A 57,671-nucleotide genomic window follows, 5' to 3' on the forward strand; every position below is an offset into this window, starting at 1 on the left:
CCGTAGCGCCGATGGTAGTGTGGGGCCTCCCCATGCGAGAGTAGGGAACTGCCAGGCATCAATTTAAGACCAGTACGCTGGTCGTGACCACTCCGGTGACGCGGAGCGGGCGAAATACCTGAGGTCAGCGCAAGCGGACCTCAGTACAGAATCGGTGGAGCGGTAGTTCAGTTGGTTAGAATACCTGCCTGTCACGCAGGGGGTCGCGGGTTCGAGCCCCGTCCGTTCCGCCACCCTATTTAGGGGCGTAGTTCAATTGGTAGAGCACCGGTCTCCAAAACCGGGTGTTGGGGGTTCGAGTCCCTCCGCCCCTGCCAGAAAACGATCCTTTGCTTCGGCAAAGGATTTTTTTTTGCTTATAAAAAAGCAAAAAAGAAAAACCAGCTAAATATAACTGGTCTCTGATCTCTTCTTTCTGCACGCCTGCCTGCTATTTCAGCTGTTTTGCCTGACCAGAATCGGGTATTTAAGCAGCTGACGGATATGCGCCTGCTGATCGCTGTTCTGCAACCAGACCGCATAAAGCGGACGAACGGCGACCGGTGCGTCCGGCATCACCATCAGTTCACTGTATACGCTTTGCCAGAAGTCTGGCAGAAACGCGCATGCACCCGTCGTGCAGAGCAGTTCACGGGTGACATGTGCCGATGTCGTGGTCAGCACCGGTACATCATCAGCGCCAGAAAGGTAACTCTGATGCTGATGGAAATCGGCTCCCCACTCCAGCTTGATGTAGTCATACTTTTCGCGCTTTTCACTCTGGCGGGCACAGAACAGTGCCAGCGAAATATGGCCAATCTGCTGGCTGGTTAATTCATCCATCTTAGGCGCTTCAGTGGTAATCAACAGATCCAGCTGACGCTCATGAAGCTGCTTAACCAGCAAATGCCGCTGCGCCACGCGTGCTTCTAAATGCAGGCTCTCACGATTCTCATACAGCGTCTGAAGCCAGGGCGTCAGATAGGCCTCCCAGAGCGATGCGCTGGCACCTATCGAGAGCTCATGGTGCTGCTCAGTATGAGAAACCTCTTTCTTCGCCATTATCCAGGTGCTCATCAGGCTTTCCGCATAAGGAAGCAGTCGCTCCCCGGCGGCAGTCAGACGTATGTTGTTGCGATGCCGGGTAAAAAGGTTAACGCCGAGCTGATTCTCCAGCTGACGGATGCGAAAACTGACAGCAGATTGCGTAAGGTAAAGGGCTTCAGCAGCACGCCCGAAATGACGTGTTCTGCTCACTTCAAGGAAAGTTTTCAGTAATTCCGTATCCACAACGCGCTCCCAAAAATTGTTTGTCGTATAGATTTAAATGTTTTGTTTTACACTCTGTCAAGCCTATCTAATACTCCGCGCCATTAACAGCACGGCATTAGAGAATCAGGAGCGTGTAACATGGCGGAAAGCTTCTTAACAGAGAATCGTTTCTTTGATAACAAACATTACCCGCGTGGTTTCTCACGCCACGGTGACTTTACTATTAAAGAAGCCCAGCTTCTGGAACGCCACGGTTTCGCCTTTAATGAGCTGGATTTATCGAAGCGTGAGCCTGCAACAGAAGAAGAACGTTTGTTTATCGAAGTGTGTCGTGGCGTGCGTGAGCCGCAGACGGAAGCTGAGCGTGTATGGTCAAAGTATATGACCCGCATCAAGCGTCCTAAGCGTTTTCACACGCTGTCTGGCGGTAAGCCGCAGATGGACACCGTTGAAGACTACAGCGACAGCGACGATTAACAGAAAGGGGCGAGAGCCCCTTTTTTATTGCAGGCTGTTATGCAAATGGATCATTAATCGATCAATCGCGCGATAGCTGACCGCCTCCTGCAGATGGAGGCGGGTAATCTCTTTCTCTCCGGCCAGATCGGCCACGGTGCGCGCCACCTTTAAAATTCGCTGCCAGGCTCGCACAGATAACCCCAGTTTTTCCAGCACAGACTCCAGCCATTCGGCATCCTCTTTTTCAGGCTGGCACCAGCGCAGGATTTCCGCATTATTCAGATGCGCGTTAATTTTACCTGCGCGGGCGAGCTGGATCGCTCGCGCCGCAACGACCCGCTGACGAACCTGCTCAGAGCTTTCTGCGGCCGGTCGCTGACCGCTGAGCATGCCACCGGGCAACAGCGGCACCTCCAGCGAAAGATCAAAGCGATCCAGAAACGGGCCTGATAACTTACTGAGATAACGCAGGATCTGCTGAGGCGAGCAGCGATTGTGCTGTCCCTGATAATGCCCGCTTGGCCCGGGATTCATGGCAGCAATCAGCTGAAACCGTGCCGGGAACGTGACCTTTGCCCGGGCTCGCGAAATGGCGATGAGGCCTGACTCCAGTGGCTCACGCAGTGAATCCAGCACCCTGCGGTCAAATTCCGGTAATTCATCCAGAAACAGCACGCCATTATGCGCCAGGGAGATCTCTCCGGGCCGCGGCAGTGACCCTCCGCCAACCAGAGCATAGAGAGACGCGCTGTGATGAGGCGACCTGAAAGGCCGGCTGCGCCACTGTCGGTGCAGGGCAGTGCTGTTTATCAGGCTGGCTATCGCCGCACACTCCAGCGCTTCCTGGTCGCTTAAGGCGGGCATGATGCCAGGCAGACGGGTTGCGAGCATCGTTTTGCCGGTGCCAGGCGGCCCAATCAGCAACAGGTTATGCCCGCCCGCCGCGGTGATCTCCAGTGCTCTGCGCCCCTGCTGCTGACCGATGATATCCGCGAGATCGTCACCAGGCGTGGCATGCTGATGCTCAGGGTAGGGAGCCGGTGATAATGTCAGTGCATCACGGAGAAAAGCGCAGACCTCACTGAGGTGAGCGGCGACCAGTGACGCTCCCTCACGAATCAGCCCGGCGTCACGCTGATTTTCCGCAGAGAGAACCAGCTGTCGTCCAGCCTGAAGGGCCATCATGGCCGCAGGAATTGCCCCCTGAACGGCACATAGCGCGCCATCCAGCGCCAGTTCACCCAGAAACTCAAAGTGCATCAGCTTATCCGCAGGAAGCTGCTCTGAGGCGACCAGAATGGCAATTGCCATGGGCAGGTCATAGCGCCCGCCCTCTTTGGGTAAATCCGCTGGAGCCAGATTGATGGTGACCCGTCTGGCCGGGAAGGTAAAACCGCTGTTGATAATGGCGCTGCGAACCCGCTCACGCGCCTCTTTGACCGTGGTTTCAGGCAGACCCACCAGCGTCAGTGCAGGCAGGCCATTACTGATGTGAGCCTCAATGGTCACCAGCGGCGCTTCCACGCCTAATGCTGCGCGGGTCAGAACTTTAGACAATGACATACTCACTCCTTGTTGCCATCAGTCTGATCAGCACCCAAAAGGAAAGCGAGTACGCCTTCTGACGATTCCGACGCACTGCACAAGAAATTGAGGTCACTTTCACTGACTCTCATCGTGCTGCGAAACTGCACGTAAATTCAGCAGAACATCATTACGTCAGTAAAGTGATGAATATTTATCATCTTGTAATTATTACTTGTATTACAAATTGATAGGACGGGATTTAATCTCCCGCGCTAAAAAAAACCTGCAAAAAAAGTTGTGTTATGGCCCCTGACTATGATAACTCTGTAGGCATTACTTCGAACACGTAAAAGAATTGAACAACACATGAAAGCCCTTCTACAAGTGATTAGCCTGGTCGTGATTAGCGTGGTGGTGGTTATTAACCTACCGTGCGGGGCAACGCTTGGAGAAAGAAAGGCTTAAAAATCAAGCCTCGAATCCGAAAAAACCCCCGCACCGAAAGGTCCGGGGGTTTTTTTTCGACCCGGGGAAATATCAGTAAATCTGCAAGGAACAAACAATGAACAGTAGCATAAAATTCTGTTGTTCCCGTCAGGACACAGGAGAATAGCGATGACAGGTGCTCAGTGGGTAGTTCAGGCTTTACGCGCGCAGGGTGTTGATACCGTATTTGGTTACCCTGGCGGCGCCATCATGCCGGTATACGACGCGCTATACGATGGCGGCGTGGAACACCTACTGTGCCGTCATGAGCAGGGGGCGGTTATGGCCGCGATTGGCTATGCGCGCTCCACCGGCAAAACCGGTGTCTGTATTGCCACCTCCGGCCCCGGCGCTACCAACCTGATCACCGGTCTGGCTGATGCCATGATGGACTCCGTGCCGATCGTTGCGGTAACCGGTCAGGTCTCGTCTGCGTTTATCGGTACTGACGCTTTCCAGGAGATCGACGTGCTGGGACTGTCCCTGGCCTGCACCAAACATAGCTTCCTGGTTGAGTCACTGGATGAGCTGCCCGCTATCATGGCTGAGGCTTTTGCCATGGCGCAGGCAGGGCGTCCGGGGCCGGTACTGGTTGATATTCCCAAAGATATTCAGATTGCGCAGGGGGAACCCGCGCCGCATCTGGTTTCGGTTGAGGAGGAAGAGTCGCTGCCGCATCATGCTATCCGCGAGGCGCGGGCAATAATGACCCAGGCCAGAAAACCGATGCTCTATGTTGGCGGAGGCGTGGGCATGGCGCAGGCGGTTCCGGCACTGCGTGCATTCGCAGCAGAAACCGGCATCCCTGCCGTTGCGACCCTGAAAGGTCTGGGCAGCGTCGATGCGCAGAGCGAGGTTTATCTGGGCATGCTGGGGATGCATGGCACCAAAGCCGCTAACTATGCTGTTCAGGCGTGTGACCTGCTGATTGCGGTCGGTGCCCGTTTTGACGATCGGGTGACCGGCAAGCTGGATACCTTTGCGCCGCACGCCAGCGTGATTCATCTCGACATCGACCCCGCAGAGTTAAATAAGTTACGTCGCGCGCACGTCTCACTGCAGGGCGATCTCAACGCGCTGCTGCCCGCGCTGAGTCAGCCTTTGCACATCGACGCCTGGCGCGACGAGGTGAAGGCACTCAAGGCCAGTCACGCCTGGCGCTACGATCATCCAGGCGAGGCAATCTATGCACCGCTGCTGCTGAAGCAGCTCTCCGAGCGCAAACCGGACAGCGCGGTGGTCACCACCGATGTCGGACAGCACCAGATGTGGACGGCCCAGCATATGGCCTTCAGCGCGCCGGAGAACTTCATCACCTCCAGCGGCTTAGGCACGATGGGCTTTGGTTTGCCTGCCGCCATCGGTGCACAGGTCGCCCGTCCGGAAGATACGGTAATCTGCGTCTCGGGCGACGGCTCAATCATGATGAATATTCAGGAGCTGGGCACCATTAAGCGCGGAAAGCTGCCGGTCAAAATCGTGCTGCTGGATAACCAGCGTCTGGGCATGGTGCGTCAGTGGCAGCAGCTCTTCTTCGACGGTCGCTACAGCGAAACCAATCTCTCTGACAATCCCGACTTCCTCACGCTGGCCAGCGCTTTCAATATTCCCGGCCAGCGCATTACCCGTAAAGATCAGGTCGACGCCGCACTTGATGCTCTGCTGAACAGCGAAGGTCCTTACTTCCTGCATGTTGCAATTGATGAGCATGAAAACGTCTGGCCACTGGTACCGCCGGGTGCCAGCAATGCAAACATGATGGAGAAAACCGTATGAACCAGCATCAATTGTCTATCGAAGCCCGCTTCCGCCCTGAAATATTGGAGCGCATTTTACGCGTCGTGCGCCACCGCGGTTTTCAGGTCTGTTCTATGAACATGGCCTCAGTCGCCAACGCGGAAAACATTAATATTGAAATGACCGTTGCCAGCCAGCGCTCCGTCGATTTACTGTCTTCGCAGTTAAGTAAATTGATTGACGTTGCATGCGTTCAGATTCAACAACAGACAACACAACAAATCCGCGCCTAGCCGCGAGAGGGAATAACAATGAGCACGAAGAAAGCAGACTTTATTTGGTTCAATGGCGAGATGGTTAAGTGGGAAGAGGCGAAGGTCAGCGTCATGTCCCACGCGTTGCACTATGGCACGTCGGTGTTTGAAGGCGTCCGCTGCTACGACTCTCACAAAGGACCGGTTGTGTTCCGCCACCGTGAACACATGCAACGTCTGCACGACTCCGCCAAAATCTACCGTTTCCCGATTAAAAGCAGCGTTGATGAGCTGATGGAAGCGTGCCGCGAAGTCATCCGCGTGAACAAACTGAAAAGTGCTTATATCCGTCCGCTGGCCTTCGTGGGCGATGTGGGCCTGGGCGTGAACCCGCCAGATGGCTTTACCACCGACGTGATCATTGCAGCCTTCCCGTGGGGCGCGTACCTGGGTGCGGAAGCTCTGGAAAACGGCATTGATGCGATGGTCTCCTCCTGGAGCCGTGTGGCGCCGAATACCCTGCCAACTGCCGCAAAAGCGGGCGGTAACTACCTCTCCTCACTGCTGGTGGGCAGCGAAGCCCGTCGTCATGGCTATCAGGAAGGTATCGCGCTGGATACCAATGGCCTGATCTCAGAAGGTGCGGGCGAAAACCTGTTTGAAGTTAAAGATGGCGTGCTCTTTACCCCGCCATTCACCTCTTCCGCTCTGCCGGGCATCACCCGTGATGCCATCATCACCCTGGCGCGTGATATGGGCATTGAAGTGCGCGAGCAGACCCTGTCGCGTGAATCCCTCTATCTGGCTGATGAAGTGTTTATGTCTGGTACCGCTGCAGAAATTACCCCGGTGCGCAGCGTTGACCGTATTCAGGTGGGCGAAGGCAAATGTGGCCCGGTGACCAAACGCATCCAGCAGGCCTTCTTTGGTCTGTTCACCGGCGAAACCGAAGACAAATGGGGCTGGTTAGATCCGGTTAATCCATAATCAGATACAGCGCGGACGTCATCTGACGTCCGCGAGCTTTTTCTTACTGGAGTAAATAGAGCATGCCTAAGTACCGTTCCGCCACCACCACCCACGGCCGTAATATGGCGGGTGCCCGTGCCTTATGGCGCGCGACAGGAATGACCGATGACGATTTCGGTAAGCCGATTATCGCTGTGGTTAACTCATTCACCCAATTTGTCCCGGGCCACGTTCACCTGCGTGACCTTGGTAAACTGGTCGCCGAACAGATCGAAGCATCAGGCGGTGTGGCTAAAGAGTTCAACACGATCGCGGTGGATGACGGTATTGCCATGGGTCATGGCGGCATGCTGTATTCACTGCCTTCGCGCGAACTGATTGCTGACTCGGTCGAGTACATGGTGAACGCACACTGCGCCGACGCCATGGTCTGTATCTCCAACTGCGACAAAATCACGCCGGGGATGCTGATGGCGTCACTGCGCCTCAATATCCCGGTGATCTTCGTTTCAGGCGGACCGATGGAAGCCGGTAAAACCAAGCTTTCTGACCAGATCATCAAGCTGGATCTGGTGGATGCGATGATTCAGGGTGCCAACCCGAACGTCAGCGACGCCGACAGTGAGCAGATCGAACGCTCTGCCTGTCCGACCTGCGGCTCCTGCTCAGGCATGTTTACCGCGAACTCAATGAACTGCCTGACCGAAGCACTCGGCCTGTCGCAGCCAGGCAACGGCTCCCTGCTGGCCACCCACGCCGATCGTAAAGAGCTGTTCATCAACGCCGGTAAGCGCATCGTCAGCCTGACCAAACGTTACTATGAACAGGATGACGTCAACGTGCTGCCGCGGAGCATCGCCAACAAGGCCGCTTTCGAAAACGCCATGACGCTGGATATCGCCATGGGCGGTTCCACTAATACCGTACTGCACCTGCTGGCAGCCGCGCAGGAAGGCGATATCGACTTCAATATCTCTGACATCGATCGCCTGTCACGCAAAGTGCCTCAGCTCTGTAAAGTCGCGCCAAGTACCCCGAAATACCACATGGAAGATGTGCATCGCGCGGGTGGTGTTTACGCGATTCTCGGCGAGCTGGATCGCGCAGGTCTGTTCGACAGCAGCGCCCGAAATATCCTGCAGCAGACGATGCGTGAAACGCTCGATCAGTACGACATCATGCTGACCAGCGATCAGGCGGTAAAAGAGATGTTCCGTGCCGGTCCGGCGGGCATCCGTACCACCCAGGCATTCTCGCAGAGCTGCCGCTGGGACACGCTGGATGATGACCGTGCTGAAGGCTGTATCCGTACCCGCGAAAACGCCTATTCGCAGGATGGTGGTCTGGCCGTACTCTACGGCAACATCGCAGAAGATGGCTGTATCGTTAAAACCGCAGGCGTAGACAAAGAGATCCTGACCTTCACCGGCCCGGCTAAAGTCTACGAAAGTCAGGATGATGCTGTTGAAGCGATCCTGGGCGGCAAAGTGGTGGCGGGCGACGTGGTCGTGATCCGCTACGAAGGGCCAAAAGGCGGGCCGGGTATGCAGGAGATGCTCTATCCGACCACCTATCTGAAATCGATGGGACTGGGCAAAAGCTGCGCCCTGATCACCGACGGTCGTTTCTCTGGTGGCACCTCTGGTCTCTCTATCGGTCACGCCTCACCTGAAGCGGCAAACGGCGGCACCATTGCGCTGGTGAAAGATGGCGACACCATTGAGATCGACATCCCGAACCGCGGCATCAGACTTGCCGTGCCGGATAATGAACTGCACGCCCGCCGTGAAGAGCAGCAGGCACGTGGCGATGCGGCCTATACGCCGATCAATCGTCAGCGTGAAGTCTCGTTCGCGCTGCGTGCTTACGCCTCACTTGCGACCAGTGCTGATAAAGGCGCTGTCCGCGATAAGAGCAAGCTGGGAGGCTGACCATGGCCGAGTCTCAACCGCTACCCGACGCACCCTGCGGCGCCGAGTATTTGCGCGCAGTGTTGCGTTCACCGGTGTACGAAGTCGCACAGGTAACGCCGCTGCAGAAGATGGAAAAAATATCATCGCGTCTTGGCAACACCATTCTGGTGAAGCGGGAAGATCGCCAGCCGGTGCACAGCTTCAAGCTGCGCGGTGCTTACGCGATGATTGCCGGCCTGAACGAAGAGCAGAAAGCGCGCGGCGTGGTAACGGCCTCCGCCGGTAACCATGCACAGGGCGTGGCGCTCTCCGCCAGCAAGCTGGGCATTAAGTCACTGATCGTGATGCCGCTGGCGACAGCCGATATCAAGGTGGATGCGGTGCGCGCGTTTGGCGGTGAGGCTTACCTGTTTGGTGCCAACTTTGATGAGGCGAAAGCCAAAGCGATCGAACTGTCGGAACAGCGCGGCTACACCTTCGTGCCACCGTTTGACCATCCTGCAGTGATTGCCGGACAGGGCACGCTGGCGATGGAGCTGCTGCAGCAGGATGCGCATCTGGATCGGGTCTTTGTTCCGGTTGGCGGGGGCGGTCTGGCAGCCGGTGTGGCGGTGCTGATTAAACAGCTGATGCCGCAAATCAAAGTGATTGCGGTGGAGTCAGAAGATTCAGCCTGTCTGAAGGCGGCGCTGGAGGCAGGTCATCCGGTCGATCTGCCCCGCGTCGGGCTGTTTGCCGAAGGTGTGGCGGTGAAGCGTATCGGCAGCGAGACCTTCCGCCTGTGCAAAGCGTATCTTGACGACATCATCACCGTCGACAGCGATGCCATCTGCGCAGCAATGAAGGATCTGTTCGAAGATGTCCGTGCCGTGGCGGAGCCTTCCGGGGCGCTGGCGCTGGCGGGCATGAAGAAGTATATCCAGCAGCATGAGATCAAAGGCGAACGGCTGGCGCATGTCTTATCCGGGGCCAACGTCAATTTTCACGGCCTGCGATATGTCTCTGAGCGCTGCGAGCTGGGCGAACAGCGTGAGGCGCTGCTGGCTGTGACCATCCCGGAACAGCAGGGGAGCTTTTTACGCTTCTGCCAGACGCTGGGCGGGCGTGCCATCACGGAGTTCAACTACCGCTACGCTGACGCAGATAAAGCCTGCATCTTTGTTGGTGTCAGGCTGACCCGTGGCGTCGAGGAGCGCAGCGAGATTATCAGCGAACTGACCCACGGCGGCTATCAGGTGGTCGATCTCTCTGATGATGAGATGGCAAAGCTGCACGTGCGTTACATGGTGGGCGGACGACCTTCCAAACCGCTGCGTGAACGGCTTTTCAGCTTTGAATTTCCGGAGGCACCCGGCGCGTTGCTGAAGTTTCTGCAGACGCTTGGCACGCACTGGAATATCTCGCTGTTTCACTACCGCAGCCACGGCACTGATTATGGCCGCGTGCTGGCGGCCTTTGAACTGGGCAGCGATGAGCCGCGTTTCGAAGAGCATCTCACCGATCTGGGCTATGACTTTCATGATGAAAGCCAGAACCCGGCGTTCCGCTTCTTCCTGTCAGGCAGCTGATTACAGCTGGCTCCAGAAGGCACTGATCAGCGGCTCACCGAGCCGCTTTTTTTGTACGCAGATGCCGAGTTCAAACGGCGCGACCGATTCAACATTTTCCAGCATCATCACGCGGTTACGCACCGGTTCCGGGCTGTTTTCCAGCACCACATGCGGCAGCAACGCGATGCCGCATCCCAGCGCCACCATTGAGACAATCGCTTCATGCCCCGACACTGTGGCGTAAATCAGCGGGTTAGGAATGCGATGGCGGCGGAACCAGAGATCGATACGCCGCCGTGCCGGGCCCTGGTCCGGCAGAATAAACGGAATCTGTGCCCAGTCTGGCTGTGGCTGTGTAGCCTGAGTGCGAACGGCACAGGGTAAGGCGGGCGCAATCAGGACCAGCGGGATCAGCCCCAGTGGCATAAAATCAATGCTGGCTGGCAGCGTTTCAGGGCGTCCGGCAATCGCCAGATCGGCATCACCGGAGTGAACTTTTTCCAGCGCATCTGCGGCATCGCCGGTATTCAGTTTAATTTCCACCTGCGGATGTTCGGCGCGAAAGCGGTCGAGGATGGGCGGCAGATGGCTGTAGGCCGCCGTTACCGAGCAGAACAGCCGCAGCTCGCCGCTGAGTGACGGACCATTGAGATCCATGACATGACGCAATTGCTGATACTGCAGCAGCGTCTGCTGGGCAAACTGACGCAGGCGCTCACCCGCCTCCGTCAGCGTGACGGTACGGTTATCACGCAGAAACAGCGCATGGCCGACATCCTCTTCAAGCCGCTGGATCTGGCGTGACAGCGTGGAAGGGCTGACGTGCATAGCACGCGCGCTGCGCCCGAAGTGGCAGCTTTCTGCCAGATGAAGAAACAGTTTCAGATCCCGTAAATCCATGTGCGCGTCGCCTCTGGGTGGTGTTGCATTTATTGCAATGTGACGTTGTTAATATATCAATTTAAGCAACAGAATTCCTGTCATATGATGGGGTCATTCGCGGCGCTGCATGACACGCCGTTCCTGAACAAAAAAAGCAAACACAACTTACCGGAGTACCCATGGCTAACTATTTCAACACACTGAATCTGCGCAATCAGCTGGCGCAATTAGGCAAATGTCGTTTCATGGCGCGCGATGAGTTCGCAGATGGTGCGAGTTTCCTGAAGGGCAAAAAAGTCGTTATCGTTGGCTGTGGCGCACAGGGCCTGAACCAGGGTCTGAACATGCGTGATTCCGGTCTGGATGTCGCCTATGCACTGCGTGCTGAAGCGATTGCTGAGAAACGCCCTTCATGGCGCAAAGCGACCGATAACGGTTTCAAAGTGGGAACCTACGAAGAGCTGATCCCGCAGGCGGACCTGGTGGTAAACCTGACGCCAGACAAACAGCACTCCGCGGTGGTTCAGGCTGTTCAGCCGTTGATGAAAGATGGCGCTGCGCTGGGCTACTCACACGGCTTCAACATCGTTGAAGTGGGCGAGAGCATTCGCAAAGATATCACTGTCGTCATGGTGGCACCGAAGTGTCCGGGTACAGAAGTGCGTGAAGAGTATAAGCGTGGCTTCGGTGTTCCGACCCTGATCGCTGTTCACCCGGAAAATGATCCAAAAGGCGAAGGCATGGCGATTGCTAAAGCCTGGGCAGCTGCAACCGGTGGCGATCGTGCTGGCGTGCTGGAATCCTCTTTCGTGGCAGAGGTCAAATCTGACCTGATGGGTGAGCAGACCATTCTGTGTGGCATGCTGCAGGCGGGTTCACTGCTCTGCTTCGACAAGCTGGTGGCGGAAGGTCATGACGCGGCTTACACCGAAAAACTGATTCAGTTCGGCTGGGAAACCATCACCGAATCGCTGAAGTTCGGCGGCATCACCCTGATGATGGATCGCCTCTCAAATCCGGCAAAAATCCGTGCATACGCGCTGTCTGAGCAGCTGAAAACCATCATGGCTCCGCTGTTCCAGAAGCACATGGATGACATCATCTCGGGTGAATTCTCTTCCGGTATGATGGCTGACTGGGCGAACGACGACAAAAACCTGCTCACCTGGCGTGAAGAGACCGGTAAAACTGCGTTTGAAAATGCGCCACAGTTTGAAGGTAAGATCGACGAGCAGGAGTACTACGACAAAGGTGTCGTTATGGTCGCCATGGTCAAAGCGGGCGTGGAGCTGGCGTTTGAAACCATGGTTGATGCGGGCATCATCGAAGAGTCTGCTTACTATGAATCCCTGCACGAGCTGCCGCTGATTGCTAACACCATTGCCCGTAAGCGTCTGTACGAAATGAACGTGGTTATCTCGGATACCGCCGAATATGGTAACTACCTGTTCTCCTTCGCGGCTGTACCGCTGCTGAAAGAGTTCATGACCACGCTGCAGCCAGGCGACCTGGGTAAAGCCATTGAGGGAACGCAGGTAGACAACGCGCAGCTGCGTGACGTCAACGAAGCGGTTCGCCAGCATCCGATTGAAATCGTGGGCCGCAAACTGCGTGGCTACATGACCGACATGAAGCGTATCGCTGTCGCAGGCTGATAAGCGGCACTCCCGTTTTCAGCAAAACAAACCCCGGCTTGCCGGGGTTTTTTGTTTGTGAACACTGTCTGAGAAGTTCGCTGGTGGAACGGTGCCTGCACTGCCTGCTTCGCTATGAGACCGAGCCTGCACAGGTAACACGGTCAGAGCGGAAAGGCGCTTAAGCCAATCCCTGGCCGCTCGGCCCGCGCGATTACGCACCTCATCCCTGAGGTGCGCCCGTAAACGGGCCAACGCGTTGCGTTGTTCAAAAACGCTCCCGGCGTTTTTATCCGGGCGGCGGGACGCCTTCCTCTTCTGACCGTGTTCCCTGTGCCCTTAAGCTTCTACATTGCTGCCAGAATAACCCTGCCCATTAGCACGATGCAGGATCTTCAAACAGACAGCCAATCAACTTAAAGCGATGGGAGCATACGCCTGTAGCAAAGCATAGCGGGCCAGGGATGGCCCGCGCTGAGCCCGCCACGGATGGCGTCTTTTGCGTCTTTGCGCAGGGCGTATGCTCCCTGAGCCGGTAGCCTGACCATAAGGCGATGTTTTTGAACTCCTCAGGGTCAAAGTATGTTCCCTAAGCTGCCTTAGATTGACTAAACCCAACCCATAAAAAAACCCGGCATCTGCCGGGTTTTACTGACCTTCATCCTACAGGACTACACGTCATACAGCGTCTGGTGACGCGTCTCTTTACAGGCGAGCAACGCAATCAGTGTCAGCACCGCCATCGACGCCAGATAGAATCCTACCGCCTGTAAGCCGTAACTGGCATTCAGCCAGGTCGCGATGTAAGGCGCAACCGAGGCACCCAGAATCGAGGAGAGATTGTAGGAGAACGAGGCACCGGTATAACGCACTTCGGTCGGAAACAGCTCCGGCAGCAGTGCGCCCATCGGGCCAAACGTCAGCCCCATAATGCTCAGACCCAGCAGCAGGAACGCCATCACCAGCGCCTGTGAACCCGAACCGAGCATCGACGGGAACAGGAACGAAAATGCGATAATCATCAGCGTGATGGTAATCATAGTCTTGCGACGACCAAAGCGATCCGCCAGCACGCCCGCAATCGGCACCATCACGCCAAAGCCAATGACTGCCAGCATCAGCATCCACAGCATACTGTTACGCGGAATGCCCAGACCCGCTGGCGCTGGCGTGGTGCCGTAACTCATTGAATAGACCGTCATGATATAGAACAGCGTATAGGTCGCCAGCATGATAAAGGTGCCGAGAATGGTGGCAGTCAGGTGCCTGCTCAGCAGCGCCGCAATCGGTACCCGAACCTGCTTCTGCTCTTTCTGCACTTTGGCAAACACCGGACTTTCATGCAGCGAAACGCGCACATAGAGGCCAATCAGCACCAGTACGGCAGAGAGAATGAAGGGAACGCGCCAGCCCCACTGCATAAACTGCTCGTCAGTCAGCAGCCACGAGAGCAGCAGAAAGGTGCCGTTAGCAAAGAAAAAGCCGATCGGCGCGCCCAGCTGCGGGAAGGAGCCATAGAGCGCACGCTTCTTCGCCGGAGCATTTTCCGTTGCCAGCAGCGCTGCGCCACCCCATTCGCCGCCCAGGCCCAGCCCCTGACCAAAACGCGCCAGCGCCAGCAGCAGCGGCGCCATCACACCAATGGTTTCATAGCCCGGCAGCAGGCCAATCACCACGGTGGAGATCCCCATGGTCAGCAGCGAGGCAACCAGGGTGGCCTTACGGCCCACGCGGTCGCCAAAGTGACCAAACAGGGCAGAGCCAATCGGACGTGCAATAAAGGCGATAGCGAAGGTGGCGAGCGACTGTAGTGTGGCGACGGTGGCATCACCCTGCGGGAAGAAAATATGGGGAAAAACAATCACCGCAGCCGTGGCATAAATATAAAAGTCGAAGAATTCGATGGCCGTGCCGACCAGTGAGGCTATCACCACTTTACTGCGTGAGTTAACCGGTGCGGGGTCCTGCTGTTTGTCGAGTGTGTCTGAGAGGGAGGCTTGCATAACTGTTTCTTATTTGTAAATACAGACAAAGAATCTTACGCACCTGACTGACCGCATTCAATGGCGAAAACCCGCGCCGCGCCTGGCTTCAGCGGGCAAAAAGAGGATAATTTCTGTGGTGCGGCGAATGCCGGGTGATACCGGGGTAAACCGGACGATATCTGGCGGGATACTCTGTGAAAGGGCTAAATAAAAGTGACCCCTCAGCTATTCATCCTGTTATCTGGATAAAAAATAGCCGAGGGGAGGTGTTTTCCGCTGTTGTTAACAGATCAGGACGTTTTGCGTCGTGCTGCGCTGCCCGCTTCAGGCATCTGCGGATCGTCTTTATATTTAGCTGTGGCGATCCATGCCGCACAGAACAGCGTCAGACGGGCGAAGAAGTAGAAGAACGCCATCAGGCCGAGCACGGAACCAAAGGCCGCGCCTGAAGGGGAGGTTGCCAGCTTTGGCAGGGTCAGCGTCATGACAAACTTGATCACCTCAAAACCGATGGCCGCCAGCAGCGTCCCGCGGAACAGCGCCTTCTTGCGTGGCTTATGTCGTGGCAGGATCCAGAAAATCCAGAGAAACAGCAGGTAGTTAGCCAGCACAGAAATCGAGGTGGCGATAATGGTCATCGCAGGCCGCAACCAGTCGATGCCATCCAGCCCCAGGGCGCTCACGATGGTCGCCTGGGCAGACCCCGCCACTGAGGTCAGCGAAAGCGTAATGATCAGGGCCAGCATCAGGCCGGTCAGCGACAGGAAATCGCGGATGTAGCGTTTCCAGATCTTCTCCTGGTCATCAGGATTGCGTTCCCAGACGTCGCGCGACTGGGCGCGAATGGCTTCCCGCAGATTCCCCATCCAGTTCAGACCGGAATAGAGCGCCAGCAGTAAACCGGAGATCCCCACCGTGGCGCGCTGCTGAATGGCGGTATTCACCGTATTCTTCAGCGTGGTCGCCAGCGTCGGGTCGCTGATGCTGCTGACGATCTTATTGATGATATCGGTCAGCAGATCCGGATTGGAGGCGAGTACAAAACCCACAGCGGCAAACGACACCATCAGAATCGGGATCAGCGATAAAAATGAGAAATAGGTAATGGCCGCACCAAACTGGCTGCCGAGCCGGTCGTTAAAGCGCTCAAGGGCACGGATAAAATGCGCCACCGCCGGAATGGCCTGAAACCAGGCGGCAAAACGCGACACGCGGACAATCGACTGGTCCACGGTCTGATTGCCGGTTTTAATGTCGATAAGCGGTTTCTCTGGCTGTGTTTCCTGCGAATGTTCCTGCTTGTCTGTCATAGACCTTCACTGTCCTGTTTGTCATTAAAATCAGAGTATAGTCGCTCAGGTGACGTACTCCTGCAGCACCTGACTCAGCCACTCCATAAAAACCCGCACGCGACGCGCCACATTGCGCCGGTGCGGATAGAGCAGGTGGATCGGCATGGGCCTGGCAGGGAAGCGATGCAGCACCTCGACCAGCTCGCCGTTTTCCAGCAGGGGCTGAATGCCGGCCGCCGGCACCTGAATAATGCCTAATCCAGCCAGACAGGCGGCGCGGTAGGTTTCGGTGCTGTTCACGGTTACCGCGCCGCCGGTGTGAACATAGTGGCACTGCCTGCCATCAAAATATTCAAAACCCGGTGCGGCCTGGCCCAGCTGCTGGCTGTAGTGGACCATCGCATGCTGCGACAGCTCCTCCAGCCGGACTGGCATCCCGAAACGCGAAAGGTAGCCAGGGCTGGCGCAGTTGATCAAGGTGTGGGTGCCAATTTTTCGCGCGATCAGTCCCGAATCCTTCAGCTCGCCGACCCGGATAACACAGTCAAAGCCTTCCCGGATCACATCCACCTGACGGTCACTGCTGCTCAGTTCAATCTCTACGCCAGGGTAGTGCTGCAAAAATTCCGGCAGGCGGGGAAGGATAAAACCGGTCGCCATCGCGACGGACATATCGACCCGCAGCTTGCCGCTGAGCGTGGCGGGATCGTGCTGGAACAGACTGTCCATATCGTCAATCATCGACAGCAGGTCCAGACAGCGATCGTAATAGACCAGTCCATCCTGAGTCAGTTGCACCCGGCGCGTGGTGCGATGCAGCAAACGGGTTGCCATTTGATTCTCCAGCGCCTGTATCTGCCGCGATACGCTGCCTTTAGGCACGCCTAAACTCTCTGCCGCGCGGGTAAAACTGCCCATTTCGGCCACCCGCACAAAAACCTGCATTGCGTGAATTTTGTCCATGTTGTTCACCGATTGTTGTTTTTATTGAAACAGTGATGCGCTTTTTACACTGTTTATAGATCAATAATTCGCGAATATCCTTAACACGTGTTCAACTTTTCAACAGGTGTGAGAGATGAATCAGAAAGTTGCGTTAATTACCGGTGCAAATCGCGGTTTAGGCCGTAACGGCGCGTTAAAACTGGCTGCCAGAGGCACCGATATCATTCTGACCTACCGCACTCATGCCGATGAGGCTCAGGCGGTTGTCAAAGAGATTGAGGCGATGGGACGGCGTGCAGTGGCGCTGGCGCTGGATGTCGGCGACACCGGTCAGTTTGATCGCTTTGTCGGGCAGGTGAAAGAGGCCCTGCAGCAGCAGTGGCAGCGGGATCGCTTTGACTATTTAGTGAACAACGCCGGGCACGGTCACTATAAGCCGTTTACCAATACCACGGAGGCGGAATTTGACGCCCTGGTGAATGTCCATTTCAAGGGTCCCTACTTTCTGACCCAGAAGCTGCTGCCGCTGATCAACGACGGAGGCCGCATCCTGAACATCTCCAGCGGTCTGACCCGGCTGGTCTATCCGGGCTCTGCGACCTATGCATCGATGAAAGGGGCGATGGAGGTGCTGACCCGCTATCAGGCGAAGGAGCTGGGGGCGAGACGGATTCGGGTCAATATTCTGGCACCCGGGGCGATAGAAACGGACTTCGGCGGAGGCCGGGTGCGTGACACCCGGGAGATTAACGATCAGATTGCTGCACTGACGGCGCTGGGCCGGGTGGGATTACCGGATGACATCGGCGATGCCATCAGTGCGATTCTCAGTGATGAAACCGGCTGGATCACCGCGCAGCGCATCGAAGCCTCAGGCGGGCAGGGCATTTAACCCCCGGCGGCATCGTGGCCCGCCGATGCCGCCAGCCTTACAGCGCGATTGTGCCGTCGATGACGGTGACGGTATGGCCGCCAATCCAGATCGTGCCACTATCGAAGGTCACGTTTACCCGACCGGCACGCTGCAGCGCCGTGCCCTGACGCACACGATAGCCCGTAGTCTGTCCCGCCATGGCAAAGTAACGCGCCAGACAGGCGTTGGCACTGCCCGTCACCGGATCTTCGGTCAGGCTGCCCTTTTCGACCAGCAGGGCGCGTACTTCATACTGCTCCTCTTCTCCCTGCGGCAGGCGACCAAATACCATTATCCCCGATACGTCCGCCTGTTTAAGCAGACGATCGAGTTCGCTGACGCTGGGCTGCAGCGCCAGCACCGCGTCGGCGCTGGTCATCGGTACCAGCAGCCAGCGGATACCCATATCAACCACCGTCGGGCTTTGCGTCAGATCGAAAGCCTCGCTGTTTAACGCTTTCGCCATCAGCCCATCCTGCCAGGGTGTCAGCGTGGCAGCCGGGGCGGCAAACGCCAGTTCACCCATCTCATTAATCTTCACCGTGACGTTACCGACGCCGCACTCCTGCACAATCTCGCCGGGTGTGCGGGTTGGCCAGCCGGCCTCCAGCAGGGCGTGCGCCGTACCCAGCGTGGGATGACCGGCAAACGGCAGCTCGCCTTCAACGGTAAAAATGCGCACCCGATAGTCAGCTTCCGCATGCTCAGGCGGCAGCACAAAGGTGGTCTCCGACAGGTTAGTCCAGCGGGCAATGGCGGCCAGCTGGCTGTCGCTTAACCCCTGCGCATCCATAATGACCGCCAGCGGATTGCCGTTAAAGGCTGATGAGGTAAACACATCGACTTGCTTAAACGCGACCTGCATGGTGACTCCTTACTGAGGGTGTTCAGGGTGGCCTTTTCTCTGCCAGATGATTGCTTATAACAGCTAACAGCGTTATCAATAAGTTAAAGATTCTACCGGAGACTCTGCATGCTAACGATCCTGGGACGCGCCTCCTCAATCAACGTGCGCAAAGTATTATGGCTGTGTGACGAGCTGGATCTGGATTACCAGCGCGAAGAGTGGGGTGACGGTTTTCGCTCCACGCATCTGCCGGAGTTCATGGCACTCAATCCGAATGCGATGGTGCCGGTGCTGAAAGATGATGACCTGGTCATCTGGGAATCTAACGCCATCCTGCGCTATCTGGCGAATGCCTATGGCGGCGAGTGGCTTTATCCGCCCAATCCGCAGGCGCGTGCACCGGTCGATCAGTGGATGGACTGGCAGGCCACAGAACTGAATACCTCCTGGCGCTACGCTTTCATGTCGCTGGTAAGAAACTCTCCGGCTCATCAGGATCCGCGCCTGCTGGCAGCGGCCTGCAAAGGCTGGGCGCACACCATGAGCATCCTTAATCAGCAGCTGGAAAAAACCGGTCGCTACGTTGCCGGACGCAATTTCACCCTGGCCGACATTCCGATTGGTCTGGCGGTAAACCGCTGGTTTGAGACGCCGCTTGAGCATCCCGATTATCCGGCGGTTCGCACCTATTACGAGCGCCTGACCGAACGGCGTGGTTACACTGTCTGGGGCCGCAACGGGACGCCCTGAGCCTCGCAAGCCGGTAGTCCTGACAGTTCACAGGCAATCTCTCCGGCGCGCTGAATCGCCCGGCTATAGCGCGCATCAAACGGATAACAGCAGGAGAGACGCAGCGCATGGTTGTAACGCTCGCTCAGGGAATAGAGCGCGCCAGGCGTGACGCAGATCTGCTCCTGCAGCAATCGGTCAAACATCTCCGTGGTCTTCACGTTGCCGGGTAATTCGACCCAGAAGACGAATCCTCCGCGCGGCAGCGTGGCGCGGGTGCCCTGCGGGAAGTAGCGGGCGATCAGTCCCCGCGCCTCATCCAGATTGGCTGCGTAGCGACGGCGCAGGGTGCGCAGGTGGTGATCGTAACCGCCGGACGCAAGAAACTCCGCCAGTGTTTCTGACAGCAGGGCCGATTCAGCCATCGACGAAACCGCTTTGAGCCGGGCAATCGCGTCGTGAAAACGACCGGCAGCGGTCCAGCCAATCCGGAAGTCGGGTGCCACGGTTTTGGTGAAGCTGGTGCAGTAGATCACCCAGCCATCGCGATCAAACGCTTTCACAGCGGGCGAGAGGGGCCAGTCGAACTGCAACTCGTCATACAGTCCATCCTCGATCAGCGGAACGTGGTAAGTATTCACTAACTTTGCCAGCCGCTTCTTGTTTGCCAGCGACATGCCGCAGCCCAGCGGGTTCTGCACACCGGGCATGGCAATCAGTGCCTTGATGCGCTGCTCCTGCAGCAGCATCTCCAGCGCATCCAGCGACAGGCCATGCTGCGGATCGGTGGGGATTTCCAGCGCTTTAAGGCCCAGCGACGCCAGCAGTGGAAACAGGAAGAAGTAGGTCGGCGACTCCAGCCCGACACAGTCGCCGGGCTGCGTGACCGCACGTAATGCCAGCTGCAGGGCTTCCATGCAGCCGTGGGTGAGGGTGATCTCATCGGCGGTCAGCCGCTGTCCGGCGTGCAGCGCCCGGCGCGCAATCTCCTCCCGTAAGCGCTCACTACCGGGCGGAAGCGCATAGCGCCCGATCAGATTGGGATGACGGCGCAGCAGTGAAGCCGTGATCCGGGCGATGCGGGTCGCAGGGAAAAGTTCACTGTCCTGCGGGCAGGCCAGCGAGATATTGATGTAGTCGGGATGGTTCTGTGCGGCAAACACCTTATCAATCAGGTCGAGTTTACCGCTGCCGGGGTCGCGTACCCGGGTCTTATGCTCACCGTGACGGGTCACGGCGGGCAGCACGCCGCGCACGTAGTAGCCCGACTGCGGGCGAGCCTCAATCAGACCGCGATCTTCCAGCAGCTGCCAGGCATTCAGCACCGTATTCACACTGACCTGATGGGACTGAGCGACACGCCGGATCGCTGGCAGGCGTTTGCCCGGTTTCAGCGTGCCCTGGTGGATAGCCTCAGCGAAGCTGTCCGCCAGCTGCTGATAAAGACGCTGATCGGAAGAGGGAGCAAGGGACACAGTAGCCTCCGGATTGGATGGGTACAATTGCTGCAAACGTAAACTGTAACCATCACAATAGTGATTTTGTGTCACTGTTACCATCCTTTTTCGCGCCGTAGCATAGAGCTCTGTCCACTTTCAGGAGCGCCACTATGCTTGATCCCTCTTTCTTCAGTTACGTCACCGTCATGTCGATTACGCCAGGCCCAAACAATCTGTTGCTGGCGACCTCCGGGGTCAATTTTGGCATGCGTCGCACCCTGCCGATGATGTTCGGCATTTTACTGGGCTGTGCGGTGCAAACGGTGATTGCCGGAATGGCGCTGGAGGTGCTGCTGCACTGGATGTCGGCGATTCGCCTGCCGCTGACGCTGGCAGGCTGCACCTATCTGTTGTGGCTCTCCTGGAAGATCTTTCGTGCTGCCGCCCCCGAAACGCGAACCCGGCCGCAGCCGATGACGCTGCTGGGTGGCGCCTGTTTCCAGGCGATTAACCCCAAAGCCTGGCTGATGGCCAGCAACGTGGCACTGCTCTACAGCGCCAGCAGCGGCGTTGTAACGGTAATGATCTGCTTCATGCTGCTCAATCTGCCCTGCATCCTGATCTGGGCTGCGCTGGGCGACCGCCTGCGCAGCCATCTGCAGATTGCCTGGAAGCGCCAGCTGTTTAACAGCCTGATGGCGCTGTCGCTGGTGGCGACCACCGTCTGGATGGTGACCGACGCGCTGCAGGCCGCTTAATCAGGCGCGCCTGGTGCAGTGGCGGATGGCCATTTCCAGTTCTGCACCTCCGGCAGATCCTCGCCATGTTCGCGGACATATTGGTGATGCGCGGCCAGACGCTGCTGCAAATCCTCCAGCAGCCCGGGATGAGCATCCGCCAGCCCGGGCACGCGCAGAATCGCCTCCTGCGCCAGATGATAGCGGTCCAGTTCGTTGAGTACCGTCATATCAAATGGCGTGGTGGTGGTGCCCTCTTCATTGAAGCCACGCACGTGGAAGTTGCGATGATTGGTGCGCTGATAGGTCAGGCGATGCACCAGCGTCGGATAGCCGTGGAAGGCAAAAATCACCGGTTTATCCTGCGTAAACAGCGCATCAAATTCCGTATCGGATTTGCCATGCGGGTGCTGATCCTGCGTCTGCAGCGCCATTAAATCGACCACGTTTACCACCCGAATCCGCAGTTCAGGCAGCATCTCGCGCAGCAGATCGACGGCCGCCAGGGTTTCCATGGTGGGCACATCACCGGCACAGGCCATCACCACATCCGGCTGTGCATTATCGGGCGTGGTGCCTGCCCAGCGCCATTCGCCCATGCCCGCTTCGCAGTGGGTTATGGCACTGGCCATGTCGAGCCACTGCGGCGCAGGCTGTTTGCCCGCCACAATGACATTAATGCGGTCCCAGGTGCGCAGGCAGTGGTCGCCTACCCAGAGCAGCGTATTGGCATCGGGCGGCAGATAGATACGTACGATGTCCGCTTTCTTATTGGCAACGTGATCGATAAAGCCGGGGTCCTGATGGCTGTAGCCATTGTGGTCCTGGCGCCAGACGTGCGAAGAGAGCAGATAGTTGAGTGAGGAGATGGGCTTACGCCAGCCCAGCTTACGCGTGACTTTCAGCCACTTGGCATGCTGGTTAAACATGGAATCGATAATGTGGATAAAGGCTTCATAGCAGTTGAACAGCCCGTGACGGCCGGTCAGGAGATAGCCCTCCAGCCAGCCCTGACACTGATGCTCACTGAGAATTTCCATGACGCGGCCATCGCGCGCCAGCTGCTCGTCGTAAGGCTCTGTTCTTTCCAGCCAGGTGCGGCTGGTCACGTCGAAGACCGGCGTCAGGCGGTTTGAGGCGGTTTCATCCGGGCCAAACAGCCGGAAGTTGTCGCGGTTTCGCTGAAACAGCACGCTGAGGTAGCGTCCCAGATGCTCGGTAGCCTGCGCCATCTGTGAACCCGGTTCGCCGACCTCGCAGGCAAACGCGGCGAGCGCCGGCGTCTCCAGCTCACGGCGCAGCAGGCCGCCATTAGCATAAGGCGAAGCCCCCATGCGCTTGTCGCCCTCCGGCGCCAGCGCCTGCAGCTCCGGCTTCAGGCGACCCTGTTCATCGAACAGATCATCCGGCTGGTAGCTTCGCATCCACGTTTCCAGAATCTGACGATGACCTTCATCTTCACGACAGGCGGCGACCGGCACCTGATGCGCCCGCCAGAAATCCTCTACTTTTTTGCCGTCGACCGTTTTGGGGCCGGTCCAGCCTTTGGGGCTGCGCAGGATAATCATCGGCCAGCGCGGCACATCGGTCGTGGCGTTGCCCTGGCGCGCCTCACGCTGGAAGGCGGTGATTTTTGCCAGAGCATTGTCCAGCGCTTCCGCCATCAGCGGATGCATTTTCTCCGGCTCATGCCCGCTGACAAACAGCGGTTCATAGCCGTAACCGCTGAACAGCTGACGCAGATCTTCATCGCTGCTGCGACCCAGCAGCGTCGGGTTAGCAATCTTGTAGCCGTTGAGATGCAGAATAGGTAACACCGCGCCATCACGTTGCGGATTGAGGAATTTGATGCCGTGCCAGCTGGACGCCAGCGGTCCGGTTTCCGCTTCGCCGTCGCCGATGACGCAGGGCACCACCAGGTCAGGATTATCGAAAGCCGCGCCAAATGCATGAGAGAGCGAATAGCCCAGCTCCCCCCCTTCATGAATTGAGCCGGGCGTCTCCGGGGCCGCGTGGCTGGGAATGCCGCCCGGGAAGGAGAACTGTTTAAACAGGCGCTGCATGCCCGCCGCATCCTGGCTGATGTGCGGATAAATTTCGCTGTAGCTGCCCTCCAGCCAGGTGTTTGCCACCATGCCGGGGCCGCCGTGCCCGGGTCCGCAGATGTAGATCATGTTCAGATTTTGCTGCCGGATAATCCGGTTGAGGTGGGCATAGATAAAATTCAGCCCTGGCGTGGTGCCCCAGTGGCCCAGCAGGCGCGGTTTGATATGTTCCGGCCTGAGTGGCTCGCGCAACAGCGGGTTATCCATCAGGTAGATCTGCCCGACGGAGAGGTAGTTCGCCGCCCGCCAGTAGCGGTCAAGCAGCGTGAATTCCGGTGAAGCAGGGGAGTAAGACATGCCTTTTCCTCCTGAGTGTTCAGCTAAAAGATCTCTTAACCCTAATAGAGAAACCCCAGGACGACCAGGCAACCGGCCAATAAAAAAGGCCCCGCTGTGCGGAGCCTTTTTATCAGCGGTGCGGAATTACTTGCCGACAACGAAAGCGGTTTCACGTCCTTCATCGTTTGCCGCCATCGGTGTCACCGGCGAATAGTCGAGCTGCAGAATACGGCTGGTTTCGGCCAACACTTTCTCTGTCAGGGCCACGTCACCGTTCAGCTTACGGCCCCAGGAAGGGATGACGGCGCGGATTTTATTCTGCCATTCCGGCGTGGCCATCTGCTCAGGACAGACCTTATGCAGCAGTTCCAGCATAATCGGTGCCGCTGTCGAGGCGCCCGGTGAGGCGCCCAGCAGTGCTGAAATCGTCCCATCCTGTGAGGCGACCACTTCGGTGCCGAGACGCAATACAGCACCCTCTTTCTCATCCTTCTTGATGATCTGCACACGCTGACCGGCCGTCACTAACCGCCAGTCCTCCTGCTTCGCCTGCGGCACATAGGCGCGCAGGGCGTCCATACGGTCGCGATCGCTTTGCAGCACCTGATCCATCAGGTATTTCACCAGATCGAAACTTTTCAGCCCCACTTTCACCATCGGCAGCATGTTGCTGCTGTTCAGAGAGGTGAACATATCCATCAGCGAACCCTGCTTCAGGAACTTGGTGGAGAAGGTGGCGAACGGGCCAAACAGCAGCACCTGCTTGCCATCCAGTACGCGGGTGTCAACGTGCGGCACGGACATCGGCGGTGCGCCGACGCTGGCTTTGCCGTAGACCTTGGCCATATGCTGCGCCACTACCTGCGGATTTTCCGTCACCAGGAACGAACCCCCTACCGGGAATCCGGCGTAGCCGTTCGCTTCCGGGATACCGGCCTTCTGCAGCAGCGGCAATGCCGCGCCGCCAGCGCCGATAAAGATTTTGCCCGCTGTCAGCGTGCGGCGGTTGCCGCTGTTCAGACACTGCAGCGTCACCTGCCAGCGCCCGTCAGCAAGCTGCTTCAGGTCACGCACTTCCTGACGCAGACGCAGGCGGAAGTTCGCCTTCTTCTCTAAGGAGGCGATCAGCTGACGCGTTACTTCACCGAAGTTCACATCGGTGCCCATCTCCGTCCAGGTCGCGGCCACTTTCTGACGGCGATCGCGGCCATTCATGACCAGCGGGATCCAGCGCGCAATCTGCTGCGGATCTTCGGAGTAGGCCATGCCCCGGAACAGGGTGCTTTTCTGCAACGCCTGATAGCGTTTGCGCAGGAATTCGACGTTGTCGTCTCCCCAGACAAAACTCATGTGTGGCGTGCTGTGAATAAAGCTTTTGGGATTGCGCAGGTTGCCTTTCTGGACCTGATATGACCAGAACTGGCGGGAAATCTGGAACGATTCGTTGATCGTCACCGCTTTAGAGATGTCGATGCTGCCATCCGCCTGCTGCGGCGTATAGTTCAGCTCGGCCAGGGCGGCATGACCGGTGCCGGCGTTATTCCAGCCGTTGGACGACTCCTCGGCCACGCTGTCCAGCCGCTCCACCATTTCGATGGACCAGTCCGGCGCTAAATCCTGCAGCCATGCACCGAGGGTAGCGCTCATCACACCTGCGCCAATCAGCAGCACGTCAACGTCTTTGCGCTCCTGCGCGGTAGTGGTGTCCTTTGCCATGGCACTCATCGCGAGCGCAAGGTTTACAGCTGAATTGCACATGAGGCGACATCTCCTCTTCTGTTGACCTGAAGCCCAACAGTTTTGCAGGCGAAATAGTCACGCTTCTTGCGAGCGCGTTGCGCTATTTCTCAAAGGTTAAGTCTCAGGTATAGGTTAAAGCGGTGATAACGGGTTAACTGCACGTTATGCTTTGTCATCCGAATATAACATTCTCACCCCTGAATTAAACATTTGTTTATTTTTTAAATGCAGAAATGATTCAGCATAAGAATTAATCATCAGCATGGCTGCGCGATTAGGGATTTTTTATTGTTAAGTCAGGGGGTTAACCCGGAAAGGATGTTGCGGAAAAGCGCCATGATGGTGCAACGGCAGAATCGATATGAACGGTGCGGAATTATTTAATTATCTGAATTTTAGCGATTTATTATGCAATGCGGAATAGTTTGAATTGTTGATAAAGCAGCCAGATAGGCTCTTGTGTAAAAATAATGTTACATTTTTGTGAGTCTGAAAATGCGCGCGCAGCGGCGCACGCATCGGTTTCACTTATGACGCATTCGCACTGGCAGGCAGCTTTTTCAGACTTATCGCCATGCGGTTGTAGGTGTTCATCAGGCCAATGGCGATGTTCAGATCGACAATCGCTTTGTCACTGAAGTGCTCCCTCAGCGCGGTATAACTTGTTTCCGGCGCACCATGCTGTGCAATCAGCGTCAGGCACTCCGCCCACTGCAGGGCCGCTTTCTCTTTTTCACTGAACAGGGTGCCGGATTCGTGCCAGACCGACGTCAGTACAATTTTATCCCAGCCGATCCCCGCCTTGTTCAGCGCTTTTGTATGCATATCAATGCAGTAAGCGCAGCCGTTAATCTGCGATATGCGCAGGAACAGCAGTTCCAGTAAAGTGAGCGGCAGATCGGTTTGTGACAGATAACCGTATATGCCGCTCAGTGCTTTCATGCCTGCCGGTGCTGCCTGGTGAAAATCGATACGTTCGCTCATCTTATTGCCTCCTGGGATTGATGAGGCGATTTTCGGCCTTTGAATGGAGCAGATAAAGTGCCAAAAAATGAGAGTCTGACTGGTCCATCGCCCCTTTTCTCGCTGACGCTGCAGCGCGGTACGTCGCGTGGTCTGAGCGAACAGCTGCGCCAGCTGATTGAGCAGGCGATTGGTGAAGGCCGTTTACAGCCGGGGGCGCGTCTGCCTTCCTGTCGCGATCTGGCCGCGCAGCTCGGTGTTGCCCGCGGCACCGTCCGTGCCGGTTATGACATGCTGGCCGATGGTCAGTTTCTGGAGACCCGGGGCGCGGCGGGCACCTTCGTCAGCACCCTGCCGCCATTAAAATCGGTCCGATCCGATGCCGGGTGCCTTCCGCCGCACTCTGAAGGGATCGAGGCGTTTGATGCCCCGCCGCTAACCTTCCAGATGGGGACGCCCGCCAGCGATGCGTTCCCGGCCAAAGTCTGGCTGCGCATCCTGCAGCGGCAGGCGCGAATGCAGGTCAGCCGGCCAGCCAGCTATCCCGATCCGCGTGGCAGTCTGGCACTGCGTCAGGCGCTGGTGGCCTATCTGGGGGTGGCGCGCGGTCTGCGCTGTCAGGCGGAGCAGATCATCATTACCAGTGGCTATGCAGGCGCGATGGGGCTGATTGGCCTGGCGATGGATTTTCAGGGCAAAACCGCCTGGCTGGAAGATCCCGGATTCTGGCTGGCGCGCGGCGCGGTGGAAGCGTTGCGGGTCAGCCCGGTTGCGGTGCCGGTCGACGAGGAGGGGATGCAGGTCGCTGCCGGGGTGACGCGTGCACCGGACGCCGCTTTCGCGCTGGTGACGCCGGGCCAGCAGGCACCGCTTGGCATGACGATGAGTCTGGCGCGCCGCCATGCCCTGCTTGAGTGGGCCAGCCGCGAACAGCGCTGGATTATTGAAGATGACTATCTGGGTGAGCTCCAGCCTGGTCATCGCGCCGCGCCAGCGCTGGCCGCCCTCGACAGCGAGGGACGGGTCCTGCATATCGGCACGTTCAGCAAGACGCTGACGCCACAACTGCGGCTCGGTTTTATGGTGGTACCGCCTGCACTGGCTGCCCGGTTCGGTGAGGTGTGCGCGTTACTGGCACCGGCATCAGCAGGATTGCTGCACAATGCGGTCGCGGAGTTTCTGCGGGAAGGTCACTTCATGCGGCATCTGCGGCGGATGAAGCGTGTGTATCACGAGCGGCTGGAGCAGATGGTTGCCGCGCTGCACCCCCATTTTCCGGACCTGCAACGCGCCGGGCTGGCGGTGATCATTCGCCTGCCCGCCGGTTCCCCGGACCAGCTTATTGCTCAGCAGGCGGCAGAGTGGGGGATAGCACCCTCGCCGCTGTCACTCTGGTATCAGGATGCGAAGCAGCGCCGCGCAGGCCTGTTGCTGGGCGCGGCACATCTGCCGCGCGAAGGCTATGCCCGCAGCGCCGGACAACTAAAAGCGCTGGTGGACGCCCATTGTGCCGTCAGGCCCTGAACCAGCGACGCCAGACAAAGCGGATAACGAAAAACTCCAGCGCGCCCAGCAGTAAAAACCAGATGCAGAACACGACCGTGTAAAGCTGATTGAGATCCTGCAGATGGAACAGCTGCAGCAGATGCTGCGCCACGGTCAGGCTGAAGGCAGGGGCGGGCAGCAGCAGCGCCGAGAGAAAACCCAGCAGCAGAATGCCACCAGGCACGATCAACGTTTCAAAAGGGTTATTCATTACCGGTATCCCATCATTATCAGCCCGGCATTTTCCGGTAATTGGTCGCGCGGTTCAATGGCGGTGTCGGGCGCAAAGGCGAATGGAGCGGGGATTCAGGCACTCAGAGTGGCTAGAAAACGCTTTGCCACCATCGACTTAGGTCCATTCATAGCGGAAGATAAGAGTTATAGCCTTTGCTATACTTAAATCCCTGATTTTGCTGTCTTTTTATCTGCGGGTTTGCATGGTAGACTGCGCGCACTTTTTCATAACTGAACACTTTGTGTGGTGAATTCAGCGTGATTAGCCGCTTTTTCGCCCCAGGTGAATAAATCATGACCTTTATTGCTACGTTAATTCTTGCGCTGGGTATGTCGATGGACGCATTTGCTGCTGCGCTGGGCAAAGGTGCGACGCTGCATCGTCCTGGTTTTAAAGAAGCGCTGCGCACCGGTCTGATTTTCGGCTCTATTGAAGCACTGACCCCGCTGATTGGCTGGGCACTCGGCCTGGCAGCCAGCCGTTACATCATGGCGTGGGACCACTGGGTCGCGTTTACACTGCTGGCGTTCCTGGGTGGCCGTATGATGATGGAAGGCTTCCGTCAGACTGCGGCTGCCGAACCCTGTGAAGCGCCAAAAAGCCACGGCTTTGTGGTACTGGCGACCACTGCGGTAGCCACCAGCCTTGATGCGCTGGCGGTCGGCGTTGGCCTGGCCTTTTTACAGGTGAACATCATCACTACCGCGCTGACGATTGGTGCCGCGACCACGGTAATGGCGACGACCGGTGTCCTGGTCGGGCGCTTTATTGGTCCGGTGCTGGGTAAATGGGCGGAAGTGCTCGGTGGCCTCGTCTTAATTGCCGTTGGTTCCACCATTCTGCTGCAGCATCTCGGCTACACCGCATAGTTTTTTATGAAGCGAGAAGCCGTAGTTTTGTGATCGGGTTCAAATTTATTTGCTGTTAAAACGCACAGAAGTTATACTTTTTCAGTATATCTTCAACTTAATTTGAATCAGGTGCTCCATGAAACGCATTTTCAAATACGTGTTCCGTGCTTACGTTGAGACGTTCAAACACGTACCGCCGGGTGCCATCTCCTGAGCACCCCGCAGGAAACCCTCGATAATCGCGGTCAGGGATCGACCGGTGATTATCACCTCTCTGTTTTGCTTCCGCTGACTGAAACCCGCTTTTTCTGCGCCTGAGTTCTGTTCAGGTTGCCGCCTCCGTTTCTCCGTTCTCTTTCTTAAACCCTGAATCGGTTCCATTCCGAAGCATAATTTTCAAATTCGCGTATCTGATAGGGATCGATAACGTATTTGACGTGACAGGTGATCATTTCTTCTCCGGGTATAAAAGGTTAAAAATTATATTTTTTATACACGATTTCAACCCTTTTTCATCATCATTTTAAAAAGCGGCTTCAGCCTTTCTCGCTTTTCGCCCGTCTGCAGTTCATGACCTGGCCGGTACATGTCAGCATAATTTGTGAGTGATATCTTGTTTACATAATAAACAAGCTCATAACACTGGCATCAGCGCCAGTGTCGTCGATATAGTGATTTCATCATGTACACCTGAGTTTTACTCAGTAAAACAGACTGTGAGGCAGGCTATGTTCGCTGATGAGACACCGCTGATTCACCGCAGAGACGCGCACGTGCGCACGGATTGTGTCAGCCGGGTTAAGGGATTCACTGAAAAGGACACCATTCTATGACTTATCTGACGCAGGCGGATGTCAGGGAGACATCAATTTTTACCCGGCTGCCCGACCACTTTCGTTCCCCTGATAGCAACAATGTCTGGGCTGCCGCCAATCGTGGAGGACAGCTTACCGACTCCTTCCTGGAAGGGCCGGTCTGGCACCCTTCCGGTTGTCTGTACCTGACCGATATCCCGTATGGCCGGATATTCCGGGTCGATATGGCAGGCAACTGGGATCTCGTCGTGCAATATGATGGCGAACCGAACGGCATGAAACTCGTCGATCCGGATACCCTTCTGATTACGGATTATCATCACGGGTTAATGAAGCTCTCGCTTAAAACGCAGGACGTGACGCCGTGGCTGCCTCGCCGCCACAGTGAGAGCTTTCGCGGTGTGAACGATTTAACGCCCGACAGCCGGGGCAACCTCTATTTCACCGATCAGGGTCAGACGGGACTTCACGATCCGACTGGCCGTGTTTATCGTCTCAGCCAGGACGGACGACTGGATATCCTGCTGGATAACTGTCCAAGCCCAAACGGGCTGGTTCTGTCGCCAGATGAAAAAGTGCTTTATGTCGCGATGACGCGCGGCAATGCCATCTGGCGCGTGCCGCTTCAGCGTGATGGGTCGGTCAGCAAAGTGAGTCAATATTTTACCTCGCACGGGCCCAGCGGTCCCGATGGACTGGCCATCAACGCGCAGGGTGAACTACTGATTGCCAATCCGGGGCTGGGTCGCGTCTGGCTGCTCAACGATCTGGCTGAGCCTGCCGAAATCCTCACCAGTCCCGCCGGACGCTCCACCACCAACCTCTGCTTTGGTGGCGAAAATTTACAGCAGCTGTTTATTACCGAATCGGTCAGCGGCAGCATTCTTACCTGTTCAATGAAGACGCCCGGCCATCCACTGTCCTTTATGTCCACTGCATTTCTCTAAGAACAACTCTGCGTTCTCTGAACGCAGCGGAGGCACTCATGAATCTGCATACTGTAAGCACCGGCTCACCTGCGGAGCCGGAAACCGTGTCCGGCGATCGTGAAGAGATGAATCAAAAGGATTTTGAACAAAGTGAACAGGCAGCCGGTAAAGCGTTTCGCCGCATCCTGCCTTTTATTTTCATCTGTTATGTCGTCAGTTATCTGGATCGCACCAACGTCAGCTTCGCGGCGCTGGGCATGAATGCCGATCTGGGCATCACGGCTGAGCAGTTCGGATTCGGCGCCGGGATGTTTTTTATCGGCTATTTTCTGTTTGAAGTGCCCAGCAACCTGATCATGCAAAAAGTGGGCGCCCGTATCTGGATTGCCCGCATCATGATCTCATGGGGACTCATCTCCATGGCTACCGCCTTCGTGTCCGGCCCCCTGAGCTTTGCCTTTGCCCGTTTTTGTCTGGGGGTGGCCGAAGCCGGATTCACGCCCGGTATTTACCTGTTCTTCACATACTGGTTCCCCGGAAGCTGGCGCGCAAAAATTACGGCCGCCTTTTTAGTCGGGATCCCCGTCGCCAATATCATCGGCGCTCCCCTGTCGGGGATGCTGATGCAAATCACCGGGCATGAACATATCCGTAACTGGCAGTGGCTGCTGCTGCTGGAAGGGTTCCCGGCGGTGATCCTCGGCGTGCTGTGCCTCTTCTTCCTTAACGACCGCCCGGAGAAGGCAAACTGGCTGAGCGACACGGAAAAGTCCCTGCTGAGCAGACGACTGAAGAACGAGCAGCAGCAGATTGAAAAAGCACACGGCTCCAGCCTGCGCGATGCGCTGCGGAATCCGCTGCTTTATCTGCTGGCGTTTATTAACTTCTGCGGGATTGTCGGTTCGATCGGGGTGGGCCTGTGGATGCCGCAGATCATCCGCCAGCTTGGCGTCAGCCACACCACCACCGGTTTCCTGACCGCATTACCCTACATTTGTGCCGCGTTCAGCATGCTGTTCTGGGCCCGGCGGGCCAATGCCTCCGGACATCGCATTCGCTGGATCAGTGGTGCACTCGTTATCGCCGCCTTTGCGCTGGCCTGCAGCGCCGTCGTGAATGAGCCCGTTCTGAAGATGCTGGCACTCTGCTTTACCGTCAGCGGCATTCTCGCTTTTCAGGCCTCATTCTGGGCTCTCCCTTCGGGCTTTCTTACCGGCAGCGCAGCCGCAGGCGGATTAGCCATGATCGTCTCTGTCGGGAATCTGGGCGGCTTTGTCGGCCCCTCCCTGATTGGCTATATCCGCCAGAGCAGCGGGGGATTTACCTGGGCACTGCTGGCGGTCTCTGCCGTGCTGCTGATTGGGGCGTTCTCCGTGGCATTAATCAAAGATCCCTATCGCAAAGCACAGTAAAAAGTGGGAAAAGGCGCGCTGGCGCCTTTTCCCTCTCCGCGAATCCGGGGGCTGAAGACACGCTTTCCGGCGTCCCGCCTCCACGCAAGAGACACGCTGAACTTTTCCTCGCCATGACACCGATAAACCGCCTCCCATCCGATCCCGGCCTACACTGAATTATTCTCCCCGAAACAGGAGCAGTGGATGAGCCAGAAGCAGCGACGAAAACAGGCAGCGATGGTGGCAGGCGTGGGATTAGGTGTGGCGGCCACCCTGTGGGGCATGAAACGCTGGCAGCAGCTGAAACAGACACCGCCGGTGTCACCGCGCAGCCACCATGCCGGCATGGCCGGTTACTTTCAGCAGGTGGGCGACTGGCGGATGTTCACCCGGGTCACGCCCAATGAGGATAAGGGACTGCCGGTGGTGCTGATCCACGGACTGGTGATGTCAGGCCGGGCGATGGAGCCGCTGGCGCTGGCGCTGAGCCGCGACTATCACGTGCTGGTGCCCGACCTGCCTGGCTTCGGAGCCAGTACGCTGCCCGCTTCTGCGCCGGTGATGTCAGTCGACCAGCAGGCGGAGGCGCTCTGGTTGTGGCTGCAGCACAACGGCTTTCAGCGCGCAATCTGGGTCGGTAACTCGTTTGGCTGTCAGATTCTGGCCGCGCTGGCGGTGAAGCATCCGCAGGCGGTGGCGGGGCTGGTGCTGCAGGGTCCGACGGTGGACCGCCATGCCCGCAGCCTGCCGCGACAGCTGTGGCGCGACTGGCGCAATGGCCGGCTGGAAACCCGGCGACCGCCGGGGCCGCTGGCCCGCATCGATTACGCTAAAGCGGGTCTGCGCCGCGCCTTTGGCACGATGCGTGAGATGATGCGCGACCACATCGAGCATCGCCTTACCTACATCAATGCGCCCACGCTGCTGCTGCGCGGCTCGCGCGATCCGGTCTGTCCGGCACGCTGGCTGGATGAGCTTGCCGCGCTGATGCCGCACAGCGAACTGATCACACTGCGCGACGGCACGCACACCCTGCATTACGTCTATCCGTGGAGTTTCTGTCACGCCATTCGCCCGTTCCTGGCGCGCATTCAGCAGGAGAATCAGCATGAGTAAACCCCCGAAAGGTATTGCCCGTTTTGACTCCGCCGCAGCGATGCTGCTGGCGCTGGCGAATGCGCTGCACGATCGCCCCTTTGCCAGTCCCAGCCAATCTCCGACGCTGGATCGGCTGCTGCCGTCGCTGAACCGGCTGCCGACCGGACTGCGGGAGTGGGGCTACGCGCTGGGCGGGATGGCAGAGGGCATCAGCCTGCGCCAGGCGGGGGAGCTGGATGTGGAGGGCATCGCCGAATGGATGGTCAGTGAGTATCCCCAGCAGGATTATCCCGCCGCCTTTATCGGCTCGTCGAACGGTGCGCTGATGCATCTGGCGGCGGCGATGGGCGTGCCCTGGCTACCACAAACCTTTCTCTGCCCGGTGCGGGCAACCAGCAGCGATCCCGATGATGCGCAGGCAGGTTTTGAGGAGGGTAAAGAGATTGCCGCTGCGCTGCTCTCGGCCTGGCCGCGGCTGGCGGTTCACCATATGCAGGACCCCAATCAGGATCGACTGATGCTGGACCAGATGCGCTATTTCCGGCTGAAACTGCGCGACCTGCCGCTGGCCTTTAACGAGTTCCTGATGGGCAGCCTGCCTGCCGGATCCACCCTGTTCATTAATCACTGTACCCGCCAGTGGCCGGTCACGCGCACCAGCGATCGCTCCTTCTTTCAGTTTGGCGCGCTCGGCGGGGCAACCGAGCAGGAGTATTTACAGGGTGGTCCGCGGGTTGCGGAGTATCTGGCACGCTATGGCGTTGACCGCGAGCGCTGGACACCGCCCGCCATCACCGATCGGGTGCCGGAAGCGGAGTGGGGGCTGGATGGCTATCTCATCTCGCCGCTGAAAAAGCTGGCGGAAGCCCAGAACTGGAAGCTGATGGAGATTCGCTATGAAGATCCGGAAGCGATGAGTTATGTGGTGGCAGAGATCTATCGTGACTGGTATCTGGCTGCCGGTATTTTACCGACCCGTCTGACGGTGGACAGTTTCCTGCTGATGGACCCGTGGAGCAGCATCCGGCAGCAGGCTATCCCGTTCTGGCTGGTGTTCTGCACCGAGCCGTCAGCGGCGGCCCTGCAACGCTTCCTGGAAAAACAGCCGCCGTTCCGCAATATCGACATGATGCTCTTTTCTCACGGTACCGACAGCATCGGGTTGGCGGAGATTGATCGCTGGCGGGCGCTGCTGGCCCATGCCCGTGATGAGGGGGTCTTCATCGGCGTGGATGAAGAGCGGTTCCCGCGCGATTTTGCTACCTTTGCCCGCTTCGACTCGGCGCTGCGTGAAAGAGCACCGCTGCTGCCACCGCCACCGCCGCTCAGCACGGAGAAGGTGATCGCCGGTATTCAGCGTTACGGGGCGAAACATGGGGTTACGCTGACGACGCTGAGCTGACCGCCGCGCCGTCAGCGGGGGGTTATTCACCGTCGGTGATCGGCTTACGCACCAGCAGCAGATAGGCGAGAGCGCCGATGAGCGTGACACAGGCGCAAATCATCAGTGCCAGGCTGAACGATTGGGTGGTGTCGAGCACCCAGCCGGTAATGACCGGCGCAAACGAGGCAAAGATAAAGCTGGCGAAGTTCTGAATGCTGCCGACCGAGGCGGTCATGCGCGCGGTAACGTTGGCGTGGATCAGCCCCCAGCACGACGTACCGGCAAAGTGGATACAGAACAGCGCCATGCCGATCAGCGTCACGGCGCTGGTGGTGTCGGTCGCGCGGGTGACGACGGCGGTAAATCCGGCTGACAGCAGCATGCCGCTGACGATGCAGACTTTGCGGGTTTTCACCGCGTTAAACCCGCGGCGCACCAGCGTATCGACCACATAGCCATTCAGCAGCATGCCCGCCGCGCCGAACAGGAACGGAATCGCCGCCAGCAGGCCCGTGCTTTTGAGATCGAGGTGATAAGTCGACTGCAGATAGCCCGGCAGCCAGGCGATATAGAGCCAGGCGGTATAGTTGATGCCGCTGAAGCCAATCATCATGCCCCACATGGTGCGCTGCTTAAACAGGCCGCGCCACTCCCTGAAGCTGATCGGCTCTTTGCGTGACGCCACGCTGCCCGCCTGCAGATAGTGGATCTCTTCGGCGCTCAGGGTGCGGTTATCGCGGTCGCGATAGACCATGTACCAGCCAATGGCGAGGAAGATGCCGAGGATGCCGATGGTGACAAACATCCCCCGCCAGCCCATCACCAGCATCATCGCCGCCAGAATCGGCGGTGCAACCGACAGCCCTATCATCGAGGCGGCGTTAAACATCCCCATCGGCATGCCGCGATCTTTGATATTGAACCAGTCGTTGATCACTTTGACGCCGCACGGGTTCATCGGCGCTTCGCCAATGCCGAGGCCGATGCGCACCAGCACAAACTGGGTGAAGTTGTGCACCAGGCCAGAGGCCGCCTGAAACAGTGACCAGATGAACATGCCGATGCCGAGCATGATGCGTGGCCCTTTGCGATCCAGCAGCGCACCGCACGGCAGCTGCGCCAGACCATAAGCCAGCGAAAAAGCGGAGAGCAGAACGCCGATTTCGGTGGCGCTCAGTCCCATCTCCTCACGGATAGTCATATTGGCCACCGACAGCGAGCTGCGATCCAGATAGTTGATGACGGCCGCAAACAGCAACAGCAGCATCGCGGTGACCTGAATCTTACGGATGCGCGGTGAGCGCACCACGTCGCTGCGCATGGGCACGAAATCCTGGTCTGGTGTCATCTCACCGGACGCGCGATCACGGCCGGATACTGAGGTCTTTTCCATTGCACTCTCCCGAAACTGGCTGGTTATCGTTATGGTGAGAAGGGTCTGCGCGCAGCGGCAAAAGGCCGCCGTGACGTTACCGTCGAGACTAAGAGCAAAGGGAAAAGGATGTTGCAAAGATGTTTCTGAAGCGTGCGGGAGCTAATGCTTTGTGGTTTTTAATCGGTTTTTAATTGTACTGGCTGATTGATCGCACCATGGAGGTTTTTGCGGTGGCCAAATGGTTGTGCAGGGCGCAGAGCGCGTCGACATCCTGACGGCCAATCAGCGCGGTCAGAATCGCCATATGCTCCTCCAGCGCCACGATATTGCGCTGCTTAAGATCGCTCTCATCCCACTGATAGTGCGAATGAAAGATCACCGAGATGATCTCCAGCGACTGATTGAAGAACGGATTGCTGGCGGCGGATAAGATCAGGGAATGCATCTGCCGATCCAGCGCGGCAAAGTGGCGATAGTTGCTGGCGATGGTGTCGCGCATCGATCGATGGCGATCCAGCAGATCCCGCGCCTGAACCCAGCGCTCATCACTGGCGGGCAGATTCAGGAAGCGGCTCAGGGCGTGGGTTTCCAGCATCTCGCGCAGTTCAAACAGCTTCTCCGCGTAGTCCTGGGTGAATTTCTTCATCCGCCACTGGCCGCGTTTAACCGGCTCCAGCAGGTCATAGCGCATAAAACGCAGCAGAAATTCACGCACCACGACCGGACTGACCTTCACCTGCTGCGCCAGCTGCAGTTCGCTGAACGTGTCACCCGGCACCAGCTGCCGCTGGTTAATCAGATTAAAAAACATCTGCTCTACGTGGCTGGCCTGCTGCTCAATCGGCGGCGGGACGGCGCTGAAGCTGTCCTCTTCGCGCGGCTCGCGTACGATAACCCAGGTCTGTTCAACCTTATCCAGTACGCCGCACTGATGCAGGTAGTGCAGGGTATGGCGCACCGTGGTCCGGCTGATATTGAACATCTCCGCCAGTGCCGCCTGTGGCGGCAGCGGGGAGCGAATATGGCGCTGAGCAATACTTTCCAGCATCTGGTTAACCACGTTCTGACGCAAATTCTGGCTGCGGCTCATCGCACTCTCCGGTTTTTTATGCATTAAAAACCATTCAGAGCCCAAAAAAACCGTGGTGCTTCACACTTCCGGCAAGCGAGACCCGCGTCCGCTGCCGGATTCGGCATAACTGCCTGCAGGACAACCGGAGACTCACCATGACAACAATGAAAGCACTGGTCATCGCTGAACCACGCAGAATGGTCTGGGCCACCCGCGACAGGCCAGCGCCCGCCGCGGGCGAGGCGCTGATCAAAATTCTTACCGCCGGGATCTGCGGAACAGACATCCACGCCTGGTCCGGCAATCAGCCCTTTTTCAGCTATCCCCGGGTGCTGGGCCATGAAATCTGTGCGGAGGTGGTCGCGCTGGGCCGTGGCGCTGAAGGTGTTCAGCCGGGCCAGCGGGTGGCGCTTATGCCCTACATCGCCTGCCTGCACTGCGACGCCTGCCAGAGCGGTAAAACCAACTGCTGTGAGCAGATCTCCGTGATTGGCGTCCATCAGGATGGGGGATTCAGCGACTACTTAAGCGTGCCGGTCAGCACGCTGCTGGCGGTGGATGAAGTGACACCGGAGGCGGCTGCGCTAATTGAGCCGTTTGCCATCAGCGCGCATGCGGTGCGTCGGGCTGGCGTGACCGCTGATGAGCAGGTGCTGGTGGTGGGAGCGGGGCCGATTGGCCTGGGTGTGGCTGCCATTGCCGCTGCCAGCGGTGCGCAGGTGATCGTGGCGGACACCAGCGCATTTCGTCGTCAGCATGTCGCTGACCAGCTTGGCCTGGTGGCGCTGAACCCGGCAGACGCGGCATTCGATGCGGCGCTGCGCGAGCAATCGGGCGGGCGGCTGCCGCTGAAAGTGATCGACGCCACCGGCAACCCGGCGGCCATGAACAACGCGGTCAGCCTGATACGGCACGGCGGCACGGTCGTCTATGTCGGACTGCACAAAGGCGATCTGGTGATCCCGGACAGTGAGTTTCACAAAAAAGAGGCCACCCTGCTCGGGAGCCGCAACGCCACCCGCGAAGATTTTGATCGGGTCTGCTCCCTGATGGCCAGCGGTCAGCTGCGCGCCAGCATGATGCTGAATCACTCTCTGGCGTTCTCCACGCTGGATGAAACCTTTGAACCGCAGGTCATCAACAATCGTGAACTGATCAAAGGCGTGATTCATTTCGATCGGTAACGCGGCAAGCCAGCGCGTCAGGGCGCGGTGAGGGTGTTAAAGAAGTGCGCCCGCACCGCGTCAGCATCCACGCCGAGCGCGATGCGCTGGGCTGGCAGACCGGCAAACGGGTCCTGCCGGGAGGCCAGTGCGCTCAGCCTGCGCACCGTCTGACCGCAGGCGATCCCTTCGGTGATCACCCGCAGCGGGCTTTCGGCCAGGGTAAACGCCTCTGGCAGACTCAGCCATGCCACCGCCAGGGTGTCGTGCAGCGCCATGCCGTTAAATCCCTCTTTCGCCAGACTGTAAGCCAGGTAAGGGCGACAGATGGCGCTCAGCACCGGCTGATTCAGCCGCTGAACCTCTTCGCCGGTGATCAGGACCTTGTGGGTAACATCCAGCGGGATCACCACCACGTTCAGTGCCGAGGTGAGCACCTGATCGGCAGCATGCGGATCTTTCCAGATATTAAATTCGCTGAAGGGCGTCACGTTGCCACTGTGTCCCCCGCTGCCGAACGCACCGCCCATGATCACCAGCTCTTTCACCAGCGGAATGATGTCGGGTGCCTGATTAATGGCCGAGGCGATGTTGGTCAGCGGACCGATCGCCACCAGGGTGATCTGATGCGGCTGTGCCCGCACGCTGTCGATAATAAACTGCACTGCGCCGGGGGCCTGATCGCTACAGCTGTTTTCAAACGCATCACCCAGCCCGTCCTGACCGTGCAGGGTGGCGGGGGCCGACGGGGCCTGGGCCAGCGGCCGCGCGCAGCCGCGATAAACCTCTGCGTCGATCGCCATCTTCTGGCAGAACAGCCGGGCATTTTTCACCGCCTGACCCACCGCCACGTTGCCGAAAACGGTGGTAATGCCCAGCAGATGCTGGGTACGCGCCGCATAGGCCAGCGCAAAAGCATCATCCACGCCGATATCAGTATCAAAAATCAGGGTTCGCATCGCCTCTCCGTCACCGACTCTCATCCCTCAGCATTACCCCGCCCGCAGCGTGGGCGTCAAGCATTTACGCCAGCCGGGCCGGTTTCCCGGCGCAAGGTTGCCAGCCTGAAACGGGCGTCGTATTATCACCGGCTCAAGGTGATGGCGTGCCACCTTTCCCAACCGCCGGTGGGCTTAACACCGGCTGATGACGCCTGACACTCAATCCTTTCGCGGGAGCTGAGGCGTCAGGCGCAGTTTATCTCTGCCTCTCCTCTCAGCCCGGCGTTAATCTGCAATCAGGAGCAAGTTATGTTGAAACCGTTACTGGCGGTGATGATCGGCGGCTCGGCCGGCTGTGTGCTGCGCTGGCTGTTCGCGATGCGCTTTAATGCGCTCTTTCCCAATCTGCCACCCGGCACGCTGCTGGTGAATCTCATCGGCGGGCTGGTGATTGGCGGTGCGATGGCCTGGTTTGTTCGCCACCCCGACATCGACCCGATCTGGAAACTGCTGATCGTCACCGGCCTGTGCGGCGGGCTGACCACCTTCTCCTCCTTCACGGCAGAATTAATGGTGTTGCTACAATCAGGTAAGTATCTCTGGGCGATGGCCAGCGCGCTGGTGCATGTGATCGGTTCACTGCTGATGGCGTTTGCCGGTTTTGCGCTGGTGACGCTGCTGGGCTGAGCCGGTTAACCGGCCCCTGTGCGCCAGAGAAACAGAGGGGTTCAGGTCACGCCCGTCTCTCACCGGGGGCATGACCTGAACATCACCGATTATTCCGGACGATTAAGGAGCCGAGCAATGCGAACCAACCCCACCTTCCTTAACCTGGTGTTGTTAAACGGTGAACCCGGCCAGAAACTCCAGGCGGCGCGTGACGCCGGTTTCGATCAGGTGGAGATCTGGCGCGAGGATGTTGAGGCGTGCGAGGGCGGTGCGGCGGCGCTGGCTGAGATCGCGGCGCGGCAGGGACCCGGCTTTACCAACCTCCAGGTGCTGCGCGATTTCACCGGCGCACCCATGGCATTGCGCGCGCAGAAGCGCGAAGAGCTGCGTCAGTTTATTCAGATCGCCCAGGCGCTGGGCTGCGATACCCTTCAGGCTCCGGCCAGCACCCGGGAAGATTGCTGTGCCGAACTGATCGATGATGACCTGCGCTGGATGGCCTCGGAAGCCGCGCGCTACAACATGCGCATTATGTACGAGCCGATGGCCTGGTGCAGTGTGGATAACACGCTGCCGCTGGCGTGGCAGCGGTTGCAGCGGCTCGACCAGCCGAATATCGGTCTGGTGGTTGACCTGTTCCATATCTGCGCGCGCGGGGGCGACGCCGCCCATCTGGATGGCATTCCGGCCGACCGCATTTATGAGGTGCAGCTGTGTGATATGGCCGCCGTTCCGGCTCAGGACAAACAGAGCCTGATGGCGATGGCGAAGCATCAGCGCCTGCTGCCTGGCGACGGTATTATCGACGTGGATCGCTTTGTCGATAAGCTCGAAAGCGCAGGCTATCAGGGGCCGCTTGGTATTGAAGTCTTCAACGACAGACTGAAACGCCTGCCGCCTGAGGTGGCGGCGGCGCAGGCCTGGCAGGCGTTAGACCGCTACCGGCGTTAATCCTGCAGGCACTGTCCGATAAAGGCGGCGGCGTGCATCGCGCCCGGACCTGAAATGGTGTGGCCGGTGGCCGGTTCGAAGCGCGCGTCAACCGGCACCCCGGCGGCTCTGAGTCGTGTCGTGGCCGATTCGCTCTCCTGCCACGGGATCACCTCATCGGCCTGGCCGTGGATCAGCAGCGCGGGCACATGAGCCTGCGGGGTTAATTGCCCCTCAACGGCCAGACGACCGGAAAAGGCGACCACGCCTGCCAGCGGATAACGGCCCGAGGCGAGCGCATCCAGCGCCATAATCGACCCCTGTGAAAAGCCGACCAGCACCACATCCTGCCAGCGGTCGGCGAAGCCATGCTGCGCAACGATAGCGTTCAGGGTTGCGTCAAACGCGGCGCGTGCTGCCCGCACCCGGCCTGGCCGATTTTCTGGCGTCACGTCGGTCAGGCTGAACCACTGCCAGCCAAACCCCGCGGCAAAACGTTCAGGCGCATTGGGCGCGGCAAAAATCACATCCGGCAACAGCGTCGCCCAGTGGTGGCCCAGCGGGGCCAGGTCATCGCCGTTACTCCCCACGCCATGCAGAAAAATCACCAGTGCCTTTGCCATCATTGCTCCTTTAAAAACCGTATTCGCTCATATCCGGGCCCGCCGGCACGATGCCGTTCGGGTTGAGCGCCTTGATCGAGTAGTAACCCTGTTTGATGTGATCGATGTTGACCGTCTCACGCACGCCGGAGACCGACAGCATGCTCTTAAGATAGCGGTTGAGCAGCGTATAGTCGCGTAAGCGGCGCAGGTTGCATTTGAACAGGCCGTGATAGGCCACGTCAAAGCGGATCAGGGTCACAAACAGGCGAATGTCGGTTTCGGTCAGCCGTTCCCCCAGCAGAAACGTGCGGCCATCGCTCAATAGCGCCTCCAGCTCATCCAGCTGGCTGAAGACGTCGTTAAACGCCTGCTGATAGCTGATGGCGGTAGTGGCAAATCCGGCGCGGTAAACCCCGTTATTCAGGCGCGGATAGAGGCTCTCATTGAGCGCATCAATCTCAGCGCGCAGCGCGGCGGGATAGAGGTCGATGCGGTTATCGGCCAGATCGCCAAAGCCGCTGTTGAACATGCGCACGATGTCTGCCGACTCGTTGCTGACAATGGTGCCGGTTTTCTTGTCCCACAGCACCGGCACGGTGGCCCGGCCCGTGTAATCGGGTGCCACGCGGGTATAGATCTCATGCAGGTACTGTGCGTTGTTCAGCGGGTCCTGCTGCGCGCCAGGAAAATCACCGAAGCGCCAGCCCTGAGCACCGAGCTGCGGCTCCACCACCGTGACGCCGACGAGCGACTCCAGCCCTTTGAGCCTGCGGGCGATCAGCGCACGTGATGCCCACGGGCAGATCAGCGCCACATAGAGATGGTAGCGGTCGGGCTCTGCCGGGAATGGTGTTGAGCCATCGCTGCTGATGAAGTCGCGGAAACCGGATGTCTGGCGGACGAAACCGCCCTGTTTGTCGGTAGCCTGCACCGGATGCCAGTCACTACTCCACTTACCTTCTACTAACATTGTGCGACTCCTCTGTTGAGATGAGAAGCAGCATAACTGATGACTAAAAGGCTGATAATCCGGCCCTGAAGACAATCATTTCTTCCATATTGGAAGAAATCAGACGGGTGGAAAATGAATGAAATGGGTGACCAGGAAGTCGATAAGCAGGCGCGCCCGGTGGGGCAGATGGCGGGCGGGCGGATAAACCGCAAACAGACCCAGTGGCGGCGTCTCGAAGTTCTCCAGCAGCCGAACGATATCACCGCGTTGCAGCGCAGGGGCCGCGATAAATCCGGGCAGGCGCGCGATGCCCAGGCCCGCGATAGCCGCCTGCAGACAGGCTTCGGTGTTGGCGAAGCGCAGACGGCCCTGCACAGGCACGGTCACGACCTCACCGTCGGAACCGGCAAACGGCCAGTGCCGGGGGTCGCGAAAATTGGTGTCGATAATGCACTGATGCTGAGCGATCTCCTGCCAGTGCTGCGGGGTGCCGAACTGTTCAAGATAGGCCGGTGAGGCGGCGAAGCGCACATGAACCTCGCCCAGCCTGCGCGCCACCAGGCTGCTGTCGCTCAGGTTGCCGATGCGGATCGCCATATCAAATCCTTCATCGACAATGTTCACGGCCCGATCTGAAAAGCTGACGTCCAGCTCAATCAGCGGATAGCGGCGGGCAAAGGCAACCAGCACCTGAGAGAGCACCGCCGTGCCAAAGGAGCCGGGCGCGCTGATTTTCAGCCGGCCGGTCGGCGTCATGGCGCTTTCGCGCACGCTGGCATCCAGCGTCTCAAACGCGTCGAGCAGGTGTTTGACCCGTTCGTAATAGGCGCGCCCGACATCGGTCGGCGACAGGGCGCGGGTGCTGCGCTTAAACAGCTGCACACCGAGCTGCTGCTCCAGCTTCGATACCAGCTTTGACGCCTGACTGCTGCTGGTGCCGAGACGTAACGCCGCCGCAGAAAAGCTGCCGGTTTCCAGCACCGTGACAAACATCCGGTCACAATCGAGTCGATCCATGGCGATGTCCTGTGGGATAAAGTCGCAGTATAGGGGCTGTGCTCAGCGGATGCAGCCTTCACTTTGCGTGCCTTAGCCCTTTCGCTGACGCGCAAAACCTGCTTGACTGCATCTCTGCCCGCCGTTGTCTGGAGTAATTCATGTCGCTGATTCACCTGAACTCGCTGACGGCGATTCCCGCCGCTGAGTGGGATGCCCTGTTGCCGGATGACCAGCCGTTTCTGCGCCACGCCTTTCTGCTCACGTTAGAAGAGAGCGGCAGCGTGCGGCCTGCATCGGGCTGGCAGCCTGATCATCTGCTGTGGCAGGAAAATGGCGTGACCCGCGCCGCGCTGCCGGGCTACCGCAAACGCCATTCCCAGGGCGAGTATGTCTTTGATCACGCCTGGGCGGATGCCAGCCAGCGCGCCGGGATTCGCTACTACCCGAAATGGCTGGGGGCGATTCCCTTCAGCCCCGTCAGCGGTGCCCGTCTGCTGGGTGATCCCTCTGCCGCCGCACACCTGCTGGCGGCCCTGCCTGAGCACCTGTTGCAGCAGGGCTTAAGCGGCGCGCACATCAACTTTACCGACGCGCAGGCCAGTACCCTGCTGGCTGAGCAGCCCGACTGGCTGTCGCGGCTCGGCTGTCAGTATCACTGGCACAACCGGGGCTACCGTGATTTTCAGGATTTCCTCGATACGCTGATGTCGCGCAAGCGCAAACAGCTACGCAAAGAGCGTGAACAGGTGGCGCAGAGCGGCTTCGAATTTGACCGCTATCCGGGCCATCAGCTGCGGGAAGATCAGTGGGATTTTGTCTATACCTGTTACGCCAACACCTATGCGGTGCGCGGCCAGCGCCCCTACCTGACGCGGGATTTCTTCAGCCTGCTGGCGGAGCGGATGCCGCAGAATATTGTGGTGGTGATCGCCCGCTTACAGCAGCAACCGGCGGCGATGGCCTTTTATCTGCGTGACAGCAATACGCTTTATGGCCGCTACTGGGGCTGTCTGGCAGAGTTTGACCGGCTGCACTTCGAAACCTGTTTCTATCAGGGAATGGATCTGGCTCTGGATGAAGGGCTGGCGCGGTTTGATGCGGGTGCGCAGGGTGAGCACAAGCTGGTGCGCGGCTTTGAGCCGCAGATCACCCACTCCTGGCACTATCTGCTGCATCCCGGCCTGCGCGATGCCGTCGCCGATTTTCTGCAGCAGGAGCGGGAAGGCGTGCGCGGCTGGGCGGAAGAAGCGCGCGACGCCTTACCCTATCGGCGCGGCGATTAATCGACGCCGACAAACCCCCCGGTCTGATGCTGCCACAGCCGGGCATAGAGGCCGTTTTGCGCCAGCAGTTCCTGATGGCTGCCCATCTCGGCGATGCCGCCCTTATCCAGCACCACCAGCCGGTCCATCTTCGCGATGGTCGACAGGCGGTGCGCGATGGCGATGACGGTTTTACCCTGCATCAGCGACTCCAGACTCTCCTGAATCGCGGCTTCCACTTCTGAGTCGAGCGCCGAGGTAGCCTCATCCATGATCAGAATCGGGGCATCTTTCAGCAGCACGCGGGCGATCGCCACACGCTGACGCTGTCCGCCCGACAGCTTCACCCCGCGTTCGCCCACGTGGGCGTCCAGGCCGGTGCGGCCCTGCGGGTCGGAGAGCAGGGGAATAAACTCGTCGGCGCGGGCGCGGCGGATCGCAAGCTGGAGCGCCTCTTCACTGGCGTCTGGACGGCCATAAAGCAGGTTTTCGCGGATTGAGCGGTGCAGCAGCGAGGTGTCCTGGGTGATCATGCCAATCTGGCTGCGCAGGCTCTCCTGCGTCACGCTGGCGATATCCTGATCGTCGATCACAATCCGGCCACCGTTCAGGTCATAGAGCCGCAGCAGCAGGTTGACCAGCGTCGACTTGCCGGCCCCCGAGGGACCAATCAGACCAATCTTCTCGCCGGGCTGAATGGTGAGGTTAAGGTGGTTGATGACCTGACGACCGCCACCATAGTCGAAGCGCACATCTTCATAGCGAATCTGGCCGCGCGTCACCTTCAGCTGCTTCGCCTGCGGCGCATCCTGCACGCTCAGCGGCTGGGCGATGGTGTTCAGGCCATCCTGCACCATGCCGATATTTTCAAAGATGCCGTTGACGACCCACATGATCCAGCCGGACATGTTCACCAGGCGGATCACCAGACCGGTCGCCAGGGCAATCGCCCCGACGCTGATCAGCGACTGGCTCCATAGCCAGAGCGCCAGCCCGGAGGTGGAGACAATCAGCAGGCCGTTCAGCGCTGACAGCGTCAGATCCATGCTGGTGACCATGCGGCTGGCGTGCTGGGTTTTATCGGTCTGCTCCTGAATGGCCTCGCGCGCATACTGACGTTCCAGATCGCTGTGGGCGAACAGCTTGATGGTGGCGATATTGGTATAGCCGTCAACGATGGTGCCCATCAGCTTAGAGCGTGCTTCTGAGGAGACCACCGAACGCGCCTTGACGCGCGGCACAAAGAAACGCAGTGAGGCGCTGTAGGCCACCATCCAGAGGATCAGCGGGATCATCAGCCGCCAGTCGGCATCGGCAAACAGGATCAGCGAGGTCACGGCGTAGATCAGGACATGCCAGATGGCATCCACCAGCTGCACCGCCGAGTCGCGCAGTGAATTGCCGGTCTGCATGATGCGCTGGGCGATACGACCGGCGAAATCATTCTGAAAGAAATTGAGACTCTGACGCAGCACGTAGTTGTGATGCTGCCAGCGGATCATACTGGTCATGCTCGGGCTGATACTCTGGTGCACCAGCATGTCGTGCAGGCCGATAAAGATCGGCCGCAGAATCAGCGCCACCGCCCCCATCCAGAGCAGCAGCGGCCAGTTATCCCGGAACAGCGTGGCGGGCGTGGCGTGATTGACCATATCAATGAGGCGGCTCAGATAGCCAAACAGCGACACCTCGATCAGCGCGGAGACCAGGCCTACCAGCAGCAGCGCCGCAAAACTGGGCCAGACCTGGCGCAGATAGTAGAGATAAAAGGGCCAGACCGTGGAGGGCGGTGAATCGGTCGGCGCGTCATGAAAAATATTGATAAAACGCTCAAAACGGCGATACAACATAGCGAGGCTCTTTTCATCCGGTAAAGAGCTACAGCTTAGTGCATGAACCCCATCCGGCTAACAGGAGAAAATATGGAAATTGTCATACGGGCACGGGAACCGCAGGATGCTGCCGCCTATCAGCGGCTTTACAGCCACCCCGATGTTTACCCCTGGACACTGCAACTGCCGTTTCCCAGCGTCGCCCTCTGGGAGAAAAAATTCGCCAGGATGGATGCAGAGGGTTTTGTTGCGTTTGTCGCCGAAATCGACGGCGTGCTGGCCGGTGAACTGACGCTGTTCGTTGACAGTAAACCGCGTACCCGCCATTGCATCAGCTTTGGGCTGGGGGTACATCCTGACTTTGCCGGGCGCGGCGTCGGTGAGCGCCTGATCCGCACCGCGATGAACTATGCCCGCAACTGGCTGGGGATCACCCGGATGGAGCTGGAGGTATTTCACGACAACGAACGGGCGCTGCGGCTCTATCAGCGGCTGGGCTTTGAACGGGAGGGGGTGAAGCGCCAGGCCGCCCTGCGTGACGGTCAGCTGCGCGATGTCGTGATGATGGCGAAGCTGCTGAACGATGCGTGATAAACGGCGCGGCCACGCGGCCGCGCCAGTCTGCATCACGGATTCTTCGTGCTGTATTGCTGCATATTCTGCTGCGTGACCAGCTCAAACGGGATCCACTGATGGGACGCTACCTTCTGGCCTTTAATCATCTGCTGTGCCACCTCAACCGATTTTCTGCCCTGACCCACGGCATCCTGGAAAACCGTGACCGCCAGTTTGCCGCTCGCCAGCGCTTTCAGGCCATCCGGCGTGGCATCAATACCGCCCACCAGAATGGTTTTCTTCGGCTTCGCCTGCGCGATCGCCATGGTGGCACCAATCGCCATTTCATCGTTGTTGGCGGCGACAATATCGATATCTTCGCCGTTCGACAGCCAGCTGAGCATTAAATCCATTCCCTCGTTGCGCGCATAGTTGGCGGTCTGTTTCAGCACCACTTTCATCCCGGGATACTTTGCGACCACCTGCTCCACATCCCGGGTGCGCTGCAACGCACCCGCATCGCTGAGGTTACCGATCATAATGGCGACCCGGCCACGATAGCCGGCCTGTTTTGCCAGCGCCTCCATCTGCAGCGTGCCCGATTCGCGCTCATCTGAGCCGACAAATACCACGCCCGGAGGCAGGGTTTTATCGCCCGGCGTGCGGTTAACGTAAACCAGCGGAATGCGAGCCTGCTGCGCCAGGCGGGTCAGGGCAGGGGTGCTGGCGGAGTCGACCGGATCGACGATAATCGCATCCACTCCGGCGCTGATAAAGCTCTGCACCTGATCGGTCTGACGGCCCACATCGCCGCGCGCATCTTCAAACTGCGCATCCAGCTTTTGCGCTTTTGCCTCCTTGTCGATCGCCTGGCGGATAAGGGTGAGAAAGTTCTGGTCGAAATAGGCCATCGACACGCCAATTTTCTCTGCCAGCGCCGACGTGGAAAGAGCGAGCAGACAGAGAATTGCCCATGCACATTTTTTCATTGCGGACTCCCGAGGTTAACCGGATGGAATGGATTTTTCATTTATTCTGAGAATGGACAAATAAGATCATTTGCAGCTTATGAAGGAGAGTCAGGTTTGACAACCGCCTCTTTTCACTCTTGCTGGCGCCGCCACACTTTGCCGGAAAAGCGTGGCGTTATTGCTGCGCGCACTGCGGCAGAGAGACAGGATTTTCGCGCTTTTGTGCAGCGCCCTGTCTGAATTAAGGCAGCAGCAGACTCAACATTCCGGCAGCAACAAAAAACGCCGTCGCGGTAACCCACAGGTAATAGAAAAAGATCATCCAGGCCTGGAGGTTTACATCAGGTTCATCGAAGAAAGAGCAGGCAGGATCATCATGACGCATAAATAAGATTCTTTTTTTATGCGATAGCCTGATAAAAAAGCGTATCACTATAACAGCACCAAAAAAGCCCGTCATATGATGAAACGAGGCCGGAGCAGGAAAAAGATATTTTTCTTTATACCGTGCTATCAGATAATAATATTCTTCTCTTTTTAAGAGATAAATAATTAAAGAAAGCAATATCATTGCACTGCCTGATAATGCAAAAAAAAGTCCCATTTCCGCTATTATTTTATTTGTCATTATAAAATGATTAACCACTTCTCGGAGCCTCTGTCTGCTGTGCCTTCCCCGGCAGGCGCTGCGCAGGGAGTTACGCTGACGCCAGCACGGGCTTTAAGGCAAAAGCAGACCAAAAACAGCGAACAGGATATAACATGCCGTAGCGGCAAACCACAGCAGCGAATAAAGTTTCATCCAGGCATAAATCTGATGTTTTTTGTCATCAAAAAAGGCATAACCGGGGTCGTTAAGGGAAATAAATCGTATTTTCTTTCTTTGGCTTAATTTTATAAAAAATCGTAAAAGCGGAAACACGCCGAAAAAGCCAGTCGTGTAATAAAAGGCGCAGGGGCCAGGCAAGGTATATTTTTCCCGATAAGAGGAAACAAGACCATAATAATCCTGTCTTTTGATCAAAAACAGAACAAGCGACAGCACCAGAAGGCAGCAGCCCAGCCCACCAAAAAATAACGCTGTATCAGCCAGTAATATGCCGGTTTTCATCATGTTTATGACCCTTTCCATGTCACCGTTAAGTCAACGTCCCGGAGCAAATATAAATAATTCTGCCGGGCCAGGCAAAAAACCTAGTACTTGCGTAAGTAAGCGCAATCACCTCTCCTCTGACCACTCCCCTGAACGCCGCCGCCGCACAAAACAGCCTGAAGAAAATTTGTCCAGCTGCCGATATCACCTTATCTCCCTCGCTGAGCTTAAGGAGTGATAGCGTGATAAAGCTGATTACCATTGATGAACTGCGCCCGGGGATGTTTATCCACAAGCTGGAAGTCTGGTGGATCAAAGACCAGCGCATTCGTAATGAGATGCTGATCGCCGATCCACGACAAATCGCCCTGTTACGCAGTGAAGGGATCCGCCAGCTCTGGATCGATCTCGATCGTTCAGTGCAGGCCCCGATCGCCACCGTGGTCGCGAAAAAAACCATTGGTCGCACCCCCTTTTTTCAGGAACTCGATCAGGCCCAGCAGATCTTCCAGCAGGGCAAACCGAAAGTCCTGGCGATGTTCAACGAAGCGCGGCTGGGTAACGGCCTGAAGCTCGACTATATGATGAATCTGGTGGATGAAATCGCCGGATCGATCACGCGTGAACCTTCCGCCATGCTGAGCGTGGCGCGGCTGAAGAATCATGATGACTATACCTACCTGCACTCCATGGCGGTCTGCGGGCTGATGATTGCGCTGGGTAAAACACTCGGGCTGAACGACCAGCAGCTGCGGCGGGTGGGCATGGGCGGTTTACTGCATGATGTCGGTAAAGCGGCCGTGCCGCTGGCGATCCTCAACAAAGCCGGCAAGCTGACTGACGAGGAGTTCAGAGTGATGCGCGAGCATCCGGTGGTTGGCACGCAGATGCTGATAGAAGCTGACGCCGATGACGATCTGCTGGATATCGCGCTGCATCATCATGAGAAATATGATGGCAGCGGCTACCCGCACGGCCTGAAAGGGGAGGCGATTTCGCTCTATGCCCGCATGGCGGCGGTGTGTGACGTCTATGATGCTGTGACCTCAACCCGTGCCTATCGCAACGGCTGGACCCCTGCTGAGGCGATGCATCAGATGCTGAGCTGGCGCGGCCATTTTGACCCCGGCCTGCTGCACACCTTTGTGCGCACCATCGGCATCTATCCGGTGGGATCGCTGGTGCGTCTCGCCTCCGGCCGGGTGGCACTGGTGGTCAGAGCGGGTGAAAAATCGCTGATGCGTCCCTGTGTGCATGTGTTCTGGTCGCTGCACGCCCAGCGTGAAGTCAAACCGGAGGAGCTCGACCTTGGCGACAGTTTCTGCACTGACAGCATTGTCGGCGCAGAGGACAGCACGCTGTGGGGTAATGTCGATCTTAATCGTATCTGGGCGCTGGAAGTCGCCTGATATTTCGCCATTTTTACACTATTTTTACGCCCGCCCGCTGCATTTTAACCCCTTCTTTATACGCCTCCGCGCAAGCTATGCCCTAAATCCAAACCTCTGGAGGTTCCTGTGAGCGTGGGCGTAATAACCGGCATTCTGCTGGTGGTGTTGTTACTGGGCTATCTGATCTATGCCCTGTTAAATGCGGAGGCCTTCTGATGGCGGCCAATGCTTTCTTACTTATCGCCGTTTATCTGCTGCTGCTGATGGTGCTGGCGCAGCCGCTCGGCCGGGGTCTGGCGTCGTTAGTAGCGGATAAGCCGGTGTTTGCCCGCCTTGAAGCGCCGCTGTGGCGACTGCTGGGGGCACAGCAATCTGACATGCGCTGGCCGCACTATCTGCTGGCGATTCTGCTGTTTAATGCGCTGGGTTTTGTGGTGCTGCTGGCGATTCTGCTGATGCAGGGGACACTGCCGCTCAATCCACAGCAGCTGCCTGGCCTGAGCTGGCATCTGGCGCTCAACACCGCCATCAGCTTTGTCACCAACACCAACTGGCAGTCCTACAGCGGTGAGAGCACCCTGAGCTATTTCAGTCAGATGGTGGGCCTGACGGTGCAGAACTTCCTCTCTGCCGCGACCGGCATTGCGGTGGCGTTTGCCCTGATCCGTGGCTTCGCGAATCGCAGCATCGCCACGCTGGGCAACGCCTGGCGCGACCTGACGCGCATCACGCTCTACGTCTTACTGCCCATCAGCCTGTTGATGGCGCTGTTCTTTGTCAGTCAGGGCAGCATTCAGAACGTCCTGCCTTATCACAGCCTCTCCACGCTGGAAGGCGCGCAGCAGACGCTGTCGATGGGGCCGGTGGCGTCGCAGGAGGCGATCAAAATGCTGGGCACCAACGGTGGCGGCTTCTTTAACGCCAACTCCGCCCATCCGTTTGAAAACCCGAATGTGCTTACCAACTTCGTGCAGATGCTGAGCATCTTCCTGATCCCGGCGGCGCTCTGCTTCGCGTTTGGCGAAAGCGTGCGTGACCGTCGTCAGGGCCACATGCTGCTGTGGGCGATGACGCTGATGTTTGTGGCGGCGGTGGCGGTGGTGATGTGGGCCGAACTGCAGGGCAACCCGCACTTCCTCCAGCTGGGGGCTGACAGCGCCGTCAATATGGAAGGCAAAGAGACGCGCTTTGGCATTCTTAACAGCAGCCTGTTCGCCGTGATCACGACGGCGGCCTCGTGCGGTGCGGTCAATGCCATGCACGACTCCTTTACCGCGCTGGGCGGGATGGTGCCGATGTGGCTGATGCAGCTGGGCGAAGTGGTGTTCGGCGGTGTCGGAGCCGGCCTCTATGGCATGCTGCTGTTCGTGCTGCTGGCGGTGTTTATCGCCGGGCTGATGATTGGCCGCACGCCGGAGTTTCTGGGTAAAAAAGTCGATGTCTGGGAGATGAAAATGACCGCCCTGGCGATTCTGGTCACCCCGGCGCTGGTGCTGATCGGCACCGCTCTGGCGATGATGACCGACGCCGGACGCAGCGCTATGGCAAACCCGGGCATTCACGGCTTCAGCGAAGTGCTTTACGCCGTCTCATCCGCGGCCAACAACAACGGCAGTGCCTTTGCCGGACTCAGCGCCAACACGCCGTTCTGGAACCTGTTACTGGCCGTCTGCATGCTGCTGGGCCGATTCGGCATCATCATTCCGGTGATGGCGATTGCCGGTGCGATGGCGGCGAAAAAAGTGCAGCCGGTGGGCAATGGCACGCTGCCTACCCACGGCCCGCTGTTTATCGCACTGCTGATCGGTACGGTGCTGCTGGTCGGCGCACTGACCTTTATTCCTGCTCTGGCGCTGGGCCCGGTGGCTGAGCATCTGCAACTTGTTCAGGGACAATCCTCATGAGTCGTCAACAACAGGCGTTATTTGACGCAGCGCTGCTGCGCACCTCAGCCTGGGATGCGGTGAAAAAGCTCGATCCCCGGGTGCAGTTCCGTAACCCGGTGATGTTTGTGGTCTACCTCGGCAGCATCCTGACCTCGCTGCTGGCGCTGGCGATGCTGGCGGGCCGGATCGACGGCAGCGCCAGTTTTACCGGAGCGATTGCGCTCTGGCTCTGGTTTACCGTGCTGTTCGCCAATCTGGCGGAGGCGCTGGCAGAGGGGCGCAGTAAGGCCCAGGCGAGCAGCCTGAAAGGGGTGAAAAAGACCAGCTTTGCCAAAAAACTGTCAGCGGCGCGCTATGGCGCAGAGTGGCAGCAGGTGGCCGCCGATCAGCTGCGCAAAGGCGACGCGGTGCTGGTGGAAGCGGGCGACATCATTCCCTGCGACGGTGAAGTGCTGGAGGGTGGGGCCTCGGTGGATGAGAGCGCCATTACCGGCGAGTCCGCCCCGGTGATCCGCGAGTCGGGCGGGGACTTTGCCTCCGTGACTGGCGGGACCCGCATTCTCTCTGACTGGCTGGTGATCACCTGCAGCGCCAACCCGGGTGAAACCTTCCTCGACCGGATGATCGCCATGGTGGAAGGTGCGAAGCGTCGCAAAACGCCAAACGAGATTGCCCTGACCATCCTGCTGGTTTCGCTGACTATCGTCTTCCTGCTGGCGACCGTGACGCTCTGGCCTTTCTCGGCCTGGGGCGGAACGCCGGTCAGCGTTACGGTGCTGGTGGCGCTGCTGGTCTGTCTGATCCCGACCACGATTGGTGGCCTGCTGTCAGCGATTGGGGTAGCGGGGATGAGCCGGATGCTGGGCGCTAACGTCATCGCCACCAGCGGCCGTGCCGTCGAGGCCGCAGGCGATGTGGATGTGCTGATGCTGGATAAAACCGGCACCATCACCCTGGGTAACCGTCAGGCGACGCAGTTCCTGCCCGCGCCGGGCGTCAGCGAAGAGCAGCTGGCCGACGCGGCGCAGCTGGCGTCGCTGGCCGATGAGACGCCGGAGGGCCGCAGCATCGTGGTGCTGGCTAAACAGCAGTTTAACCTGCGTGAACGCGATCTCAGCAGCATGGGGGCTACCTTTATTCCCTTCTCGGCGCAGACCCGCATGAGCGGCGTCAACGTGCAGGACCGGCTGATCCGTAAAGGGGCGGTGGATGCGGTGCGTCGCCATATCGAAGCCAGTCATGGCCGTTTCCCGGCCGAGGTGAATGCTCAGGTCGAAGAGGTGGCGCGCACCGGGGGCACCCCGCTGGTCGTCGCCGAGGGCGCAAACGTGCTGGGCGTGGTGGCGCTGAAGGATATCGTAAAAGGCGGCATCAAAGAGCGCTTTGCCGAGCTGCGCAAGATGGGCATCAAAACCGTGATGATTACCGGCGATAACCCGCTGACGGCGGCAGCGATTGCGGCGGAAGCGGGCGTGGATGATTTTCTCTCTGAGGCGACGCCGGAAGCGAAGCTGGCGCTGATCCGCCAGTATCAGGCGGAAGGGCGTCTGGTCGCGATGACCGGCGACGGCACCAACGATGCGCCTGCGCTGGCACAGGCCGATGTGGCGGTGGCGATGAACTCCGGTACGCAGGCGGCGAAAGAGGCGGGCAACATGGTTGACCTCGACTCGAACCCGACCAAGCTGCTGGAAGTGGTGCACATCGGTAAACAGATGCTGATGACGCGCGGTTCGCTGACCACCTTCAGTATCGCCAACGACGTGGCGAAATATTTTGCGATCATCCCGGCGGCGTTTGCGGCGACCTATCCGCAGCTCAACATGCTCAACGTCATGCAGCTGCACTCGCCCGCCAGCGCGATCCTCTCAGCGGTGATCTTCAACGCACTGGTGATTGTCTTTCTGATCCCGCTGGCCCTGAAAGGCGTCAGCTACCGGCCACTGAGTGCCGCTGCGCTGCTGCGCCGCAACCTGCTGATTTATGGGCTGGGCGGCCTGCTGGTGCCGTTTGTCGGCATCAAAGCTATCGATCTGCTGTTAGTGTTATCAGGCATGGCCTGAGGAGCAAAAAATGAGTCAGTTACGTCCGGCAATTTTACTGTTGTTACTGCTTACCCTGGTCACCGGCGTGGTTTATCCTTTCCTCACGACCAGCCTGGCGCAGTGGCTGTTTCCGGCGCAGGCGAATGGATCGCTGCTGGAGGAGGATGGCGTGGTGCGCGGATCCGCGCTGATTGGTCAGAACTTCACGCAGCCCGGTTATTTCTGGGGCCGCCCTTCAGCCACCAGCGACAAACCCGATAATCCGCTGGCCTCAGGGGGCAGCAATCTGGCAGCCAGTAACCCGGCGCTGGACAAAGCCGTCGCGGAGCGCGTCGCGGCGCTGCGGGCCGCCAATCCGCAGGCGCCCGCCGCGGTGCCGGTTGAGCTGGTCACCACCTCAGCCAGCGGGCTGGACCCGGATATCTCAACTGACGCCGCGTTATGGCAGGCGCCGCGCATCGCCGCCAGCCGTAAGCTGCCGTTAGCGCAGGTCGAGGCGCTGATCGACCAGCAGACGCACCGTCCGCTGATGCCATTCCTCGGCTCGCCGACGGTCAATGTGCTGCAGCTCAATATGGCGCTCAACGATCTGTAAGGGTGTTTCTGTTATGCCATTAAGGAAGCTATGAATCACGAACCCCAGCGTCCCGATCCCGACGCGCTGCTGCAGGCTAACCGCGAAACCCATCGCGGGCAGCTGAAAATCTACTTTGGTGCCTGTGCCGGTGTGGGCAAAACCTACGCCATGCTGCAGGAGGCGCAGCGGCTGCGCGCGCAGGGTCTGGATGTGCTGATCGGCGTGGTGGAGACCCATGAACGGCCGGAAACCGCGCAGCTGCTGACGGGATTACCCCTGTTGCCGCGTCGTGCGACCGGTCGCTCGCGTCATGCGGAGTTCGATCTCGATGCGGCACTGGCTCGCCATCCGGCGGTGATCCTGATGGATGAGCTGGCGCACACCAACGTGCAGGGCTCGCGCCATCCCAAGCGCTGGCAGGATATCGAAGAGCTGCTTGAAGCGGGCATCGACGTGCTGACCACCGTCAACGTGCAGCATCTTGAGAGCCTCAACGATGTAGTCGGGGGTGTCACCGGCATTCAGGTGCGCGAAACCGTGCCCGATCCCTTTTTCGACAGCGCCGATGAGGTGGTGCTGGTCGATCTGCCGCCCGACGATCTGCGTCAGCGGCTGAAAGAGGGCAAGGTCTACATCGGTGACCGGGCAGAGCGCGCTATCGAAAACTTTTTCCGCAAAGGTAACCTGTTCGCGCTGCGTGAGCTGGCCCTGCGCCGCACCGCCGATCGGGTGGATGACCAGATGCGCGCCTGGCGCGATCAGCAGGGGCGGGATCGCGTCTGGCACACCCGCGACGCCATTCTGCTCTGCATCGGCGACGACAGCGGCAGTGAGAAGCTGGTGCGCACGGCCGCCCGGCTGGCGGCGCGGCTCGGCAGTGAATGGCATGCGGTCTATGTTGAAACGCCCCGTCTTCACCGGCTGCCGGAAGGACGGCGGCGGGCGATTCTGCGCACGCTGCAGCTGGCGCAGGAGCTGGGGGCGGAAACCGCCACCCTCTCCGAGCCGGATGAAGCCGAAGCGGTGCTGGGCTACGCGCGTGAACATAATCTGGGCAAAATCGTCACCGGCCGTCGTCCGCTGCGGCGCTGGCGGCGTGACAGTTTTGCCGAGCGGCTCGGCCAGCTGGGACCGGATCTCGACCTGCTGGTGGTGGCGCTGGATGAACCGCTGAAGGATGCGCCGCATCCGCTGCCGGATGGCCGCCCGACCAGCGATAAATGGCGGATTCAGCTGCGTGGCGTGATGATGGCGCTGATGCTCTGCATCGCCGTCACCGCCGCCGGGCAGTCGGTGCTGATCAACTTCGATCCCGCCAACTGCGTGATGATCTACCTGCTGGCGGTGGTGATCGTGGCGCTGCGCTACGGGCGCTGGCCGTCGGTGATCGCCACGGTGATGAATATCGTCGCCTTCGACCTCTTCTTTGTGGCCCCCACCGGCACGGTGGCGGTCTCCGACCTGCAATATCTGGTCACCTTTGGTGTGATGCTGGCGGTCGGGGTCATCGTCGGCAATCTCACGGCGGGCGTCCGCTATCAGGCGCGGGTGGCACGCTACCGCGAACAGCGTGCGCGACAGCTCTATGAGATGGCGAAATCGCTGGGCAGCGCCTTAACGCCGCAGGATATCGCGGCGACCAGCCAGCGGGTGCTGGATGCCACCCTGCAGGCGCGCTGCCTGCTGCTGCTGCCGGATGAGCAGGGCGAACTGCAGCCGGTCGGTGAGGCGTTACCGGCCAGCGAACCGGACCGCGCTATCGCGAAGTGGAGCTACAGCAAAGGCCAGCCGGCGGGAGCGGGCACCGATACGTTACCGGCGGTGCCTTATCAGATCCTGCCGCTGAAAAGCGGCGCGCACTGCCGGGGCCTGCTGGTGGTGGAGCCGCAGAATCTGCGTCAGCTGATGATCCCTGAACAGCAGCGGCTGGTGGAAACCTTCACGGTGCTGATTGCTAACGCGCTGGAGCGGATGGCACTGTCGCACAGCGAGGCGGCATCGCGGCTCTCGGCGGAGCGGGAACAGCTGCGCAATGCGCTGCTGTCCGCCCTGTCACACGATCTGCGCACCCCGCTGACCGTGCTGTTTGGTCAGGCGGAAATGCTGATGCTCGACCTGGCCAGCGACAACTCAAAATATGTGCCGCAGGCCAGCCAGATCCGCGAGCAGACGCTGAGTACCATCCGGCTGGTCAGCAATATGCTGGATATGGCGCGCATTCAGTCGGGCGGCCTCAATCTGCGTGAAGAGTGGCTGGCGCTGGAGGAGGTGATTGGCGGGGCGCTGAGCAGCATGGCACCGTCGCTGAAAGGGCATGAGGTGCAGCTCGACCTGCCGGACGATATCGTGCTGATCAAAGGCGACAGCACACTGCTGGAGCGGGTCTTCACTAACCTGATTGAAAACAGCCTGAAGTATGCCGGTAACTGTGCGCCGCGCGGCATCCGGGCGTGGCGTGCCGCAAAC

General features: G+C 58.6%; 50 protein-coding genes, 2 tRNA genes and 1 riboswitch (1 of these 53 running past the window's edge). Of the genes, 30 read left to right on the forward strand and 22 right to left on the reverse strand.

Annotation, left to right across the window (positions count from 1 at the left end; genetic code table 11):
• The first annotated feature begins 156 nt into the window (after positions 1–156).
• Both OXR04_RS16575 and OXR04_RS16580 read left to right on the forward strand, forming a co-directional pair.
• Positions 157–233, forward strand: a tRNA-Asp gene (locus OXR04_RS16575).
• An 8-nt stretch (positions 234–241) separates the two neighbouring features.
• A tRNA-Trp gene (locus OXR04_RS16580) sits at positions 242–317 on the forward strand.
• A 118-nt stretch (positions 318–435) separates the two neighbouring features.
• On the opposite strand, the gene hdfR is transcribed toward OXR04_RS16580, so the two are convergent.
• Entirely contained in the window at positions 436–1,269 is an 834-nt protein-coding gene (hdfR, locus tag OXR04_RS16585; RefSeq protein ID WP_267372096.1) for an HTH-type transcriptional regulator HdfR, read from the reverse strand.
• Between the two features lie 120 nt (positions 1,270–1,389).
• Here hdfR and OXR04_RS16590 point away from each other — a divergent pair, with 120 nt between their 5' ends.
• Positions 1,390–1,728, forward strand: coding sequence for a DUF413 domain-containing protein (locus OXR04_RS16590; protein WP_009087989.1), 339 nt, complete (start codon positions 1,390–1,392; stop codon positions 1,726–1,728).
• 24 nt (positions 1,729–1,752) lie between these two features.
• On the opposite strand, the gene OXR04_RS16595 is transcribed toward OXR04_RS16590, so the two are convergent.
• Positions 1,753–3,273: a YifB family Mg chelatase-like AAA ATPase gene (locus tag OXR04_RS16595; RefSeq protein ID WP_267372099.1), complete on the reverse strand. Its 1,521-nt coding sequence runs from the start codon at positions 3,271–3,273 to the stop codon at positions 1,753–1,755.
• 330 nt (positions 3,274–3,603) lie between these two features.
• On the opposite strand from OXR04_RS16595, the gene ilvL reads away from it, so the two are divergent.
• The 6 genes from ilvL (at position 3,604) to ilvA (ending at position 10,164) form a co-directional block, all read left to right on the forward strand.
• Positions 3,604–3,702 carry an ilv operon leader peptide gene (gene ilvL / locus OXR04_RS16600; RefSeq protein WP_072101316.1) on the forward strand — a complete coding sequence of 33 codons (99 nt, stop codon included), beginning with the start codon at positions 3,604–3,606 and terminating at the stop codon, positions 3,700–3,702.
• Positions 3,703–3,852: 150 nt separating this feature from the next.
• Positions 3,853–5,499: an acetolactate synthase 2 catalytic subunit gene (gene ilvG / locus OXR04_RS16605; RefSeq protein WP_267372101.1), complete on the forward strand. Its 1,647-nt coding sequence runs from the start codon at positions 3,853–3,855 to the stop codon at positions 5,497–5,499.
• Entirely contained in the window at positions 5,496–5,753 is a 258-nt protein-coding gene (gene ilvM / locus OXR04_RS16610) for an acetolactate synthase 2 small subunit (protein ID WP_008926359.1), read from the forward strand. Before ilvG ends, ilvM begins: the two co-directional genes overlap by 4 nt.
• A gap of 18 nt (positions 5,754–5,771) precedes the next feature.
• Positions 5,772–6,701, forward strand: coding sequence for a branched-chain amino acid transaminase (locus OXR04_RS16615; RefSeq protein WP_009087986.1), 930 nt, complete (start codon positions 5,772–5,774; stop codon positions 6,699–6,701).
• Between the two features lie 62 nt (positions 6,702–6,763).
• On the forward strand, positions 6,764–8,614 hold the full coding sequence (ilvD, locus tag OXR04_RS16620; RefSeq protein WP_009087985.1) for a dihydroxy-acid dehydratase: 1,851 nt from the start codon (positions 6,764–6,766) through the stop codon (positions 8,612–8,614).
• 2 nt (positions 8,615–8,616) lie between these two features.
• Positions 8,617–10,164 carry a threonine ammonia-lyase, biosynthetic gene (ilvA, locus tag OXR04_RS16625; RefSeq protein WP_111207821.1) on the forward strand — a complete coding sequence of 516 codons (1,548 nt, stop codon included), beginning with the start codon at positions 8,617–8,619 and terminating at the stop codon, positions 10,162–10,164.
• Here the strand turns inward: ilvA and ilvY are convergent, their stop codons facing one another.
• Positions 10,165–11,046, reverse strand: coding sequence for an HTH-type transcriptional activator IlvY (ilvY, locus tag OXR04_RS16630; protein WP_009087982.1), 882 nt, complete (start codon positions 11,044–11,046; stop codon positions 10,165–10,167).
• A gap of 161 nt (positions 11,047–11,207) precedes the next feature.
• On the opposite strand from ilvY, the gene ilvC reads away from it, so the two are divergent.
• Positions 11,208–12,683 carry a ketol-acid reductoisomerase gene (gene ilvC / locus OXR04_RS16635; protein ID WP_046100812.1) on the forward strand — a complete coding sequence of 492 codons (1,476 nt, stop codon included), beginning with the start codon at positions 11,208–11,210 and terminating at the stop codon, positions 12,681–12,683.
• Between the two features lie 650 nt (positions 12,684–13,333).
• Here ilvC and OXR04_RS16640 read toward each other — a convergent pair.
• The 3 genes from OXR04_RS16640 to OXR04_RS16650 form a co-directional block, all read right to left on the reverse strand.
• Entirely contained in the window at positions 13,334–14,665 is a 1,332-nt protein-coding gene (locus OXR04_RS16640; protein WP_267372106.1) for an MFS transporter, read from the reverse strand.
• 272 nt (positions 14,666–14,937) lie between these two features.
• Entirely contained in the window at positions 14,938–15,957 is a 1,020-nt protein-coding gene (gene yhjD / locus OXR04_RS16645; RefSeq protein ID WP_267372107.1) for an inner membrane protein YhjD, read from the reverse strand.
• 45 nt (positions 15,958–16,002) lie between these two features.
• A complete protein-coding gene (locus OXR04_RS16650) occupies positions 16,003–16,902 on the reverse strand; it encodes a LysR family transcriptional regulator (RefSeq protein ID WP_009087975.1) in 900 nt (299 codons plus the stop codon).
• A gap of 115 nt (positions 16,903–17,017) precedes the next feature.
• Between OXR04_RS16650 and OXR04_RS16655 the strand changes: the two genes are divergently transcribed.
• Positions 17,018–17,776: an SDR family oxidoreductase gene (locus tag OXR04_RS16655; RefSeq protein WP_267372108.1), complete on the forward strand. Its 759-nt coding sequence runs from the start codon at positions 17,018–17,020 to the stop codon at positions 17,774–17,776.
• 37 nt (positions 17,777–17,813) lie between these two features.
• Here the strand turns inward: OXR04_RS16655 and OXR04_RS16660 are convergent, their stop codons facing one another.
• Positions 17,814–18,662 (reverse strand): PhzF family phenazine biosynthesis protein, encoded by an 849-nt coding sequence (locus tag OXR04_RS16660; RefSeq protein ID WP_267372109.1) that lies wholly within the window; start codon positions 18,660–18,662, stop codon positions 17,814–17,816.
• Positions 18,663–18,770: 108 nt separating this feature from the next.
• Between OXR04_RS16660 and OXR04_RS16665 the strand changes: the two genes are divergently transcribed.
• Positions 18,771–19,394 carry a glutathione S-transferase gene (locus tag OXR04_RS16665; protein WP_009087970.1) on the forward strand — a complete coding sequence of 208 codons (624 nt, stop codon included), beginning with the start codon at positions 18,771–18,773 and terminating at the stop codon, positions 19,392–19,394.
• Here OXR04_RS16665 and OXR04_RS16670 read toward each other — a convergent pair.
• On the reverse strand, positions 19,361–20,848 hold the full coding sequence (locus OXR04_RS16670) for a PLP-dependent aminotransferase family protein (protein WP_267372111.1): 1,488 nt from the start codon (positions 20,846–20,848) through the stop codon (positions 19,361–19,363). The genes OXR04_RS16665 and OXR04_RS16670 overlap by 34 nt on opposite strands.
• Positions 20,849–20,982: 134 nt before the next feature.
• Between OXR04_RS16670 and OXR04_RS16675 the strand changes: the two genes are divergently transcribed.
• Positions 20,983–21,570: a LysE family translocator gene (locus OXR04_RS16675; RefSeq protein ID WP_058956905.1), complete on the forward strand. Its 588-nt coding sequence runs from the start codon at positions 20,983–20,985 to the stop codon at positions 21,568–21,570.
• Here the strand turns inward: OXR04_RS16675 and OXR04_RS16680 are convergent.
• The 3 genes from OXR04_RS16680 to OXR04_RS16690 form a co-directional block, all read right to left on the reverse strand.
• Positions 21,567–23,951 (reverse strand): phosphoketolase family protein, encoded by a 2,385-nt coding sequence (locus OXR04_RS16680; protein ID WP_267372113.1) that lies wholly within the window; start codon positions 23,949–23,951, stop codon positions 21,567–21,569. The two genes, OXR04_RS16675 and OXR04_RS16680, sit on opposite strands and share 4 nt — an antisense overlap.
• Before the next feature lie 126 nt (positions 23,952–24,077).
• On the reverse strand, positions 24,078–25,691 hold the full coding sequence (gene mqo, locus OXR04_RS16685; protein ID WP_154929131.1) for a malate dehydrogenase (quinone): 1,614 nt from the start codon (positions 25,689–25,691) through the stop codon (positions 24,078–24,080).
• A 510-nt stretch (positions 25,692–26,201) separates the two neighbouring features.
• Positions 26,202–26,657, reverse strand: coding sequence for a carboxymuconolactone decarboxylase family protein (locus tag OXR04_RS16690; RefSeq protein WP_058956908.1), 456 nt, complete (start codon positions 26,655–26,657; stop codon positions 26,202–26,204).
• A 57-nt stretch (positions 26,658–26,714) separates the two neighbouring features.
• On the opposite strand from OXR04_RS16690, the gene OXR04_RS16695 reads away from it, so the two are divergent.
• Positions 26,715–28,160 (forward strand): PLP-dependent aminotransferase family protein, encoded by a 1,446-nt coding sequence (locus OXR04_RS16695; protein WP_267372115.1) that lies wholly within the window; start codon positions 26,715–26,717, stop codon positions 28,158–28,160.
• Here the strand turns inward: OXR04_RS16695 and OXR04_RS16700 are convergent.
• Entirely contained in the window at positions 28,150–28,392 is a 243-nt protein-coding gene (locus OXR04_RS16700; protein WP_009087958.1) for a DUF1158 domain-containing protein, read from the reverse strand. The genes OXR04_RS16695 and OXR04_RS16700 overlap by 11 nt on opposite strands.
• 317 nt (positions 28,393–28,709) lie before the next feature.
• Here OXR04_RS16700 and mntP point away from each other — a divergent pair, with 317 nt between their 5' ends.
• The 5 genes from mntP (at position 28,710) to OXR04_RS16725 (ending at position 34,905) form a co-directional block, all read left to right on the forward strand.
• Positions 28,710–29,285: a manganese efflux pump MntP gene (gene mntP, locus OXR04_RS16705; RefSeq protein ID WP_058956910.1), complete on the forward strand. Its 576-nt coding sequence runs from the start codon at positions 28,710–28,712 to the stop codon at positions 29,283–29,285.
• An 811-nt stretch (positions 29,286–30,096) separates the two neighbouring features.
• Positions 30,097–31,029 carry an SMP-30/gluconolactonase/LRE family protein gene (locus tag OXR04_RS16710; protein ID WP_009087954.1) on the forward strand — a complete coding sequence of 311 codons (933 nt, stop codon included), beginning with the start codon at positions 30,097–30,099 and terminating at the stop codon, positions 31,027–31,029.
• Between the two features lie 38 nt (positions 31,030–31,067).
• On the forward strand, positions 31,068–32,423 hold the full coding sequence (locus tag OXR04_RS16715; protein ID WP_058956913.1) for an MFS transporter: 1,356 nt from the start codon (positions 31,068–31,070) through the stop codon (positions 32,421–32,423).
• A gap of 186 nt (positions 32,424–32,609) precedes the next feature.
• Positions 32,610–33,521 (forward strand): alpha/beta hydrolase, encoded by a 912-nt coding sequence (locus tag OXR04_RS16720; RefSeq protein ID WP_009087951.1) that lies wholly within the window; start codon positions 32,610–32,612, stop codon positions 33,519–33,521.
• Positions 33,514–34,905, forward strand: a complete 1,392-nt coding sequence (locus OXR04_RS16725; protein ID WP_167429036.1) for a hypothetical protein — start codon at positions 33,514–33,516, stop codon at positions 34,903–34,905. Before OXR04_RS16720 ends, OXR04_RS16725 begins: the two co-directional genes overlap by 8 nt.
• 22 nt (positions 34,906–34,927) lie before the next feature.
• Here OXR04_RS16725 and OXR04_RS16730 read toward each other — a convergent pair whose 3' ends face one another.
• Together OXR04_RS16730 and OXR04_RS16735 are read right to left on the reverse strand one after the other, a co-directional pair.
• Positions 34,928–36,280: an MFS transporter gene (locus OXR04_RS16730; RefSeq protein ID WP_009087947.1), complete on the reverse strand. Its 1,353-nt coding sequence runs from the start codon at positions 36,278–36,280 to the stop codon at positions 34,928–34,930.
• 169 nt (positions 36,281–36,449) lie between these two features.
• Positions 36,450–37,352 carry a GntR family transcriptional regulator gene (locus OXR04_RS16735; RefSeq protein ID WP_267372351.1) on the reverse strand — a complete coding sequence of 301 codons (903 nt, stop codon included), beginning with the start codon at positions 37,350–37,352 and terminating at the stop codon, positions 36,450–36,452.
• Between the two features lie 137 nt (positions 37,353–37,489).
• Between OXR04_RS16735 and OXR04_RS16740 the strand changes: the two genes are divergently transcribed.
• A complete protein-coding gene (locus OXR04_RS16740) occupies positions 37,490–38,518 on the forward strand; it encodes a zinc-binding alcohol dehydrogenase family protein (protein WP_140029766.1) in 1,029 nt (342 codons plus the stop codon).
• 17 nt (positions 38,519–38,535) lie between these two features.
• Here OXR04_RS16740 and OXR04_RS16745 read toward each other — a convergent pair whose 3' ends face one another.
• Complete coding sequence (locus tag OXR04_RS16745; protein ID WP_140925602.1) at positions 38,536–39,456, reverse strand: nucleoside hydrolase; 921 nt, start codon at positions 39,454–39,456, stop codon at positions 38,536–38,538.
• Positions 39,457–39,584: 128 nt separating this feature from the next.
• A riboswitch (Fluoride riboswitch) is annotated at positions 39,585–39,660 on the forward strand.
• An 87-nt stretch (positions 39,661–39,747) separates the two neighbouring features.
• Here OXR04_RS16745 and crcB point away from each other — a divergent pair.
• Positions 39,748–40,125 (forward strand): fluoride efflux transporter CrcB, encoded by a 378-nt coding sequence (gene crcB, locus OXR04_RS16750; RefSeq protein WP_009087940.1) that lies wholly within the window; start codon positions 39,748–39,750, stop codon positions 40,123–40,125.
• A 117-nt stretch (positions 40,126–40,242) separates the two neighbouring features.
• A complete protein-coding gene (locus tag OXR04_RS16755) occupies positions 40,243–41,058 on the forward strand; it encodes a sugar phosphate isomerase/epimerase family protein (RefSeq protein ID WP_140925603.1) in 816 nt (271 codons plus the stop codon).
• On the opposite strand, the gene OXR04_RS16760 is transcribed toward OXR04_RS16755, so the two are convergent.
• The 3 genes from OXR04_RS16760 to OXR04_RS16770 form a co-directional block, all read right to left on the reverse strand.
• Positions 41,055–41,660, reverse strand: a complete 606-nt coding sequence (locus tag OXR04_RS16760) for a prolyl oligopeptidase family serine peptidase (RefSeq protein WP_267372352.1) — start codon at positions 41,658–41,660, stop codon at positions 41,055–41,057. The genes OXR04_RS16755 and OXR04_RS16760 overlap by 4 nt on opposite strands.
• 10 nt (positions 41,661–41,670) lie before the next feature.
• A complete protein-coding gene (locus OXR04_RS16765) occupies positions 41,671–42,612 on the reverse strand; it encodes a glutathione S-transferase family protein (protein WP_046100793.1) in 942 nt (313 codons plus the stop codon).
• 99 nt (positions 42,613–42,711) lie between these two features.
• Entirely contained in the window at positions 42,712–43,611 is a 900-nt protein-coding gene (locus OXR04_RS16770) for a LysR family transcriptional regulator (protein ID WP_009087932.1), read from the reverse strand.
• Positions 43,612–43,751: 140 nt separating this feature from the next.
• Here OXR04_RS16770 and OXR04_RS16775 point away from each other — a divergent pair, with 140 nt between their 5' ends.
• Positions 43,752–44,876, forward strand: coding sequence for a GNAT family N-acetyltransferase (locus OXR04_RS16775; protein WP_267372121.1), 1,125 nt, complete (start codon positions 43,752–43,754; stop codon positions 44,874–44,876).
• Here OXR04_RS16775 and OXR04_RS16780 read toward each other — a convergent pair.
• Complete coding sequence (locus OXR04_RS16780; protein WP_009087928.1) at positions 44,873–46,705, reverse strand: ABC transporter ATP-binding protein; 1,833 nt, start codon at positions 46,703–46,705, stop codon at positions 44,873–44,875. The two genes, OXR04_RS16775 and OXR04_RS16780, sit on opposite strands and share 4 nt — an antisense overlap.
• A 72-nt stretch (positions 46,706–46,777) precedes the next feature.
• Here OXR04_RS16780 and OXR04_RS16785 point away from each other — a divergent pair, with 72 nt between their 5' ends.
• Positions 46,778–47,278, forward strand: a complete 501-nt coding sequence (locus OXR04_RS16785) for a GNAT family N-acetyltransferase (protein ID WP_046100790.1) — start codon at positions 46,778–46,780, stop codon at positions 47,276–47,278.
• 35 nt (positions 47,279–47,313) lie between these two features.
• Here OXR04_RS16785 and OXR04_RS16790 read toward each other — a convergent pair whose 3' ends face one another.
• From OXR04_RS16790 to OXR04_RS16800, 3 genes are all read right to left on the reverse strand, one after another.
• Positions 47,314–48,231 (reverse strand): sugar ABC transporter substrate-binding protein, encoded by a 918-nt coding sequence (locus OXR04_RS16790; RefSeq protein ID WP_267372123.1) that lies wholly within the window; start codon positions 48,229–48,231, stop codon positions 47,314–47,316.
• Between the two features lie 223 nt (positions 48,232–48,454).
• Positions 48,455–48,841: a hypothetical protein gene (locus tag OXR04_RS16795; protein ID WP_237712298.1), complete on the reverse strand. Its 387-nt coding sequence runs from the start codon at positions 48,839–48,841 to the stop codon at positions 48,455–48,457.
• 93 nt (positions 48,842–48,934) lie between these two features.
• Positions 48,935–49,327 carry a hypothetical protein gene (locus tag OXR04_RS16800; RefSeq protein WP_267372125.1) on the reverse strand — a complete coding sequence of 131 codons (393 nt, stop codon included), beginning with the start codon at positions 49,325–49,327 and terminating at the stop codon, positions 48,935–48,937.
• Between the two features lie 221 nt (positions 49,328–49,548).
• Between OXR04_RS16800 and OXR04_RS16805 the strand changes: the two genes are divergently transcribed.
• The 6 genes from OXR04_RS16805 to kdpD all read left to right on the forward strand — a co-directional run.
• Positions 49,549–50,715, forward strand: a complete 1,167-nt coding sequence (locus OXR04_RS16805) for an HD-GYP domain-containing protein (protein WP_009087920.1) — start codon at positions 49,549–49,551, stop codon at positions 50,713–50,715.
• Positions 50,716–50,823: 108 nt separating this feature from the next.
• Entirely contained in the window at positions 50,824–50,913 is a 90-nt protein-coding gene (gene kdpF / locus OXR04_RS16810; RefSeq protein ID WP_009087918.1) for a K(+)-transporting ATPase subunit F, read from the forward strand.
• Entirely contained in the window at positions 50,913–52,601 is a 1,689-nt protein-coding gene (kdpA, locus tag OXR04_RS16815) for a potassium-transporting ATPase subunit KdpA (protein WP_267372126.1), read from the forward strand. The genes kdpF and kdpA overlap by 1 nt, the downstream gene beginning before the upstream one ends.
• Positions 52,598–54,646 carry a potassium-transporting ATPase subunit KdpB gene (gene kdpB, locus OXR04_RS16820; protein ID WP_058956927.1) on the forward strand — a complete coding sequence of 683 codons (2,049 nt, stop codon included), beginning with the start codon at positions 52,598–52,600 and terminating at the stop codon, positions 54,644–54,646. Before kdpA ends, kdpB begins: the two co-directional genes overlap by 4 nt.
• A gap of 10 nt (positions 54,647–54,656) precedes the next feature.
• Complete coding sequence (kdpC, locus tag OXR04_RS16825; RefSeq protein ID WP_046100786.1) at positions 54,657–55,223, forward strand: potassium-transporting ATPase subunit KdpC; 567 nt, start codon at positions 54,657–54,659, stop codon at positions 55,221–55,223.
• A gap of 30 nt (positions 55,224–55,253) precedes the next feature.
• Positions 55,254–57,671: the 5' portion of a two-component system sensor histidine kinase KdpD gene (kdpD, locus tag OXR04_RS16830; RefSeq protein WP_267372130.1), read on the forward strand. 258 nt of this gene lie beyond the right edge of the window; 2,418 of the gene's 2,676 nt are visible here — the first part of the coding sequence; the start codon lies at positions 55,254–55,256; its stop codon lies off the right edge, out of view.

The sequence above is a fragment of the Pantoea sp. GM_Pan_3 genome (genome assembly GCF_026541045.1).
Taxonomy (GTDB): Bacteria; Pseudomonadota; Gammaproteobacteria; order Enterobacterales; family Enterobacteriaceae; genus Pantoea; species Pantoea anthophila.

Coding starts and splice junctions, on each gene's coding strand:
- OXR04_RS16770 (WP_009087932.1), bottom strand. CDS start 43,611: ATGGATCGACTCGATTGTGACCGGATGTTTGTCACGGTGCTGGAAACC.
- ilvM (WP_008926359.1), top strand. CDS start 5,496: ATGAACCAGCATCAATTGTCTATCGAAGCCCGCTTCCGCCCTGAAATA.
- OXR04_RS16795 (WP_237712298.1), bottom strand. CDS start 48,841: ATGACAAATAAAATAATAGCGGAAATGGGACTTTTTTTTGCATTATCA.
- OXR04_RS16700 (WP_009087958.1), bottom strand. CDS start 28,392: ATGAATAACCCTTTTGAAACGTTGATCGTGCCTGGTGGCATTCTGCTG.
- OXR04_RS16640 (WP_267372106.1), bottom strand. CDS start 14,665: ATGCAAGCCTCCCTCTCAGACACACTCGACAAACAGCAGGACCCCGCA.
- OXR04_RS16650 (WP_009087975.1), bottom strand. CDS start 16,902: ATGGACAAAATTCACGCAATGCAGGTTTTTGTGCGGGTGGCCGAAATG.
- mqo (WP_154929131.1), bottom strand. CDS start 25,691: ATGTGCAATTCAGCTGTAAACCTTGCGCTCGCGATGAGTGCCATGGCA.
- yhjD (WP_267372107.1), bottom strand. CDS start 15,957: ATGACAGACAAGCAGGAACATTCGCAGGAAACACAGCCAGAGAAACCG.
- OXR04_RS16760 (WP_267372352.1), bottom strand. CDS start 41,660: ATGGCAAAGGCACTGGTGATTTTTCTGCATGGCGTGGGGAGTAACGGC.
- OXR04_RS16690 (WP_058956908.1), bottom strand. CDS start 26,657: ATGAGCGAACGTATCGATTTTCACCAGGCAGCACCGGCAGGCATGAAA.
- OXR04_RS16590 (WP_009087989.1), top strand. CDS start 1,390: ATGGCGGAAAGCTTCTTAACAGAGAATCGTTTCTTTGATAACAAACAT.
- OXR04_RS16775 (WP_267372121.1), top strand. CDS start 43,752: ATGTCGCTGATTCACCTGAACTCGCTGACGGCGATTCCCGCCGCTGAG.
- OXR04_RS16675 (WP_058956905.1), top strand. CDS start 20,983: ATGCTTGATCCCTCTTTCTTCAGTTACGTCACCGTCATGTCGATTACG.
- OXR04_RS16780 (WP_009087928.1), bottom strand. CDS start 46,705: ATGTTGTATCGCCGTTTTGAGCGTTTTATCAATATTTTTCATGACGCG.
- OXR04_RS16785 (WP_046100790.1), top strand. CDS start 46,778: ATGGAAATTGTCATACGGGCACGGGAACCGCAGGATGCTGCCGCCTAT.
- mntP (WP_058956910.1), top strand. CDS start 28,710: ATGACCTTTATTGCTACGTTAATTCTTGCGCTGGGTATGTCGATGGAC.
- crcB (WP_009087940.1), top strand. CDS start 39,748: ATGTTGAAACCGTTACTGGCGGTGATGATCGGCGGCTCGGCCGGCTGT.
- ilvD (WP_009087985.1), top strand. CDS start 6,764: ATGCCTAAGTACCGTTCCGCCACCACCACCCACGGCCGTAATATGGCG.
- OXR04_RS16710 (WP_009087954.1), top strand. CDS start 30,097: ATGACTTATCTGACGCAGGCGGATGTCAGGGAGACATCAATTTTTACC.
- ilvG (WP_267372101.1), top strand. CDS start 3,853: ATGACAGGTGCTCAGTGGGTAGTTCAGGCTTTACGCGCGCAGGGTGTT.
- OXR04_RS16745 (WP_140925602.1), bottom strand. CDS start 39,456: ATGCGAACCCTGATTTTTGATACTGATATCGGCGTGGATGATGCTTTT.
- OXR04_RS16735 (WP_267372351.1), bottom strand. CDS start 37,352: ATGAGCCGCAGCCAGAATTTGCGTCAGAACGTGGTTAACCAGATGCTG.
- ilvY (WP_009087982.1), bottom strand. CDS start 11,046: ATGGATTTACGGGATCTGAAACTGTTTCTTCATCTGGCAGAAAGCTGC.
- kdpB (WP_058956927.1), top strand. CDS start 52,598: ATGAGTCGTCAACAACAGGCGTTATTTGACGCAGCGCTGCTGCGCACC.
- OXR04_RS16730 (WP_009087947.1), bottom strand. CDS start 36,280: ATGGAAAAGACCTCAGTATCCGGCCGTGATCGCGCGTCCGGTGAGATG.
- OXR04_RS16680 (WP_267372113.1), bottom strand. CDS start 23,951: ATGTCTTACTCCCCTGCTTCACCGGAATTCACGCTGCTTGACCGCTAC.
- OXR04_RS16715 (WP_058956913.1), top strand. CDS start 31,068: ATGAATCTGCATACTGTAAGCACCGGCTCACCTGCGGAGCCGGAAACC.
- kdpA (WP_267372126.1), top strand. CDS start 50,913: ATGGCGGCCAATGCTTTCTTACTTATCGCCGTTTATCTGCTGCTGCTG.
- ilvA (WP_111207821.1), top strand. CDS start 8,617: ATGGCCGAGTCTCAACCGCTACCCGACGCACCCTGCGGCGCCGAGTAT.
- OXR04_RS16720 (WP_009087951.1), top strand. CDS start 32,610: ATGAGCCAGAAGCAGCGACGAAAACAGGCAGCGATGGTGGCAGGCGTG.
- OXR04_RS16725 (WP_167429036.1), top strand. CDS start 33,514: ATGAGTAAACCCCCGAAAGGTATTGCCCGTTTTGACTCCGCCGCAGCG.
- OXR04_RS16595 (WP_267372099.1), bottom strand. CDS start 3,273: ATGTCATTGTCTAAAGTTCTGACCCGCGCAGCATTAGGCGTGGAAGCG.
- OXR04_RS16655 (WP_267372108.1), top strand. CDS start 17,018: ATGAATCAGAAAGTTGCGTTAATTACCGGTGCAAATCGCGGTTTAGGC.
- kdpC (WP_046100786.1), top strand. CDS start 54,657: ATGAGTCAGTTACGTCCGGCAATTTTACTGTTGTTACTGCTTACCCTG.
- OXR04_RS16660 (WP_267372109.1), bottom strand. CDS start 18,662: ATGCAGGTCGCGTTTAAGCAAGTCGATGTGTTTACCTCATCAGCCTTT.
- OXR04_RS16615 (WP_009087986.1), top strand. CDS start 5,772: ATGAGCACGAAGAAAGCAGACTTTATTTGGTTCAATGGCGAGATGGTT.
- OXR04_RS16800 (WP_267372125.1), bottom strand. CDS start 49,327: ATGATGAAAACCGGCATATTACTGGCTGATACAGCGTTATTTTTTGGT.
- ilvC (WP_046100812.1), top strand. CDS start 11,208: ATGGCTAACTATTTCAACACACTGAATCTGCGCAATCAGCTGGCGCAA.
- OXR04_RS16765 (WP_046100793.1), bottom strand. CDS start 42,612: ATGTTAGTAGAAGGTAAGTGGAGTAGTGACTGGCATCCGGTGCAGGCT.
- OXR04_RS16740 (WP_140029766.1), top strand. CDS start 37,490: ATGACAACAATGAAAGCACTGGTCATCGCTGAACCACGCAGAATGGTC.
- OXR04_RS16665 (WP_009087970.1), top strand. CDS start 18,771: ATGCTAACGATCCTGGGACGCGCCTCCTCAATCAACGTGCGCAAAGTA.
- OXR04_RS16755 (WP_140925603.1), top strand. CDS start 40,243: ATGCGAACCAACCCCACCTTCCTTAACCTGGTGTTGTTAAACGGTGAA.
- OXR04_RS16790 (WP_267372123.1), bottom strand. CDS start 48,231: ATGAAAAAATGTGCATGGGCAATTCTCTGTCTGCTCGCTCTTTCCACG.
- ilvL (WP_072101316.1), top strand. CDS start 3,604: ATGAAAGCCCTTCTACAAGTGATTAGCCTGGTCGTGATTAGCGTGGTG.